The 54,251-nt window shown below is 72.0% G+C and carries 60 protein-coding genes (1 of these 60 cut by a window edge); 32 read left to right on the top strand and 28 right to left on the bottom strand.

Features of this window, described 5'->3' with window-relative positions; genetic code table 11:
* A protein-coding gene (locus ACIQOE_RS40040; RefSeq protein ID WP_365575327.1) for an FAD-binding oxidoreductase crosses the window boundary here: on the bottom strand, window positions 1-689 show its 5' portion. The gene continues 874 nt to the left of window position 1, outside the view; only the first 689 of its 1,563 coding nucleotides appear in the window; the start codon lies at window positions 687-689; the stop codon falls past the left edge of the window.
* 366 nt (window positions 690-1,055) lie between these two features.
* Between ACIQOE_RS40040 and pstS the strand changes: the two genes are divergently transcribed.
* From pstS to pstB, 4 genes are all read left to right on the top strand, one after another.
* Window positions 1,056-2,189 carry a phosphate ABC transporter substrate-binding protein PstS gene (gene pstS, locus ACIQOE_RS40035; protein ID WP_351328442.1) on the top strand — a complete coding sequence of 378 codons (1,134 nt, stop codon included), beginning with the start codon at window positions 1,056-1,058 and terminating at the stop codon, window positions 2,187-2,189.
* A 143-nt stretch (window positions 2,190-2,332) separates the two neighbouring features.
* Window positions 2,333-3,340, top strand: coding sequence for a phosphate ABC transporter permease subunit PstC (gene pstC / locus ACIQOE_RS40030; protein WP_365559477.1), 1,008 nt, complete (start codon window positions 2,333-2,335; stop codon window positions 3,338-3,340).
* Window positions 3,337-4,392, top strand: coding sequence for a phosphate ABC transporter permease PstA (gene pstA, locus ACIQOE_RS40025; RefSeq protein WP_351328438.1), 1,056 nt, complete (start codon window positions 3,337-3,339; stop codon window positions 4,390-4,392). The genes pstC and pstA overlap by 4 nt, the downstream gene beginning before the upstream one ends.
* 40 nt (window positions 4,393-4,432) lie before the next feature.
* The gene (gene pstB, locus ACIQOE_RS40020; RefSeq protein WP_351328436.1) at window positions 4,433-5,209 is read left to right on the top strand and encodes a phosphate ABC transporter ATP-binding protein PstB; all 777 of its coding nucleotides are present in this window, start codon (window positions 4,433-4,435) and stop codon (window positions 5,207-5,209) included.
* A 116-nt stretch (window positions 5,210-5,325) separates the two neighbouring features.
* Here the strand turns inward: pstB and ACIQOE_RS40015 are convergent, their stop codons facing one another.
* The 3 genes from ACIQOE_RS40015 to ACIQOE_RS40005 form a co-directional block, all read right to left on the bottom strand.
* Window positions 5,326-6,234, bottom strand: coding sequence for a hypothetical protein (locus ACIQOE_RS40015; protein ID WP_401417009.1), 909 nt, complete (start codon window positions 6,232-6,234; stop codon window positions 5,326-5,328).
* Between the two features lie 145 nt (window positions 6,235-6,379).
* Entirely contained in the window at window positions 6,380-7,378 is a 999-nt protein-coding gene (locus ACIQOE_RS40010) for an inorganic phosphate transporter (protein ID WP_351328433.1), read from the bottom strand.
* 7 nt (window positions 7,379-7,385) lie between these two features.
* A complete protein-coding gene (locus tag ACIQOE_RS40005) occupies window positions 7,386-8,006 on the bottom strand; it encodes a DUF47 family protein (protein ID WP_351328431.1) in 621 nt (206 codons plus the stop codon).
* 197 nt (window positions 8,007-8,203) lie between these two features.
* On the opposite strand from ACIQOE_RS40005, the gene ACIQOE_RS40000 reads away from it, so the two are divergent.
* Window positions 8,204-8,542: a metal-sensitive transcriptional regulator gene (locus ACIQOE_RS40000; protein WP_351328429.1), complete on the top strand. Its 339-nt coding sequence runs from the start codon at window positions 8,204-8,206 to the stop codon at window positions 8,540-8,542.
* A 107-nt stretch (window positions 8,543-8,649) separates the two neighbouring features.
* On the opposite strand, the gene ACIQOE_RS39995 is transcribed toward ACIQOE_RS40000, so the two are convergent.
* The 9 genes from ACIQOE_RS39995 to ACIQOE_RS39955 all read right to left on the bottom strand — a co-directional run bounded on the left by ACIQOE_RS39995 (window position 8,650) and on the right by ACIQOE_RS39955 (window position 17,038).
* A complete protein-coding gene (locus ACIQOE_RS39995) occupies window positions 8,650-8,817 on the bottom strand; it encodes a hypothetical protein (protein WP_351328427.1) in 168 nt (55 codons plus the stop codon).
* Between the two features lie 104 nt (window positions 8,818-8,921).
* Window positions 8,922-9,776: a hypothetical protein gene (locus ACIQOE_RS39990; RefSeq protein WP_365559475.1), complete on the bottom strand. Its 855-nt coding sequence runs from the start codon at window positions 9,774-9,776 to the stop codon at window positions 8,922-8,924.
* 316 nt (window positions 9,777-10,092) lie between these two features.
* On the bottom strand, window positions 10,093-10,509 hold the full coding sequence (locus ACIQOE_RS39985; protein WP_351328423.1) for an NUDIX hydrolase: 417 nt from the start codon (window positions 10,507-10,509) through the stop codon (window positions 10,093-10,095).
* Window positions 10,506-11,528: a CHAD domain-containing protein gene (locus tag ACIQOE_RS39980; protein ID WP_365559473.1), complete on the bottom strand. Its 1,023-nt coding sequence runs from the start codon at window positions 11,526-11,528 to the stop codon at window positions 10,506-10,508. The genes ACIQOE_RS39985 and ACIQOE_RS39980 overlap by 4 nt, the downstream gene beginning before the upstream one ends.
* Window positions 11,509-13,866 carry an RNA degradosome polyphosphate kinase gene (locus ACIQOE_RS39975; protein ID WP_399012478.1) on the bottom strand — a complete coding sequence of 786 codons (2,358 nt, stop codon included), beginning with the start codon at window positions 13,864-13,866 and terminating at the stop codon, window positions 11,509-11,511. The genes ACIQOE_RS39980 and ACIQOE_RS39975 overlap by 20 nt, the downstream gene beginning before the upstream one ends.
* Before the next feature lie 196 nt (window positions 13,867-14,062).
* Window positions 14,063-14,836 (bottom strand): hypothetical protein, encoded by a 774-nt coding sequence (locus ACIQOE_RS39970; RefSeq protein WP_401417005.1) that lies wholly within the window; start codon window positions 14,834-14,836, stop codon window positions 14,063-14,065.
* A complete protein-coding gene (locus ACIQOE_RS39965) occupies window positions 14,836-15,753 on the bottom strand; it encodes an ABC transporter permease (protein ID WP_401417003.1) in 918 nt (305 codons plus the stop codon). The genes ACIQOE_RS39970 and ACIQOE_RS39965 overlap by 1 nt, the downstream gene beginning before the upstream one ends.
* Window positions 15,750-16,628 (bottom strand): ABC transporter ATP-binding protein, encoded by an 879-nt coding sequence (locus ACIQOE_RS39960; protein WP_401417001.1) that lies wholly within the window; start codon window positions 16,626-16,628, stop codon window positions 15,750-15,752. The genes ACIQOE_RS39965 and ACIQOE_RS39960 overlap by 4 nt, the downstream gene beginning before the upstream one ends.
* The gene (locus ACIQOE_RS39955; protein ID WP_401416999.1) at window positions 16,625-17,038 is read right to left on the bottom strand and encodes a GntR family transcriptional regulator; all 414 of its coding nucleotides are present in this window, start codon (window positions 17,036-17,038) and stop codon (window positions 16,625-16,627) included. Before ACIQOE_RS39955 ends, ACIQOE_RS39960 begins: the two co-directional genes overlap by 4 nt.
* A 111-nt stretch (window positions 17,039-17,149) precedes the next feature.
* Between ACIQOE_RS39955 and ACIQOE_RS39950 the strand changes: the two genes are divergently transcribed.
* The 4 genes from ACIQOE_RS39950 to ACIQOE_RS39935 are packed head-to-tail and all read left to right on the top strand — an operon-like array spanning window position 17,150 to window position 20,907.
* Window positions 17,150-17,692 carry an RNA polymerase sigma factor gene (locus ACIQOE_RS39950; RefSeq protein ID WP_351328413.1) on the top strand — a complete coding sequence of 181 codons (543 nt, stop codon included), beginning with the start codon at window positions 17,150-17,152 and terminating at the stop codon, window positions 17,690-17,692.
* A complete protein-coding gene (locus tag ACIQOE_RS39945; RefSeq protein ID WP_351328411.1) occupies window positions 17,689-18,498 on the top strand; it encodes a zf-HC2 domain-containing protein in 810 nt (269 codons plus the stop codon). Before ACIQOE_RS39950 ends, ACIQOE_RS39945 begins: the two co-directional genes overlap by 4 nt.
* A 13-nt stretch (window positions 18,499-18,511) precedes the next feature.
* Entirely contained in the window at window positions 18,512-19,375 is an 864-nt protein-coding gene (locus ACIQOE_RS39940; RefSeq protein WP_401416996.1) for an ABC transporter ATP-binding protein, read from the top strand.
* A complete protein-coding gene (locus ACIQOE_RS39935) occupies window positions 19,372-20,907 on the top strand; it encodes an ABC transporter permease (RefSeq protein WP_401416994.1) in 1,536 nt (511 codons plus the stop codon). The genes ACIQOE_RS39940 and ACIQOE_RS39935 overlap by 4 nt, the downstream gene beginning before the upstream one ends.
* A 27-nt stretch (window positions 20,908-20,934) precedes the next feature.
* On the opposite strand, the gene mshD is transcribed toward ACIQOE_RS39935, so the two are convergent.
* Window positions 20,935-21,864 carry a mycothiol synthase gene (mshD, locus tag ACIQOE_RS39930; protein ID WP_362649982.1) on the bottom strand — a complete coding sequence of 310 codons (930 nt, stop codon included), beginning with the start codon at window positions 21,862-21,864 and terminating at the stop codon, window positions 20,935-20,937.
* A gap of 167 nt (window positions 21,865-22,031) precedes the next feature.
* Between mshD and ACIQOE_RS39925 the strand changes: the two genes are divergently transcribed.
* Both ACIQOE_RS39925 and ACIQOE_RS39920 read left to right on the top strand, forming a co-directional pair.
* On the top strand, window positions 22,032-23,828 hold the full coding sequence (locus ACIQOE_RS39925; protein ID WP_365575297.1) for a bifunctional metallophosphatase/5'-nucleotidase: 1,797 nt from the start codon (window positions 22,032-22,034) through the stop codon (window positions 23,826-23,828).
* Between the two features lie 465 nt (window positions 23,829-24,293).
* The gene (locus ACIQOE_RS39920; protein ID WP_401416991.1) at window positions 24,294-26,060 is read left to right on the top strand and encodes an ABC transporter ATP-binding protein; all 1,767 of its coding nucleotides are present in this window, start codon (window positions 24,294-24,296) and stop codon (window positions 26,058-26,060) included.
* Window positions 26,061-26,073: 13 nt separating this feature from the next.
* Here the strand turns inward: ACIQOE_RS39920 and ACIQOE_RS39915 are convergent, their stop codons facing one another.
* From ACIQOE_RS39915 to ACIQOE_RS39880, 8 genes are all read right to left on the bottom strand, one after another.
* Window positions 26,074-26,658 carry a hypothetical protein gene (locus ACIQOE_RS39915; RefSeq protein WP_401416989.1) on the bottom strand — a complete coding sequence of 195 codons (585 nt, stop codon included), beginning with the start codon at window positions 26,656-26,658 and terminating at the stop codon, window positions 26,074-26,076.
* 33 nt (window positions 26,659-26,691) lie between these two features.
* Window positions 26,692-27,423, bottom strand: a complete 732-nt coding sequence (locus ACIQOE_RS39910) for a PH domain-containing protein (RefSeq protein ID WP_399012486.1) — start codon at window positions 27,421-27,423, stop codon at window positions 26,692-26,694.
* A 94-nt stretch (window positions 27,424-27,517) separates the two neighbouring features.
* Entirely contained in the window at window positions 27,518-28,885 is a 1,368-nt protein-coding gene (locus ACIQOE_RS39905) for a sensor histidine kinase (protein WP_399012710.1), read from the bottom strand.
* Between the two features lie 50 nt (window positions 28,886-28,935).
* Complete coding sequence (locus tag ACIQOE_RS39900; protein WP_351328396.1) at window positions 28,936-29,670, bottom strand: response regulator transcription factor; 735 nt, start codon at window positions 29,668-29,670, stop codon at window positions 28,936-28,938.
* 105 nt (window positions 29,671-29,775) lie between these two features.
* The gene (locus ACIQOE_RS39895) at window positions 29,776-30,000 is read right to left on the bottom strand and encodes a hypothetical protein (RefSeq protein WP_365559458.1); all 225 of its coding nucleotides are present in this window, start codon (window positions 29,998-30,000) and stop codon (window positions 29,776-29,778) included.
* Between the two features lie 41 nt (window positions 30,001-30,041).
* Complete coding sequence (locus ACIQOE_RS39890; RefSeq protein WP_401416986.1) at window positions 30,042-31,127, bottom strand: S1C family serine protease; 1,086 nt, start codon at window positions 31,125-31,127, stop codon at window positions 30,042-30,044.
* Between the two features lie 390 nt (window positions 31,128-31,517).
* Window positions 31,518-32,540, bottom strand: coding sequence for a LacI family DNA-binding transcriptional regulator (locus ACIQOE_RS39885; RefSeq protein WP_351328390.1), 1,023 nt, complete (start codon window positions 32,538-32,540; stop codon window positions 31,518-31,520).
* A gap of 107 nt (window positions 32,541-32,647) precedes the next feature.
* Window positions 32,648-33,436 carry a response regulator transcription factor gene (locus ACIQOE_RS39880; protein WP_401416984.1) on the bottom strand — a complete coding sequence of 263 codons (789 nt, stop codon included), beginning with the start codon at window positions 33,434-33,436 and terminating at the stop codon, window positions 32,648-32,650.
* A 179-nt stretch (window positions 33,437-33,615) separates the two neighbouring features.
* Here ACIQOE_RS39880 and ACIQOE_RS39875 point away from each other — a divergent pair, with 179 nt between their 5' ends.
* The 8 genes from ACIQOE_RS39875 to ACIQOE_RS39840 all read left to right on the top strand — a co-directional run bounded on the left by ACIQOE_RS39875 (window position 33,616) and on the right by ACIQOE_RS39840 (window position 38,651).
* The gene (locus ACIQOE_RS39875; RefSeq protein ID WP_351328386.1) at window positions 33,616-34,452 is read left to right on the top strand and encodes an alpha/beta fold hydrolase; all 837 of its coding nucleotides are present in this window, start codon (window positions 33,616-33,618) and stop codon (window positions 34,450-34,452) included.
* Window positions 34,453-34,522: 70 nt separating this feature from the next.
* A complete protein-coding gene (locus ACIQOE_RS39870; protein WP_351328385.1) occupies window positions 34,523-34,777 on the top strand; it encodes a MoaD/ThiS family protein in 255 nt (84 codons plus the stop codon).
* 9 nt (window positions 34,778-34,786) lie between these two features.
* Entirely contained in the window at window positions 34,787-35,878 is a 1,092-nt protein-coding gene (locus ACIQOE_RS39865) for a hypothetical protein (protein ID WP_401416981.1), read from the top strand.
* Between the two features lie 113 nt (window positions 35,879-35,991).
* Window positions 35,992-36,729 carry a DUF2993 domain-containing protein gene (locus ACIQOE_RS39860; RefSeq protein ID WP_365559453.1) on the top strand — a complete coding sequence of 246 codons (738 nt, stop codon included), beginning with the start codon at window positions 35,992-35,994 and terminating at the stop codon, window positions 36,727-36,729.
* 204 nt (window positions 36,730-36,933) lie between these two features.
* The gene (locus ACIQOE_RS39855; RefSeq protein WP_350751515.1) at window positions 36,934-37,014 is read left to right on the top strand and encodes an Ms5788A family Cys-rich leader peptide; all 81 of its coding nucleotides are present in this window, start codon (window positions 36,934-36,936) and stop codon (window positions 37,012-37,014) included.
* Between the two features lie 120 nt (window positions 37,015-37,134).
* On the top strand, window positions 37,135-37,974 hold the full coding sequence (locus ACIQOE_RS39850) for a sulfurtransferase (RefSeq protein WP_401416978.1): 840 nt from the start codon (window positions 37,135-37,137) through the stop codon (window positions 37,972-37,974).
* 33 nt (window positions 37,975-38,007) lie between these two features.
* Window positions 38,008-38,295, top strand: a complete 288-nt coding sequence (locus ACIQOE_RS39845; RefSeq protein ID WP_003991226.1) for a DUF1416 domain-containing protein — start codon at window positions 38,008-38,010, stop codon at window positions 38,293-38,295.
* Window positions 38,296-38,387: 92 nt separating this feature from the next.
* Window positions 38,388-38,651 carry a DUF3099 domain-containing protein gene (locus ACIQOE_RS39840; RefSeq protein WP_351328377.1) on the top strand — a complete coding sequence of 88 codons (264 nt, stop codon included), beginning with the start codon at window positions 38,388-38,390 and terminating at the stop codon, window positions 38,649-38,651.
* A gap of 18 nt (window positions 38,652-38,669) precedes the next feature.
* Here the strand turns inward: ACIQOE_RS39840 and ACIQOE_RS39835 are convergent, their stop codons facing one another.
* Complete coding sequence (locus tag ACIQOE_RS39835; protein ID WP_401416976.1) at window positions 38,670-39,515, bottom strand: NAD(P)H-binding protein; 846 nt, start codon at window positions 39,513-39,515, stop codon at window positions 38,670-38,672.
* Between the two features lie 107 nt (window positions 39,516-39,622).
* Between ACIQOE_RS39835 and ACIQOE_RS39830 the strand changes: the two genes are divergently transcribed.
* Window positions 39,623-40,024, top strand: coding sequence for a winged helix-turn-helix transcriptional regulator (locus ACIQOE_RS39830; protein WP_401416974.1), 402 nt, complete (start codon window positions 39,623-39,625; stop codon window positions 40,022-40,024).
* Between the two features lie 29 nt (window positions 40,025-40,053).
* Here the strand turns inward: ACIQOE_RS39830 and ACIQOE_RS39825 are convergent, their stop codons facing one another.
* Together ACIQOE_RS39825 and ACIQOE_RS39820 are read right to left on the bottom strand one after the other, a co-directional pair.
* Window positions 40,054-40,416: a DsrE family protein gene (locus ACIQOE_RS39825; RefSeq protein ID WP_046732507.1), complete on the bottom strand. Its 363-nt coding sequence runs from the start codon at window positions 40,414-40,416 to the stop codon at window positions 40,054-40,056.
* Window positions 40,417-40,438: 22 nt separating this feature from the next.
* On the bottom strand, window positions 40,439-40,813 hold the full coding sequence (locus tag ACIQOE_RS39820; protein WP_362648338.1) for a hypothetical protein: 375 nt from the start codon (window positions 40,811-40,813) through the stop codon (window positions 40,439-40,441).
* Window positions 40,814-40,989: 176 nt separating this feature from the next.
* Between ACIQOE_RS39820 and ACIQOE_RS39815 the strand changes: the two genes are divergently transcribed.
* Both ACIQOE_RS39815 and ACIQOE_RS39810 read left to right on the top strand, forming a co-directional pair.
* Window positions 40,990-41,832 carry a helix-turn-helix domain-containing protein gene (locus ACIQOE_RS39815; protein WP_401416971.1) on the top strand — a complete coding sequence of 281 codons (843 nt, stop codon included), beginning with the start codon at window positions 40,990-40,992 and terminating at the stop codon, window positions 41,830-41,832.
* Window positions 41,814-42,023, top strand: a complete 210-nt coding sequence (locus tag ACIQOE_RS39810) for a DUF397 domain-containing protein (protein ID WP_401416969.1) — start codon at window positions 41,814-41,816, stop codon at window positions 42,021-42,023. The genes ACIQOE_RS39815 and ACIQOE_RS39810 overlap by 19 nt, the downstream gene beginning before the upstream one ends.
* Here ACIQOE_RS39810 and ACIQOE_RS39805 read toward each other — a convergent pair.
* Together ACIQOE_RS39805 and ACIQOE_RS39800 are read right to left on the bottom strand one after the other, a co-directional pair.
* The gene (locus ACIQOE_RS39805; protein ID WP_401416967.1) at window positions 41,998-43,143 is read right to left on the bottom strand and encodes a serine hydrolase domain-containing protein; all 1,146 of its coding nucleotides are present in this window, start codon (window positions 43,141-43,143) and stop codon (window positions 41,998-42,000) included. The genes ACIQOE_RS39810 and ACIQOE_RS39805 overlap by 26 nt on opposite strands.
* Before the next feature lie 9 nt (window positions 43,144-43,152).
* Entirely contained in the window at window positions 43,153-44,073 is a 921-nt protein-coding gene (locus tag ACIQOE_RS39800; RefSeq protein WP_401417020.1) for a LysR substrate-binding domain-containing protein, read from the bottom strand.
* 187 nt (window positions 44,074-44,260) lie between these two features.
* Between ACIQOE_RS39800 and ACIQOE_RS39795 the strand changes: the two genes are divergently transcribed.
* The 8 genes from ACIQOE_RS39795 (at window position 44,261) to ACIQOE_RS39760 (ending at window position 51,542) form a co-directional block, all read left to right on the top strand.
* The gene (locus tag ACIQOE_RS39795) at window positions 44,261-44,620 is read left to right on the top strand and encodes a DoxX family protein (RefSeq protein WP_401416965.1); all 360 of its coding nucleotides are present in this window, start codon (window positions 44,261-44,263) and stop codon (window positions 44,618-44,620) included.
* A 204-nt stretch (window positions 44,621-44,824) separates the two neighbouring features.
* Window positions 44,825-45,517, top strand: a complete 693-nt coding sequence (locus tag ACIQOE_RS39790) for a hypothetical protein (protein ID WP_401416963.1) — start codon at window positions 44,825-44,827, stop codon at window positions 45,515-45,517.
* Window positions 45,514-46,389, top strand: coding sequence for a hypothetical protein (locus tag ACIQOE_RS39785; RefSeq protein ID WP_401416961.1), 876 nt, complete (start codon window positions 45,514-45,516; stop codon window positions 46,387-46,389). Before ACIQOE_RS39790 ends, ACIQOE_RS39785 begins: the two co-directional genes overlap by 4 nt.
* Complete coding sequence (locus ACIQOE_RS39780) at window positions 46,386-47,318, top strand: hypothetical protein (protein ID WP_365575260.1); 933 nt, start codon at window positions 46,386-46,388, stop codon at window positions 47,316-47,318. The genes ACIQOE_RS39785 and ACIQOE_RS39780 overlap by 4 nt, the downstream gene beginning before the upstream one ends.
* 207 nt (window positions 47,319-47,525) lie before the next feature.
* Window positions 47,526-48,101, top strand: a complete 576-nt coding sequence (locus ACIQOE_RS39775) for an FABP family protein (protein WP_363015504.1) — start codon at window positions 47,526-47,528, stop codon at window positions 48,099-48,101.
* Window positions 48,102-48,141: 40 nt separating this feature from the next.
* On the top strand, window positions 48,142-48,603 hold the full coding sequence (locus tag ACIQOE_RS39770) for a transcriptional repressor (protein ID WP_365559439.1): 462 nt from the start codon (window positions 48,142-48,144) through the stop codon (window positions 48,601-48,603).
* Between the two features lie 10 nt (window positions 48,604-48,613).
* Window positions 48,614-49,579 carry a YgfZ/GcvT domain-containing protein gene (locus ACIQOE_RS39765; RefSeq protein ID WP_401416959.1) on the top strand — a complete coding sequence of 322 codons (966 nt, stop codon included), beginning with the start codon at window positions 48,614-48,616 and terminating at the stop codon, window positions 49,577-49,579.
* A 172-nt stretch (window positions 49,580-49,751) separates the two neighbouring features.
* Window positions 49,752-51,542 (top strand): helix-turn-helix domain-containing protein, encoded by a 1,791-nt coding sequence (locus ACIQOE_RS39760; protein ID WP_401416957.1) that lies wholly within the window; start codon window positions 49,752-49,754, stop codon window positions 51,540-51,542.
* Here ACIQOE_RS39760 and dtd read toward each other — a convergent pair.
* A complete protein-coding gene (gene dtd / locus ACIQOE_RS39755) occupies window positions 51,520-51,945 on the bottom strand; it encodes a D-aminoacyl-tRNA deacylase (RefSeq protein ID WP_351936451.1) in 426 nt (141 codons plus the stop codon). The genes ACIQOE_RS39760 and dtd overlap by 23 nt on opposite strands.
* Before the next feature lie 158 nt (window positions 51,946-52,103).
* Between dtd and ACIQOE_RS39750 the strand changes: the two genes are divergently transcribed.
* Window positions 52,104-52,697 (top strand): aerial mycelium formation protein, encoded by a 594-nt coding sequence (locus ACIQOE_RS39750; RefSeq protein WP_351328335.1) that lies wholly within the window; start codon window positions 52,104-52,106, stop codon window positions 52,695-52,697.
* Window positions 52,698-52,848: 151 nt separating this feature from the next.
* Window positions 52,849-54,093, top strand: a complete 1,245-nt coding sequence (locus tag ACIQOE_RS39745) for a GNAT family N-acetyltransferase (protein ID WP_399012493.1) — start codon at window positions 52,849-52,851, stop codon at window positions 54,091-54,093.
* Window positions 54,094-54,251: the final 158 nt, after the last annotated feature.

The following is a 54,251-nucleotide window of genomic DNA, read 5'->3' as shown; positions in this document are numbered from 1 at the left end:
TTGTTCGTCGTCGCGTCGGCGACGACCTGGGTGCCGTCCGCCGTGATCAGCGTCGCCCGGGTGAGGCTGTCGCAGGTCAGGCCGTAGGCGCGGGAGGCGACGCCGTGGCCGCCGCCGAGGACCAGGCCGGAGACGCCCACGGTGGGGCAGGAGCCCGCCGGGACGGTCACGCCCTTGGCGGCGAGGCCGCGGTAGACGTCGATCAGCTTGGCGCCCGCGCCGACGACCGCCGTGCCGCCGGAGACCCGGATGCGGTTCAGCTTGGAGACGTCGAGGATCAGGCGGCCGTCGCCTGAGGAGTAGCCCGCGTAGGAGTGGCCGCCGTTGCGGACCGAGACCTTCAGGTGGTGGGCCTGGGCGTACGACAGCGTGGTGCGGATGTCGTCGGCGTGGGCCACGTACGCCACGGCGGACGGCTTCAGTCCGTCGAAGCGGGTGTTGTAGAGCTGGTGGGCGGTCGTCCAGTTCGCGTCGCCGGGGCGGACCAGGGTGCCGTCCAGGGCGTGGGCCAGGGCGGTCCAGTCGGCCGCGGCCGCTGCGCTGGTGGTCTTCAGCGCCGTACGAGAGGATGTGGACGCGGGCGGTGCCCCGGTCGCGCGGGACGTGGGGGTGCTGCCGGAGCTGCACCCCGCCAGTGCGCTCGCCGCGAGGGCGGCGGCCCCGCCCGATATGAAGGAACGCCGTTCCATGCCCGTGCCTTTCGTCGGCTCTCGTGGGACGAGACGGCGTGCGTCGCACACGGGTTCCCGTGTCGGGGCGACGAGCGCTGTGACGTCGTACCGACTGCGATGGCGAACGGCGAATAAATGTTCGCGTAACCCGTTGGTTGGAACCGGCGCGTGCCCTCACCGTAAGCGTTCCGTGACCTAACCGGGTTGACGGCAGGGGTTCACCCTCCGTTTACCTATGGCCATCGGCGCCTTCACCTGTTCTGCCTAATTTCGGCCTTACCCGGTGCGGTGAGCGGCCATGAATGCACAGACAGGAGGCCCTCCCCCCACCACGATTACCTCGCACGCCGCCGACGGTGGCGCATCTGGAAGGAACTCCCGAAAGTGAAGCTTCAGCGCAAGAACCGGCTGCGCGCCCTGTCTCTCGGTGCTGTCGCCGTCACCGGTGCCCTGACCCTCTCGGCGTGCGGCTCGGACGACAACGGTGGCGGCAGCGGTTCTTCGAGCACCGCCTCGGCCTCCGCGAACGCCAGCTCGATCAAGTGCGACGACGCCAAGGGCCAGCTGCTCGCCGACGGCTCCTCCGCGCAGAAGAACGCGATCGACGCCTGGGTCAAGGCCTTCTCCCAGGCCTGTGGCGTGCAGATCAACTACAAGGGCTCCGGCTCCGGTGCCGGTGTGACCGCCTTCACGCAGGGTCAGGTCGCCTTCGCCGGCTCCGACTCCGCGCTGAAGCCGGAAGAGGTCACCGCCTCCAAGAAGGTCTGCGCCGGCGGCCAGGGCATCGACCTCCCGATGGTCGGCGGCCCGATCGCCCTCGGTTACAACGTCCCGGGTGTCGACAACCTGGTCCTGGACGCGCCGACCCTCGCCAAGATCTTCGACAGCAAGATCACCAAGTGGAACGACGCGGCGATCAAGAAGCTGAACCCCGACGCGAAGCTCCCCGACCTCAAGATCCAGGCGTTCCACCGCTCGGACGAGTCGGGTACGACGGACAACTTCACCAAGTACCTGATCGCCACCACCCCGGACAACTGGAAGTACTCCGGCGGCAAGGCCTGGCAGGCCAAGGGCGGCCAGTCCGCTCCGCAGTCCGCGGGTGTCGCCCAGCAGGTCAAGCAGACCTCCGGCGCCATCGGTTACTTCGAGCTCTCCTACGTCTCGGACGGCATCAAGGCCGTCTCGATCGACACGGGTGCCAGCAAGCCGGTCGCCCCGTCCACCGACTCCGCCACCGCCGACATCGCGGCCGCCAAGGTCGTCGGCACCGGCAAGGACCTGGCGCTCCAGCTGGACTACAAGACCAAGGCCGAGGGTGCCTACCCGATCACCCTGGTCACGTACGAGATCGTCTGCGACAAGGGCAACAAGGCCGACACCCTCCCGGCGACCAAGGCGTTCCTGCGCTACATCGCCTCCGAGGACGGCCAGAAGGTCCTCTCCACGATCGACTACGCCCCGGTTCCCGACGCCATCATCACCAAGGTCCGCTCCACCATCGAGGGCCTGAGCTAAAGATCCGCGAGTGCGGCCGAGTTCCGTGAGGAGCCCGGCCGCACCGTCCGGTGCACCGCCGCCCGGAGCCGTACGCCCGCACACCGGGGTGTGCGGCTCCTCCGAGCCGCCCGCCGGGGCGGCTCCGCAGACCGGAGAACCCGATGGACATATCGACACAGACGACAGACGCATCTCCTCCCACCCCACGACACGGCGCGGCCGAGCAGAAGCGCAACGCCCGGGGCGCCACCCGCGCGGGTGACCGGGTCTTCCTCGGTCTCTCCCGTGGTTCCGGCATCCTGCTGCTGGTGATCATGGCCGCGATCGCGGTCTTCCTCACCTACCGGGCCGCCCTCGCGATCAGCCGCGACCACGGCAACTTCCTCACCACCTTCGAGTGGAACACCAACCTCATCCCGCCGACCTTCGGCATCGCGGTGCTGGCCTTCGGCACGGTGGTCTCCTCGATCATCGCCATGGCCATCGCGGTCCCGATCGCCGTCGCGATCGCGCTGTTCATCACGCACTACTCGCCGCGCAGGCTCGGCGGCACCATCGGCTATGTGATCGACCTGCTCGCCGCGGTGCCGTCCATCGTGTACGGCCTGTGGGGCGCCCTGGTCCTGGTACCGCACATGACCGGGCTGTTCGGCTGGCTCGACAAGTACTTCGGCTGGACCGGGATCTTCTCCTGGGACGGCGGCGCGCCGCGTTCGATGCTGACCGTCGGCATCCTGCTCGCGATCATGATCCTGCCGATCATCACCAACGTGAGCCGCGAGGTCTTCCGCCAGGTCCCGCAGATGCACGAGGAGGCGGCACTCGCTCTCGGCGCCACGCGCTGGGAGGTCATCCGCATGTCGGTGCTGCCCTTCGGCCGCTCCGGCGTGATCTCCGCCTCGATGCTCGGCCTCGGCCGCGCGCTCGGCGAGACGATGGCCGTCGCCACCGTGCTCTCCCCGGACTTCGACATCCACGCCAGCCTGCTCAACCCGGGCGGCGGCACCTTCGCCCAGAACATCGCCAGCAAGTTCAGCGAGGCGACCGCGGACGGCCGTGACGCGCTGATCGCCTCCGGTCTGGTCCTGTTCGTCATCACCCTGCTGGTCAACGGCGCGGCCCGCTTCATCATCCAGCGCCGTGCGGAGTACTCGGGGGCCAACGCATGAGCACCGCAGCAGTCAAGCACCCGAGCAGCCTGCAGGGCGCCACCCTTCCCAAGTGGTCCCCCTACGCGATCATCGGCGGGTCCATCGTCCTCGGCGTGGTCATCGGCCTCGTCGGCGGCCTGGACAGCAAGATCCAGTGGGGTCTGATCGCCGCCCTCCTGTACATCGTCGGCACCTTCGCCATCGCCGCCAGGGTCGAGGGCCGTCGCCAGGCCAAGGACCGGATCGCGACCTCGCTGGTCTGGGTCGCGTTCATCATCGCCGTCATCCCGCTGGTCTCCCTGATCTGGGTGACCATCTCGCGCGGCGTGAAGGTCCTGGACTTCTACTTCCTCAGCCACTCCATGGGTGTGGTCGCCGACTCCGAGGCCGGTGGCGGCGCCTACGCCGCGATCATCGGCTCCCTGGAGCAGGTCGGTCTCGCCACCGTGATCGGTGCCCCGATCGGCATCCTCACCGCCGTCTACCTCGTCGAGTACGGCCGCGGCCGGCTCGCCAAGGCGGTCACCTTCTTCGTGGACGTCATGACGGGTATCCCGTCGATCGTCGCGGGTCTGTTCATCCTCAGCCTCATGCTGATCTTCGACATGCAGCCCTTCGGCTTCGCCGGATCGCTGGCCCTGGCCATCCTGATGATGCCGGTCGTGGTCCGCTCCACCGAGGAGATGCTCAAGCTCGTGCCCAACGAGCTGCGCGAGGCCTCGCTGGCCCTGGGCGTGCCGAAGTGGCGCACGATCCTGAAGGTGGTCCTGCCGACCTCCATCGGCGGCATCACCACCGGTGTCATGCTGGCCATCGCCCGTATCGCGGGTGAGACCGCCCCGGTCCTGCTGCTGGTGTTCGGCAACCCGTTCATCAACAACAACCCCTTCGAGGGTGCGCAGTCGTCGCTGCCGCTGTTCATCTACCAGCAGTACGCGAACAGCGCGGGTGCCAACGCCGCGTACGACCGTGCATGGGCGGCGTCGCTGACGCTGATCGCCTTTGTGATGATCCTGAACCTGGTGGCCCGCGGCATCGCCCGCTGGAAGGCCCCGAAGACCGGTCGCTGACGCGGCCCACGGCGACCGACTCCCTGGAAGTGAAGAAGTAATGTCCAAGCGAATCGACGTAAGCGGACTCACCGCCTACTACGGCTCCCACAAGGCCATCGACGACATCTCGATGAACATCGAGCCGCGCACCGTCACGGCGTTCATCGGCCCCTCCGGCTGCGGCAAGTCGACGTTCCTGCGCACGCTCAACCGCATGCACGAGGTCACCCCCGGCGGCCGCGTCGAGGGCAAGGTCCTCCTCGACGACGAGAACCTCTACGGTCCCGGCATCGACCCGGTGTCGGTCCGCCGCGAGATCGGCATGGTCTTCCAGCGTCCGAACCCGTTCCCCACCATGTCGATCTTCGACAACGTGGCCGCGGGCCTGAGGCTGAACGGCAACTACAAGAAGAGCCAGCTCAACGAGATCGTTGAGAAGTCCCTCAAGGGCGCGAACCTCTGGAACGAGGTCAAGGACCGCCTGAACAAGCCGGGCTCCGGCCTCTCCGGCGGTCAGCAGCAGCGTCTGTGCATCGCCCGCGCGATCGCGGTCGAGCCGAAGGTGCTACTCATGGACGAGCCCTGCTCGGCCCTCGACCCGATCTCGACCCTCGCCATCGAGGACCTGATCGGTGAGCTGAAGGAGCGCTTCACGATCGTCATCGTGACGCACAACATGCAGCAGGCCGCGCGTGTCTCCGACCGCACCGCCTTCTTCAACCTGGCCGCCGTCGGCCAGCCCGGCCGCCTGATCGAGATCGACGACACGGAGCGCATCTTCTCCAACCCGTCGGTCCAGGCGACCGAGGACTACATCTCCGGCCGCTTCGGCTGAGCCGGACCTGACCCCTCGCGGTGCTGCATGGCGGTGCCACCGCGAGGATGCAAAAGGGCCCGCCCCTGGCTCCCGGGGGCGGGCCCGTCCGCGTCTTTGGGCGGCTCCCGGGATCGTCAGTCGGCCGTCCACAGCCTGTGGACGGGGAACGCGTCCGGTTCCGTGCCCGACTCCCGCAGCCGGGCCCGAGCCCGTTCGACCATCCGGGGGCCGGTCAGTCCCATGTCCTGCGCGAGCCGCCTCCAGGTCACCGCGTCCGGCCGTCCTGCGGTCTCGTCCGGGAGGGGCCGTCCGGGCTCCGGTGCCGTGCCGCACGCGTGCGGGACCAGGGCGAGCGGCTCGTCCGCGGCCGCGAACCGGACCACCGAGGCCGTGCTCCGGTCCACCCGGGTGATCAGGCCGCCGGGAAACGTGGCCACGCCGCCCTCGAAGCCCAGCGTGCCCGCGCAGACCAGCGCCAGGGCGTCCGAGCAGTCGTGCACGGCGCACGTGGCGTACTCCCGGGCGGTCTCCGCCGCGACCGTCGTCCCCTCGGCCGAGGTCAGCGCGGACACGAACGCCCAGTGGCCGGCCGTGGCCCCGGGACCCACCAGGCAGACGGTGACGTGCTCCAGCGGGCCGAAGAGCGCCTGTACGGCGTCGCCCGCCGGTCCGGGCGGCAGCAGCCGCTCCGAGCCGCAGGCGCACGGGAACGGCCCGCCGACGGACACCACCTCGACGGCGGGGCCGTCCAGCTCCCGCCGCAGCGCGGCGAGCGTGTCCAGGACGGCGGCGGTCGGCAGCTCCCGGTCCACCAGCACCAGCCGGACGCCCGCCGCGTGAGCCGCCCGGACCCAGTCCAGGTCCTGCGAGAGCCCGGCCAGCACCTCGGGGGTCACCCGGACGACGCCCTCCGGGCCGCCGGCCGGTGCGAGTACGGCCCGGCCCTCGTCACCGACGAGCACGACGGTCGGCACCCGCTCCGGCGGGCCGGGCGGCCGTGCCATCGCCACGGCCGCGAAGTCCCCGAGGCCGTTGCCAGCCATGACATGCATCGTCCCTGCCCGCTGACCCACCGGACGTCTCACCGGTCCCGTTCTCCGCGGCCGTGCCGGACGCACGGCCTCCCACCCGCATGATCACATCGGGAGGCGGACGGCGGCGGGCACGGCGGCGTGCCGGGCGCGGTGGCTACAGGAACGCGAGGTCCACCAGGCCGAAGGCCGCGGCCGCCACCAGGGCGGCGGCGGGCATCGTGATGAACCAGCCCAGGACGATGTTCTTGGCCACGCCCCAGCGGACCGCGTTGACGCGCTTCGTGGCGCCGACGCCCATGATGGCCGAGGTGATGACGTGGGTCGTGGAGATCGGCGCCTTGAAGAGGAACGCCGTGGTGAACATGATCGACGCGCCCGTCGCCTCGGCCGCGAAGCCCTGCGGGGGGTCGAGTTCGATGATCTTGCGGCCGAGGGTGCGCATGATGCGCCAGCCGCCGGCGTAGGTGCCGAGGGAGAGCATCATGGCGCAGACGATCTTGACCCAGACCGGGATCGGGTCGCCGTACGTCTCGTGGCCGGAAATCACCAGTGCCATGACGACGACGCCCATCGTCTTCTGGGCGTCCTGCAGGCCGTGGCCGAGGGCCATGCCGGCCGCCGAGACGGTCTGGGCGATCCGGAAGCCCCGCTTCGCCTTGTGCGGGTTGGAGCGGCGGAACAGCCACATGATGGCGGTCATGACCAGGTAGCCGAGGAACAGGCCGACGACGGGCGACACGAACATCGGGATGATGACCTTGTCGACGACGCCGTTCCACAGGACGTCCGTGCCGCCGGCCAGAGCCGCGCCCACCAGGCCGCCGAACAGCGCGTGCGAGGAGGACGAGGGCAGGCCGAAGTACCAGGTGACGAGGTTCCAGACGATCGCGCCCACCAGCGCCGCGAACAGGATGCCCATGCCGCTGGAGCCCTTGGGGGTCTCGATCAGACCCTCGCTGACCGTCTTGGCGACCCCGGAGCCCAGGAAGGCGCCCGCGAGGTTCATCACGGCGGCCATCGCCAGCGCCGCACGCGGTGTCAGCGCCCGGGTGGAGACCGAGGTCGCGATCGCGTTCGCCGAGTCGTGGAAGCCGTTCGTGTACGTGAAGAAGAGCGCGACCAGAATGGTCACGACGAGCGCGAAGGTGTCCATCGACGCCTCAGGACTCCTTGACCGCGATGGTCTCCACCGTGTTCGCCACGTGCTCGAACGCGTCCGCCGCCTCTTCCAGGACGTCCACGATCTGCTTCAGCTTCAGCACCTCGATCGCGTCGTACTTGCCGTTGAAGAGGTGCGCGAGCAGCTTGCGGTGGATCTGGTCGGCCTGGTTCTCCAGACGGTTGACCTCGATCCAGTACTCGGTGAGGTTCTCCATCGTGCGCAGGTTGGGCATCGCCTCGGCGGTGAGGTCGGCGGCCCGCGCCAGCACCTCGATCTGCTGCTCGACGCCCTTGGGCAGCTCCTCGACGTTGTAGAGGACGACCAGGTCGACGGCCTCCTCCATGAAGTCCATGATGTCGTCGAGGGAGGACGCGAGGGCGTAGATGTCCTCGCGGTCGAAGGGCGTGATGAACGAGGAGTTCAGCTGGTGGAAGATCGCGTGCGTGGCGTCGTCACCCGCGTGTTCCGCTGCCCGCATCCGCTCCGCGATCTCGGCCCGGGCAGACGCGTCCGCCCCGAGCAGTTCCATCAGGAGCTTCGAGCCCGTGACGATGTTGTCCGCGGATGCGGCGAACATGTCGTAGAAGCTCGTCTCCCTGGGGGTCAGACGAAAGCGCACGTGGGGTCCTCGGTATGCATGGGTTTCGGTCAGGCTGATGCTAGGCGCATCATCCGGCCACGGCTAATGGGCCGTCCTCCAGTGTCACCCATCGGGCGCGGTGATCAGCACGGGGGCGTCCCGAGGGCCCTATACCCAGCAAAGTTCGTTACCATATACCCACTAGGGGTATATGTATCGGCACAGCGGAGGACGCGATGACGACCACCGAGGCCGGCGCCACGAAGCCCTCCGGGCACGGGGCTCCGGCGGCCACGCACGGCTACCACAAGCAGAAGGACGAGCACCTCAAGCGGCTGCGCCGGATCGAGGGCCAGATCCGTGGCCTGCAGCGCATGGTCGACGAGGACACCTACTGCATCGACATACTCACCCAGGTCTCCGCCTCCACCAAGGCCCTGCAGTCGTTCGCGCTGCAATTGCTGGAGGAACACCTGCGGCACTGCGTCGCCGACGCGGCCGTCAAGGGTGGTGCGGAGATCGACGCGAAGGTGGAGGAGGCCACCCAGGCCATCGCCCGCCTGCTGCGGACCTGAGACCCCGGACCCGGAGCCGCCCGCCGGGGGCCGCGGCCGCTGACCTGAAATCGCCGACCCGGGCCCTGACCCGGCCCGCCGCCCCGGCCTCGCGGGCCCGGCCGGACTCAGGCGTCCTCGCGCTCCTCGGCGACGCGCAGCACCTCGTCGATGCTCTCCAGGCTGAGCCGGTCCTCGGCGGCGGACGCGGCGATGATCAGCTCTCCGCACAGCTCGATCTCGGCGAGGGCCACGTGGTCCTGAACTGCCGTACCGCCGACCGGAGCCACGTGCATCACCTCTTCTCTGCCGTCACCGACTTCCTAGAGTAGGGAGCGGTCTACACACCGCGCATGGCACGGACGGGCTAGTTCACAGGTTGTACAGAGCCGATCCCGGACTAGTGCGCTGGCTGGTTTTCGGCGATCCTGCCGGCGTAGATGTCCCGGGAACGCGGCAACTTTACGTCCACCGGTGTGCCGAAGTCGTACAGCAGGGTCGTCGAGGCGACCGCCACCGTGCCCTTGCTGCTGTCGTTGACGAAGCTGAACCGCTGCCGCAGCTTACGGAGGCGGCCCTGGTCGTCGAGGTACGCGTCGAACGGCACCTCGGCCGTGGCGAACCCTTTCGCCGCGGCGGCCAGCGCCGGCCGGTTGCCGGCGGAGGCGGCGCGGGCGGCGGCCGCCAGGTCGGCGGTGCCCCGGTAGTGCCGGACCTCGGTCCCGGCGACCTCGGTCCTGCCCAGATAGGCCGCGGTGCGGGTGCCGAGGAGCAGTTCGGCCGCGGCGAACGGGTCGGTGGCGCCGCCGGTGACCAGGTTGCCGTCGGACAGGCTCGCGGTCTCCACCCTGACCCATTTGTCGGCGGGCACCCCGGCGCCCCTGTTCTTCATGAACAGGGCGCCCGGCGCGAGGAGTTCGGTGATCGGGCGGTGCTCGGGGGTGCCGGCGGGGTCCTGCGGGAGGACGACGGTGAGTTCGCCGAGCTGATGGCGGTAGTCGTAGCGGCCCTCGCCGCGGATGGTGACCCGGGTGCCGCCGGCCGCCATCTCCATCGACGTCGTCGCCCTGGAGGTGGCGGCGGCCCGCAGGGTGTCCGCCGCGCGCTCGAGGACGGCGACCGCGGTGTCGCCCGGTCCGCCGCCGGCGCCCTCCGCCGAGGCCCCGCCGCAGCCGGTCGCGCACGTGCCGAGTCCGACCATGAGTCCCACGGTGACGGCCGTCCTTCCGGCCCGCCTGTGCTGCCGCCGATCCATCGCCTGCCTACCCCCAGCCGGTACGTCCGTCACGGGCCCCCTGTCGTTCCGCTTAACGAGGGGTGGCAGGGCCCGTCACGCATACCGGCCCTTTACCGGGGGTGGGTAACGTTGTCGGAGTGGCGCAGAAGGACGGTTCCGATCGGGGCTTGCAGGGGCAGAGGCACGACACGAGCCTGGTGGAGCACGGGCCGTTCTGTTACGCGCGGTGCGTGTGCGGGTGGCGCGGCCCGGCGCGCCGGGCCCGGAGTCTCGCGCGGACGGACGGCGCGGGACATGTGGCCGAGGGCGGCTGAGGAGGATCCCGTCCGCTGCCCTAGGGGGCGTTGTGGAGCGAGGCCAGGAGTTCGTCCACCAGTTCGGCGTCCCTGGGCTGGGTGAGCCGCCGCCTGGCCTCCTGAGGGCGCAGCCACAGGATCCGGTCCACCTCGTGGTTGGGCGTGAAGTGGCCCTCTCCCGCCTCTCCCGCCCAGTAACGGACCTGCTTGGGGCGGCCGTTGGCGTAGTAGAGGGCCGTGGACAGCTCACCGCCGAGGCGGGCCGCGTACCCGGTCTCCTCCGCCACCTCGCGCAGCGCGCCCGTCACCGCGTCCTCGCCGCGCTTGAGCTTGCCCTTCGGGTGGGACCAGTCGTCGTACTTGGGGCGGTGGACGAGGCAGACCTCCAGGTCCCCGTCCACCGGTGACCGGCGCCACAGGACGCAGCCGGCCGCCAGCACCGGGGTGTCGTTCACACCGCCTCCACCCGCTGCTTCTGCCACGCCTGCTGGAACGCGAACCGGGCCGCCTCCACCTCGTGCCGCTGGTCGGCGTGGAGCACGCCGAGGGCGTAGGCGGTCGCAGGCGCGATGCGCGGGGTGCGGGCGGCGGCCGCCGCGGCCGCGGCCGCCTCGGAGGCGTCGCGGTGCCGGTTCAGGGCCTGGCCCGCGGAGAGCAGCCGGACGTCCACGGGGGCGCCGCCGCCGCACAGCACCTCGCGGGCGTAGCGGTGCAGCCGCAGCAGCAGGCGGACCTGGTGCCAGGGACCGTCCTGGGGGTGCGGGGCCGGGTCCGGGGACAGGCCGTGGACCAGGGCCTCGGCGTTGTACGGGTGCCCGGCGGTGACCAGCGGGAGGCCGGCGACGGCGTCGGTGAGGCGTTCCTCCGCCGCCGAGGCGAGCGGGCGCAGGTCGGCCGTCGGGGCCGCAGCGGTCAGCGGGACCTCGCTGGCCAGGACCGCGACCTTGTCGGCGACCGCGTGGAAGCGGGAGGAGCCGAGCGCCTGGAGCGCCGTGGAGTGGGCCCGGGTGCGGGCCAGGGTGAGCTGGCGGTCGAGCAGGGCGCCCGCCTTGGCCGCGCCGACGGTGAGGCTGCCGCGCTCGACCGTGCCCTCCGAAGTGGCCTGTCCCGGAAGGGTCGTGGAACCGGAGAGCCGGTGGAGCGCCAGCAACAGGCGCTCCAGTCTTGCCTCATAGGCGTGTTCGAGGCCCAAGGTGCCCGACAGCCAGGCCAGTTCGGGACGGATCTCCTCCGACCAGTCGGTTTCGAGGAGCGGGCGGAAGGTGTGCAGGCTGCCGCTGATGCGCCGGGCGGAGCGGCGCAGCGCGCGGGCCGCGTCGACGGACTCCTCCGCCGTGCCGGCCGGCCCGGTCTCCCGGTGCAGGCGCAGCGCGCGGAGGAACTCCGTGGCCTGGGCGCGCAGGTAGCCCGCGAGGGCGTCCCCGGTCACGACCCGGGCCGTCGGGTCCGTCGGTTCAAGGTGTTGCTGTGCCACGCCGGCGCCTCCGGGCGTCTATGAGCATCTCCTGGATGTTGCGCAGGGGCTGTCCGTCCGCGTCGGTCGCGTGCCGGGTCCACTCGCCGTCCGCGGCCAGGTGCCAGGAAGAGGTGGAGTCGGACATACCGGTTTCGAGGAGCCGGATGAGCGAGGCTCGGTGGGCCGGGTCGGTGACCCGGACCAGCGCCTCTATCCGGCGGTCGAGGTTGCGGTGCATCATGTCGGCGCTGCCTATCCACACCTCGGGTTCGCCGCCGTTGCCGAAGGCGAAGAGCCGGGAGTGCTCCAGGAAGCGGCCGAGGATCGAGCGGACCCGGACGTTCTCCGAGAGTCCCGTGACGCCCGGCCGGATCGCGCAGATGCCGCGGACCCAGATGTCGACCGGCACGCCCGCCATGGACGCGCGGTACAGGGCGTCGATGATCGCCTCGTCGACCATCGAGTTGACCTTGATGCGGATGAACGCGGGACGGCCGGCCCGGTGGTGCTGTACTTCCTTGTTGATCCGCGCGATCAGCCCGTCGCGCAGCGACTTGGGGGCCACCAGCAGGCGGCGGTAGGTCTCCCGGCGCGAGTAGCCGGAGAGCCGGTTGAACAGGTCGGACAGGTCGGCGCCGACCTGGGTGTCGGCGGTCAGCAGGCCGAGGTCCTCGTAGAGCCGTGCCGTCTTCGGGTGGTAGTTGCCGGTGCCGACGTGGCTGTAGCGGCGGAGCGTCTCGCCCTCCTGGCGGACCACCAGGGACAGCTTGCAGTGCGTCTTCAGGCCCACCAGGCCGTAGACGACGTGGCAGCCGGCCTCTTCCAGGCGCTTGGCCCACTTGATGTTGGCGTGCTCGTCGAAGCGGGCCTTGATCTCGACCAGGACGAGGACCTGCTTGCCGGCCTCGGCGGCGTCCACGAGCGCGTTGACGATCGGGGAGTCGCCGGAGGTCCGGTACAGGGTCTGCTTGATGGCGAGGACGTCCGGGTCCTCGGCGGCCTGCTCGATGAAGGCCTGCACGGAGGTGGAGAAGCTGTCGTACGGGTGGTGCAGCAGGACGTCCCGCTCGCGCAGCGCCGCGAAGATGTCGGGCGCGGACGCCGACTCGACCTCGGCGAGGTCGCGGTGGGTGCCCGCGACGAACTTGCGGTACTTCAGCTCCGGCCGGTCCAGGCCGTGGATGCGGAACAGGCCGGTCAGGTCGAGCGGGCCGGGCAGCGGGTAGACCTCGGCCTCGGACACCTTCAGCTCGCGGACCAGCAGGTCCAGGACCTCGCGGTCGATGGACTCCTCGACCTCCAGGCGCACCGGCGGCCCGAAGCGGCGCCGCATGAGTTCCTTCTCCAGGGCCTGGAGCAGGTTCTCGGCGTCGTCCTCCTCGACCTCCAGGTCCTCGTTCCTGGTGAGGCGGAAGGCGTGGTGCTCCACGACCTCCATGCCCGGGAACAGCTCTTCCAGGTGGGCGCCGATGACGTCCTCGATGGGGACGTACCGGCCCGTGCTGCTCTCCAGGAAGCGGGACAGCGACGGCGGCACCTTGACCCGGGCGAAGTGCTTGTGGCCGCTGACCGGGTTGCGGACGACCACGGCCAGGTTCAGCGAGAGGCCCGAGATGTACGGGAAGGGGTGCGCCGGGTCGACCGCCAGCGGGGTCAGGACCGGGAAGATCTGGTGCCGGAAGAGCGTGAAGAGCCGCGCCTGCTCCTTCTCGGTCAGCTCCGCCCAGCGGACCAGGTGGATGCCCTCCTCGGCGAGCGCGGGCGCGATGTCCTCGTGGTAGCAGGCGGCGTGCCGGGCCATCAGCTCGCGGGAGCGGGCCCAGATCATCTCCAGCACCTCGCGGGGCTGCAGCCCGGAGGCGGACCGGGTGGCCACGCCGGTGGCGATGCGGCGCTTCAGGCCCGCGACCCGGACCATGAAGAACTCGTCCAGGTTGCTCGCGAAGATCGCCAGGAAGTTGGCCCGCTCCAGCAGGGGCGTGTTCGGGTCCTCGGCGAGTTCCAGGACCCGCTCGTTGAACGCGAGCCAGCTGCGCTCCCGGTCCAGGAAGCGGCCCTGGGGCAGCTGGGGCCCGTCGTGCGGGGCCTCCTCGTACGCGTCGAGGTCCGCGTCGATGTCGGGTTCGAGGTCGGAGACCGCCGCGGCCACGGTGTGCGGGCGGTGCGCGGCTATGGAGCCTACGGAGGGCTGGGCGTGCTGGACCTCGGCTGCCTGGGCGTTCTGCTGACTCATGACCCCATTCTTCCGCGCCCGGGGCGTGACAGGCGCGTCGGAACGGGCGGGTGGGAGCTGGACGACCCCGTTTCCCGCGAACCCCTGCGGGTTCGGCGACGGCTCTGGCACGGCGGGTTTCATTGGCTGAGCGTCGCAAGTCAGCCTGAACCAATGGTTACGAAGACATGGCGTACGGGATAGCTGCGGGAGGCTCACGGACGTCGAAGATCGGGCCGCGGCGTTCTCCGGGATCACGAAAGCGACGTTCGGGTACGACCTTCCCACGGACCCCGTGCGCCCTGCCGTCGGCCGGGGGACGCACGGGTCAGACGGTCTCTCAGCGGGTCCGGTGGCGCAAGAGGGAGAACGCGCCGCCGAAGGCCGCCGCGGTCAGGGCGAGCACCAGGGCGGTGGCCGCGAGGTGAACCGGCCAGAAACCGTGCAGGGTGCCGCGCAGCGGCTGCCAGGCCGTGCGCAGGTACAGCCTGATCAGCAGGGTCACGGCGGCGGCCACGGCCAGCGCGGGCAGGGTGCGGCGCAGGGCGATGCCGGCGAGCGTGCCGACGGCGAGGCCGAGCAGCAGCAGGGCGGGCAGCAGCGGGCCGCGCGGGATGAAGACACGGTCCCAGGTCCACTCCGTGACCAGGGCGTCGCGGTCCGCGGTCCACACCAGGCCGAAGACCAGCGCCAGCAGCCCGCCCCCGGCGAGCAGCGGCAGGGCGGCCGTGGTCAGCTTCACGGCCAGCCAGCGGGCCGGGGAGACGGACTGGGTCCAGGCCAGCCGGGCGGTGCCGGACTCCAGCTCGCGGCCGATCAGCGCGGCGCCCGCCCAGGCGGCGACCGCGACGGCGGACCAGCCGAGGGTCTCGCCGAGGACGTTGAAGAGGTTGTTGGCGTCCGTGAACGCCGAGTAGGCGCAGCCGGGCAGGCTGTCGGCGGCCGAGTGCTGGGCGATGCGGCAGGCCCGCTCGGCGGGGACCTCGGAGAAGTGCAGCCACAGCAGCCAGCCCGTCGCGAGCAGGACGAAGGCGGTCCACACGAGCAGGGCCGGGCGGTGCAGCCGGTGCAGGGAGCGGCGGGCGGAGACGGGGGCGGCGGGCAGGGCGGTCATCAGGCGGTCGTCCTTCCGGTCAGCCGGCGCAGTGCGAGGAAGCAGCCCAGGGTCAGCAGGGCCGCCACGGCGAGCAGCAGGGCGCTGGTGGTCAGCTGGAGCGGCCAGTAGTCCGAGGCGGGGTGGTAGTCGCCGTAGGGGACGTCGCCGGTGAGCGTGCCCGACCGCCAGGTCCAGGTGCTGTGGGGGAGGTCGAAGAGGGCCTGTCCGGAACGGGTCCGCCAGGGCCACAGGCGGGGCATGAGCAGCTGGACGGCGGCCCAGATCGCTCCGGTGAGGAGCAGGCCGAGGCCGAGGCCGGGCAGGGCGCGGCGGGAGAGCAGGCCGGTCAGCGCGCCCGCGGCCAGGCCGCACAGGGCCAGGACGACGAGGGTGGGGCCGTTGGTGTGGAAGGTCCAGACGTCGTACCACTCCTTGGCGGTGTCGATACGGCCGTCGCCCGCCGCCCAGGCCAGGTGGTGCAGCCAGACCAGCAGTCCGGTCCCGGCGGCGACGGCCGCGGCCGGGATCGCGAGGCGGACGGCCAGCCAGCGCACGGGGGTGCTGGACTGGGTCCAGGCCAGCCGGGCGGTGCCGGACTCCATCTCCCTGCCCAGCGCGCCGCCCGCCCAGCCGGCCGCGAGGAGGGGCACCGCGGCCGCGGTCAGAGTGGCGTAGTTGTACCAGTCCTTGTAGCGCAGGATCGCCTTCTGGTCGTACGAGCACCGCTTCGGCCACTCCGGGCAGCCGCGGTACTGGTGCCAGGCGTCGGCCGCCGCGTCGGTCAGCGGGCCGTGCAGCACGAGCAGCAGGGCGGCCAGGGCCAGGACCAGGCCCGACCAGACGTACAGCGCGGGGCGGTGCAGGCGCAGCAGCCAGCGGGTGAGGTGGGGCCGGGCGGCGGGCGCGGGCGCGGTCGCCGTGGTCAGGGTGGTCATACGGCGGCCTCCACCGCGGTCAGGGCCGGGGCCTCGGGGTTGCGCAGGTGGGCGAGGACCAGTTCCTCCAGGGAGGGGGTGCCGGTGCTCCAGTCGGCGGGCAGCGGACCCGCCGGGCGGACCAGGGCGCTGAGCTGCCGGCCGGTGGTCCGGGAGTCCACGACGGTGTGCGGGGCGAGGCCGGCGTCGGCGGGCGCGCTGACGCGGGTGTGCGCGGCCAGCAGGTCGTCGATCTCGCCGGCCAGCCGGACCCGGCCGCCGCCGATCAGCAGCAGGTGGTCGCAGGAGTCCTCCAGTTCGGCGACCACGTGCGAGGACATCACGATCGTGGTGCCGTGCTGGGCGGCCTCCACCATGAGCAGGCCCATCAGTTCGTGCCGGGCCAGCGGGTCCAGGTCGGCCATGGGCTCGTCCAGGAGCAGCAGTTCGGGCCGCTTGCCGAGCGCGAGGGCGAGGGCGATGCGGGTGCGCTGGCCGCCGGAGAGGGCGCGGATCCGGGACGCCGGGTCCAGGTCGCCGCCGGCCACGACGTGCTCGGCGGCGGCCGCGTCCCAGCGTTCCGGGTTGAGGCCGGCGCCCATCCGGAGCGTCTCGGCGATGGTGAGCTGCGGGTACAGGGGCTTGTCCTGGGCGACGTAACCGACCCGGGCGCGGGCCTCGGCCGGGCCGGTGCCGAGCACGGTCAGTTCGCCCTCGGTGGGGCCCAGCAGTCCGGCGGCGAGGGCGAGGAGCGTGGACTTGCCCGCCCCGTTGGGGCCGACGACGGCACAGACGCGGCCGGCCGGCAGCCGGAAGCCGCAGTCGCGCAGCGCCCAGCTCCCGCGTCGGCCGAACCGTTTGCCGAGCGCGGACGCCGCTATCGCGGTGTCGGTCATGAACTCTCTCCTTGCAGGTGCTTCTCGACGTGCTTCTCGACGTGCTTCTCGAGTACGGCGGTGAAGAGCGCGGCCATGTCGTCGCGGTCCAGGCCGGCCGCGCGGGCCCTGGCCGCCCAGTCCGCCAGCTCCGCGTGCAGCGGGGACTCGGGGTCCGGGGCGGTGCCCAGCGAGCGCTTCACGAACGTGCCCAGTCCGCGCCGGGCCTCGACCAGGCCCTCCCGTTCCAGCTCCCGGTAGGCCTTGAGGACGGTATTGGGGTTGATGGCGGTGGCCTCGACCACCTCGCGGGCGGTGGGCAGCTTGTCTCCCGGCCGCAGGTGGCCGAGGCGCAGCGCCTGCTTGGTCTGCTGGACGATCTGGACGTAGGTGGCGACGCCGGAGCGCCGGTCGATGCGGTACTCGACCACCCGTACAACCACCCTTTCACTAATTGAGTAGTGAAAGGGTGGTGGAAGGCCGGGTCAAAAGTCAACCCGGAACCGGTGAACCGATCGGCCGGGCTCGTGCGATGAGGAGACGTGAGCGGAACGAGAAGCGACGGGGAGCTGCTGCGGGCCATCGCCGCGGACGCGGACCGGCGCGCCTTCGAGGAGCTGTACCGGCGGTACGCGCCGTGGCTGTCCGCGCGGCTGCGCGGCCGGTGCGCCGATCCGGCGGTCGTCGACGACGTCGTGCAGGAGACCTTCCTCGCGGTGTGGCGGGGAACGGCCCGCTACCACGAGGAGGGCGACGCGGCCGGTTGGCTGTGGCGGATCGGGTCGCGGCGGCTGGTCGACGCGCTGCGCGGTGACGGCGCCCGGGGCCGGCTGCGGCAGGCGCTGGCACGCCTGCGGCACCGGGACGAGGCCTCGGCGGAGGAACGCGTGCTCGCGGGGGTGGAGCACGGGGACCTCGCCGGGGCCCTGGTCCGGCTCTCGCCGGAGCTGCGGGCGGTGCTCCAGGCGACGGTGATCGACGGGCTGACCACCCGGGAGGCGGCGGTCCTGCTCGGCATCCCGCCGGGGACGGTCAAGACACGGGCGATGCGGGCGCGCAAGCAGTTGCGGGAGGAGCTGGCATGACCTGGCATGTCGCTGAGGAAGAACTACGGGCCTACGCGCGCGGCGAGCTGGCGCCGCCGCTGCTGTGGTCGGCCGACACCCACGTCGGTTCCTGCGCCGAGTGCCGTGCGGTGCTCGCGGCGGTCAGCGACCCGGCCGCGCTGGACGCCGGCTGGGACCGCCTGGACGCCGAACTGGACGCGCCGCGGCCCGGCCGCGGCGAACGGCTGCTGACCCGGCTGGGCGTCGCCGAGCACACCGCGCGGCTGCTCACCGCGACCCCGGTGCTGCGCCGCTCCTGGCTGGCGTCGGTCGCGTTCGTGCTGGCGCTGACGGTCACCGTGGTGCGCCTGGTGGACGCCCCGGCCCTGTTCCTGGCGCTGGCCCCGCTGCTGCCGCTGGCCGCGGTGGCGCTGTCGTACGGACCGGCGCTCGATCCGGCGTACGAGATCGCCGCGGTCGCCCCGACGCACGGCTTCCGGCTGCTGATGATCCGTACGGTGGCCGCGCTGACCGCCTCGCTCGGCTTCAACTGCCTGGCCGCGCTGGCCCTGCCGGGATTCGGGCTGGTCGCCTTCGGCTGGCTGCTGCCGGCCCTGGCGCTCACCGCGGCCGGGCTCGCGCTCTCCGCGCGGCTCGGTCCGCTGCTCGGCCCCGGACTGGTCGGCGGGGCCTGGGTCCTGCTGATGGCGGTGGCCGCGCGGCACCCCGCCGGCACGCCGTTCGCGTTCACCGCGGCGGGCCAGTCGGCGGCCGCCGCGCTGGCCGCGCTGGCGACCTTCCTGCTGCACCGGGCGCGGGACCGCTTCGACGCCCAGCCCTACTGATCTGGAGTCATCCGTGCACACCACTGTCTCCGCCACCGGCCTCACCGTGCGCTACGGCGGCACCCGGGCCCTGGACGGCGTCCCGCTGCGTCTGACGGACGGCGTGACGGGCCTGCTGGGCCCGAACGGCGCCGGGAAGACGACCCTGTTGAGGGTGCTGGCCACGGCGGTACCGCCGGACGGCGGCGGCTTCACCGTCGGCGGCGAGGACCCGTCGACCCCGGCCGGCCGACTGGCCGTCCGCCGCTCGCTCGGCTACCTCCCGCAGAACCCCGGGTTCCACCCGGACCTCACGGCCTTCGAGTTCGTCGACTACGTGGCCGTCCTGAAGGAACTGACCGGCCGCACCGCACGCCACCACGAGGTGCGGCGCGTCCTGGACCTGGTCGGCCTCGCCGACGTCCGCGGCCTGCGCGTCAAACGGCTCTCCGGCGGCATGCGCCAGCGGGTCGCCCTGGCCGCGGCCCTGGTCGGCGACCCCGCCTTCCTGGTCCTGGACGAGCCGACCGTCCACCTCGACCCCGAGCAGCGCATGCGGTTCCGGGAGCTGATCGCTCAGGCGGGGGAGGACCGCACGGTCCTGCTCTCCACGCACCAGACCGAGGACGTGGCGATGCTCTGCCACCACGTGATCGTCCTGGCCGGCGGCCGGGTCCGGTTCGACGGCACGCCCGCCGAACTGACCGCGCGGGCCGCGGGCCGGGTGTGGAGCAGCGGCGAACGCGCGCCGGGTGCCCGCGCGGGCTGGCGCACCGGCAGCGGCTCCTACCGCAACGTGGGCGCCCCGCCGGCCGGCGCCGACCTGCTCGAACCGACCCTGGAGGACGGCTACCTGCTGGTCCTCGACGACGAGACCCCGGAGGCCGCGGCCGCATGACGACGACCCTGGTGAAACCGGCCGCCCCGGAAGACGGCGGCACCGCCCGCCGTACCGGTTCCGTGCTGGCCCTCGCGGCCTTCGAGGCCCGCCAACTCGCCCTCCAGATCCCGGTGGTGCTGCTGGGCCTGGCCTATCTGGCGTACGTCGGCTACCAGATGCTCGCCCGGGGCGAGGGCATGGACGCCTACCCGGTCCTGCACGACGCCGACCGCGCCACCCAGGGCGGTCCGGTGCTGCTCTGCGTCGCCCTGCTGGCCTGCGTGCACCGGGCCGCCCTGCTGGACCGGCGGCACGGGACGGCGGAGCAGTTCTCGGTGCTGGCCATGCCGTTGCCGCGGCGCACGCTGGCACACGCCCTGTCGGTGGTGCCGTTCGCCGTCGGCGTGGGCCTGGTGGTGGGCGTGCAGTTCGGCCGGGCGGCGCTGCTGCCGGGCGCGGCCGGTCACGGCTCGCTCGCCGAACTCGCCGTCGCCCCGCTGACGGTGCTGCTCTCCGGTGCGGTCGGTGTCCTGCTGGCCCGCGTCCTGCCGCACGCGGCGGCTCCGGTGCTGTTCGTGATCGCCTTCGCGGTCGTCCTCACCGTGGTCAACGGCGTCACGGGCGGCGGGCACGCCGTCCAGTGGCTGTGGCCGACGGTGCAGGAGAGCGGCGGCACCCCGGTCCCGGGCGAGCTGCTGGGCCGCCCGGCGGGCTGGCACGCGCTGTACCTGGCGGGGCTGACGGTGCTGGCGGGCGGTGCCGCGGTGCTGGTGGCGGGCGGGCGGACCCGCGTGCTCCAGGTGGTGGCGGCCGTGGCCCTGGCCGCGACGGTGGCCGGCGTGATCGGCCAGAGTCCGGGCACCTCCGCCGCGGTCCAGGCCGCGCGGAAGGCGGAGGCGGACCACCCGGCGGCGTACCAGACGTGCGTGACGCGCGACGGATCCCGGTACTGCGCCTACCCGGACTGGACGGGCTGGACGGCCGACTGGGCGGCGGTGGTGCGCCGGGTGCGGGCGGAGGCCGGCGGCGAGGCGGCCACCACCCGCCTGACGGTCCGCCAGCGCATCCAGGCGATCACCGACCTGTCCACGGACGCCACCCTGCCGACCAGTTCGGTCCGGAACACGGTCACGGTCGGCACCCAGTGGGGCGGCAACCGGGTGCCCGAGTTCGCGGTCGGCGTCGCCCGGGTCCTGGTGGCGGGCGACGAGATGGCCACCATCGAGATGTGCGACGCCCGCGCGGTCACGACGATGTGGCTGGCCCTGGCCACCGACCCCGCTCCGGAGGCCACCTTCCGCCGCCTCCGCATCGACGACAGCCTCACCGGCCCGGCCGCGGTCCTCACCCCGGACGGCGGCAGCATGGGCGTCTCGTCGCAGGCCACCGAGGTCGTACGGGCCCTGCTCCGCGAGCCGCACGACACGGTCGCGGCCCGGGTGAGGGCCCACTGGGCGGAGCTGACCTCGGCACGGACGCCGGTGTCCCGGGCGGCCCTGCTGCTGGGCGTGCCGGTGCCCCGCGGCAAGGACGACTGCGGCGACGGCTGACCGGGCCGGTTCACGCGCCGACGCGGCTCACGTCTCCGTGCGGTACATCAGGTCCGTCTCGTGGGTCGTGAAGCCGAGCCGCTCGTACACCGCCACCGCGGCCGTGTTGTCGGCGTCGACGTAGAGCATCGCGGTCGGCAGGCCGCGCCCGGCGAGGTGGCGCAGGCCGATGGTGGTGAGGGACTTGCCGAGGCCGCCGCCCTGGGCGGCGGGGGAGACGCCGAGGACGTAGACCTCGCCCAGGCGTTCCTGGTCGTGGACCTTGGTCCAGTGGAAGCCGAGCAGTTCGCCGTCCCGCTCGGCGAGGAAGAACCCGGCCGGGTCGAACCAGGGCTGGGACGTGCGGTCGTCCAGGTCGCGCTGGGTCAGCGAGCCCTGTTCGGGATGGTGGGCGAAGGCGGCCGCGTTCAGGGCGAGCCAGGCCGTGTCGTCCTGGCCGGGCACGAAGGCGCGGACCGTCACGCCGTCGGGGAGCTTCGGGTCGGGCAGGTCCAGGCCGGTCAACGGGCGCCGCATCTGCCGCAGTTCGCGGAACAGGGTGAGACCGAGCACCTGGGCGAGGTGCCGGGCCGCCGAGTGGCCGCCGTGGGCCCACACGCGCAGCCGCTTGCCGGAGACGGCGAGCAGGGCGGAGCCGAGCGCGCGACCGTGTCCGTGGCCGCGGTACGCGGGGTGGACGACGAGTTCCGCGGCCGGTGCCTCCACCGGATCGGTGTCCTCCAGCTGGGCGTAGCCGACGAGTTCGTCGCCGACGGTGAGCAGCAGGTGGGAGACGCCCTCGCGGGCGCCGCCGCGGATCTGGATGCGGCCCTGCTCGGACACCGGCTGCTGGCCGTCGGACCGGGCCGCCTCCGCCAGCAGTCCGAGCACGGCCTCGGCCTGGTCCGGGGCGAGCGCGGAGTAGGTGTCGATGGAGCGGGAGTGCAGGGGCGGCCGTGCGGTGTCGTCGCTGGTCATGCGTACGAGGGTACGGGGCCGGACGGCCAAAGTGGGGGCAAGGACGAAGGTAAAGGGAAGGGCAACCGGCAACCAAGATGTAACCATGAACCCCCTGTTGCGCTACGCGCGTTGACCCTAGGCTGCGCCGCACCGGCCACTTCTCAGCAGACCCACAGGGGGGCTCCATGCCAGCGAAGTCCAGACCGTCCAGAGGGCGTGCCTACGCGCTGCTCGCGTCGGCCGCGGGGCTCGCCACCGTCGCCGCGCTGGCGAGCGCGCTGCCCGCCGACGCGCACACCGGCAGGGGGCACGGGCACCACGGCCCCGGCCGTTACCAGGACGTCCAGCTGCTCTCCTTCAACGACCTGCACGGCAACCTGGAGCCGCCGTCGGGCTCGTCGGGCCGGGTGACCGAACAGCAGGCCGACGGGACGACGAAGACCGTCGACGCGGGCGGTGTCGAGTACCTCGCCACCCATCTGCGCCAGGCGCGCCGGGGCAACCCGTACTCCGTCACGGCCGCCGGCGGTGACATGGTCGGCGCCTCCCCGCTGATCTCCGGGCTCTTCCACGACGAGCCCACCATCGAGGCGCTCAACAAGCTCGACCTGGACGTCACGACGGTCGGCAACCACGAGTTCGACGAGGGCGCCAGGGAGCTGGCGCGGCTGCAGAACGGCGGCTGCCACCCCACCGACGGCTGCTACACGGACAAGAAGTTCAAGGGCGCCGACTTCCCCTACCTGGCCGCCAACGTCCTCGACGAGAAGACGGACCGGCCGATCCTGAAGCCGTACTGGGTCTGGAAGAAGAAGGACGTCAAGATCGGCTTCATCGGCGTCACCCTGGAGGGCACGCCCGGCATCGTCTCCGCGGACGGCGTCAAGGGGCTGGCGTTCAAGGACGAGGTCGAGACGATCAACAAGTACGCCAAGGTGCTCCAGCGCCAGGGCGTCCAGTCGATCGTGGCGCTGGTGCACGAGGGCGGGTTCCCGGCGTCGGCGAACTACAACTACGACTGCGACTCCCCGGGCGCCGGCAGCGGCATCTCCGGCCCGATCGTCGACATCGCGAAGAACGTGACGCCGGCCGTGGACGCGCTGGTCACCGGCCACACCCACACCGCGTACGTCTGCACCATCGACGACCCGGCCGGCCGTCCCCGCATGGTCACCTCCGCGGCCTCCTTCGGCCGCCTCTACACGGACACCACGCTGACCTACGACCGCCGTACCGGCGACATCGCGCGTACGGCGGTGAAGTCGGCCAACCACGTGGTCAGCCGGGACGTCGCCAAGGCGTCCGACATGACCGCGTTGATCGGGAAGTGGAACACGCTGGCCGCCCCGATCGGCAACCGCGCCATCGGCTACATCTCCGCCGACGTGAACAGCACCGGCACCGAGTCCCCGATGGGCGACCTGATCGCCGACGCGCAGCTGGCGTACGGCAGGAAGCTGGACCCGGAGACCGACCTGGCGCTGATGAACCCGGGCGGGGTGCGGGCCGGGCTGACCTACGCGGCCCAGGGCAGTGAGGGCGACGGCGTGGTGACCTACGCCGAGGGCTTCACGGTCCAGCCCTTCGCCAACACCGTGAACCTCCAGGACTTCACCGGCGCGCAGGTCGTCCAGGTGCTCAAGGAGCAGGTGAGCGGGGCCAACGAGGCCGCGCCGAAGATCCTGCTGCCGTCCTCGGGGCTCACCTACACGCTGGACCTGACGAAGACGGGCGCGGACCGGGTGGTCACCGGCTCCGTGAAGCTGAACGGCACCGCCATCGACCCGGCGGCCACCTACCGCGTCGCCACCAACTCCTTCCTCGCGGGCGGCGGCGACGGCTTCACGACCCTCGGGCAGGGCACCGGCGACGTCGTCGGCACCGACGACCTGACGGCCCTGGCGGACTACCTGACGGCCAACTCCTCGGCCACGGCGCCGCTCGCGCCGCCGGCCGCGGACCGGATCACGGTCGTGCGGTAGCCGCTGACTCCGTACGGACGGGCCCGGTGCGCGCACCCCGCGCACCGGGCCCTTTCCGTTGGATAAAGCCTGTGTGAAGCGCGATCTGGTTCCGCATTGCTTCTGAAAATTCATCTCAGCCGCAATTCATTGAGGTCTCAGAGGAAATGGCTTTTTTCGGTGTTCGGGACACGTAGTGTTTTCTCTGTCGAAAGCGAACGGCGCGGACGACAGAACAAGGAGAACACCATGAGCTTCCACAAGATTGTCCCGGTCAAGAAGAACCACAAGCCCGCTCCGGCCCCGAGGAAGCCCGCGCCGAAGAAGCCCGCTCCGAAGCGCCGCCCGGTCGGCGACAATCGCTGACAAAGAATTTACAGGCGTAATTCAAAGCGAAATTGCGCGGTGCGGGGCGAGGCGGGGCCGGCCATCGGCGGCCCCGCCTCGGCCATGCCCGCACCGGCACGGGGAACGGAGTCGTCGACCATGAGAGAAGCCCGGGTGGCCTTCGGCCGCTTCTGGCCGCTGACCCGCGGCGACCGCGGCGCGCTCGGCGTGATCATCGCCTGCGTGGTGGTGTCCGCGCTCGCCGAGACCGCCGCGGTCCTGCTCTTCGCCGACCTCACCGACAACGCCCTGGCGGCCGGTTCGCCGTCCGCCTTCTGGGGCCCGGCCGGCGCCTGGCTGGGCGTCGCCGTGCTCGGCGCCGCCGTCGGCTACCTCGGCAACTCACTGGCCGCCTGGACCGCCGAGCGGTTCGTGCTGCGGCTGCGCGAGAAGGTCTTCCGGCACGTCCAGGACCTGCCCCCGCACTTCTTCCAGCGGCACCGCAGAGGCGACCTGGTGGAACGCCTCACCGGTGACGTCGAGGCCATCGAGCAGATGGTCGTCTCCGGTGTCGTCGGCACCGTCGCCGCCGCCTTCTCCGCCTTCTTCTACGCGGCCGCCGCCTGCCTGCTGCGCTGGGACCTGGCGCTCGTCACCTTCGTCCTGGCACCCCTGTTCCTGCTCGCCGCCCGCCGCTTCGCCGGCCGGATCAGGACGGCCTCCCGGGACGAACGGGCCGCCGACGGGGCGATCACCTCCGTGGTCGAGGAGTCCCTCGCCAACATCGTCCTCACCCAGGCGTACAACCGCCGCCGCGACGAGGAGCGGCGGCTGGGCACCGAGGCCCGCGCCTGGATGCGGGCGAGCGTGCGCGGTGCCCGGCTCGGCGAGATGTACGCGCAGCTCGTCGAGGTCGTGGAGACCCTCTGCGTGCTGACCGTGATCGGCCTGGGCGTCTGGGAGATCTCCGCGGGCCGGATGACCCTCGGTCAGCTGCTCGCCTTCGCGGCCTTCCTCGGCTACCTCTACCCGCCGGTCCGCGACCTCGGACAGCTCGGCCTCACCCTCACCGCGGCCACCGCGGGCGCGGAACGCATCGGCGAGATCCTGGACGCCGAACCCGCCGTCACCGACCCCGCCCGCCCCGTCGCCCGCCGGCCGGTGCGCGGCCGGATCGCCTTCCACCAGGTCTCCTTCCGCTACCCGCAGGCGCCCCACGCCTGCCTGAGCGACCTGGACCTCACCGCCTCGCCCGGCGAACTCGTCCTGGTCACCGGCAGGAGCGGCGCCGGCAAGTCCACCCTCGCCGCCCTCCTCACCCGCTTCTACGACCCCTCGGACGGCGTGATCAGCCTGGACGGCGTCCCGCTCACGGACCTGCCCCTGGAGTTCCTGCGGGAGAACGTGGCCCTGCTCCCGCAGGAGACGCTGATCCTGACCGGCACGGTCCGCGAGAACATCGGGTGCGGCCGTCCCGGCGCGACGGACACCGAGATCGAACGGGCCGCGCGGGACGCCGCCGCCCACGACTTCGTCGCCGCGCTCCCCGACGGCTACGACACCCGCATCGCCCCCGGCACGGCCGCGCTCTCCGGCGGCCAGCTCCAGCGGATCGCCATCGCCCGCGCGATGCTGCGCGCCGCGCCGGTCCTGGTCCTCGACGAGCCGACGGCGGGCCTGGACGCGATCGCCGCCCGCCAGGTGATGACCCCGCTGCGCAGGCTGATGGCCGGCCGCACGACCATCATGATCACCCACGACCTGACCCTCGCCCCCGACGCCGACCGCATCCTGGTCATCGACCGCGGCCGCCTGGTGGAGGCGGGCACCCACACCGACCTCCTGGCCCGCAACGGCGCCTACACGGCCCTGGCCCGCCCCGCCCCGGAGCAGGCACCCGAGACGACGCTGACCCTCCGCCGCTGACGGCACCCGCCGCTCAGCCGAGAGCGACCGCGACCAGAGGGGCCAGGAGCACCGCCACCACCGCCAGGACGGTCACCGTCCCCCACACCTTGCGCCGCGCGATCCCGCGCACGATCCGCTCCTCGACATCCGGACGCGGCTCCCAGCCGAGGCCGCGGTACGGGTCGGCGGCCAGCCGCAGACCGGCGGCCTCGGCGTGTGCATCGGCCAGCTGCCAGCTGTTGACCTGAGGCAGCGGGAACCGGCGGCCGCGGAAGTCGTACAGGTAGACGATCAGATCGGGGTACGACGCCCCGGCGTTCCGGCCCGGTACCGGCTCGGCCCGGATGGCGTAGACCTCGTGCCAGGCCCAGGTCCGTGCGCGCAGCGCCCACTGCGCCGTGATGCCGCGGACCGTGACCCGGGTGTGCGCCCGGTACTGGTTGAGCGGCAGCATGACCAGGGCGAGCAGGACCAGCAGCCCGATCTCGAGCGAGCCCCACCGGCGTGCCTCGGCACCGGCCGTCCAGAGATGTCCGAACGCCACGAGCAGGGGAAGGCCCACCGCCAGGAAGTAACGCCCCGGCAGCCGGTTCCGCCTCCGGTACACACGCTCCATGTCCCGTGCCTCCTCGCTCGTTTCGCCGTGGACTCAGTCGGTCCGCCGGGCCAGGGAACGGGGCGGTCTGGTGGTCCAGTACCACTGGAGTACGGCGCTGAGCGCGGCGCCCGAGGCCACCGGGACGCACACCATGAGCAGGAACGGATGGTCCGCCCAGTCCGCGAAGACGAGCGCCAGGGTGACCACGAACATCACCAGCATCATGGCGACGGCGCCGTTGGCGCCCCACAGCAGCGCCTTGCGCCGCACCGCCCCGCGCAGGATCCGCCGCTCGACGTCCGGCCGCCGCTCCCAGCTGAGGCTGCGCTGCGGGGCGGCGGCCAGGCACACCTCCGAGACCTCGGCGTAGGGATCGGCCAGCTGCCAGTCGTCGAGGTGCGGGAGCAGGAACCGGCGGCCCTCGACGTCGTACAGGTACGTGAACCAGCGGGGACCGGTCCCGCCGGAGCCGCGCGGCAGCGGCTCGACCCGGATGTCGTACACCTCGGACCAGGCCCAGGTACGGGTCCGCAGCGGCCGGCGCGCGGTGATCCCGGCGCCGGTGACCCTCGTGTACGCCAGGTACTGCTCCATCACGACCCTGACCAGCGTCACGACGACCAGCAGGACCATCACCGGCGGCGCCCACCAGTACCCGCCCCCGTTCTCGCGCAGACCGGTCTGCACGAGGACGTTGAGCAACACGGCCCCCAGCAGGAGCAGATGCGCCCCGGGCGGTCTGCGCCGCTTGCGGTACTCCCGCACGAACCCGCTCTCGTCCACGCCCGAACCCCTCCCCCGACGCACCGAACGGGTGCGCTGCTGGGGAGAGGATAAGCCGCCTGGGCAAGGGGTTTTCCGGCAGCCCGGAAGGCGGTTACACGGTCTCCGGCGGCGGGACGGGCGCGCCCGGCAGGCGTACGGTCGCCACCGTGCCGCCGCCGCTCGCGCGGGCCAGGGTCACCTGGCCGCCGGCCTGCTGGACCGTGCGGGCCACGATGGACAGGCCGAGGCCGGAGCCCGGCAGGGCCCGCGCGTCGGGGCTGCGCCAGAAGCGGTCGAAGACGTGCGGGAGTTCGTCCTCGGGGATGCCGGGGCCGTGGTCGCGGACGGTCAGGACACCGTGGTCGAGGGTGACGTCGATCGTGCCGCCCTCGGGGCTGAACTTCACCGCGTTGTCGAGGATGTTGACGAAGGCCCGCTCCAGCGCGGAGGGCTCGGCGCGCACGAACCACGGCTGCACGTCCGCGGTGATCTTCAGCTCCGGGCCGCGCAGGCGGGCGCGGCGCAGGGCCGCGTCCAGCGTGTCCTGGAGGGCGACCACCTGGACGCGTTCGCCCCGCTGGCCCTCCGAGCGGGACAGCTCCTGGAGGTCGCCGATCAGCGACGCCAGCTCCGTCATCTGCGCCTTCACCGACGCGAGCAGCGCCTTGCGGTCCGCCGGCGGGATCGGGCGGCCGGTCTCCTCGCTGCGGGTGAGCAGCTCTATGTTCGTGCGCAGCGAGGTGAGGGGCGTGCGGAGTTCGTGGCCGGCGTCGGCGATGAGCTGCTGCTGGAGCTCGCGGGAACTCGCGAGGGACGTCGTCATCGAGTTGAACGACCGGGACAGGCGGGCGATCTCGTCGTCCGACTTCTCCTCCACGGGGATGCGGACGCTCAGGTCCTCGGTCCTGGCCACGTGTTCGACGGCCTCGGTGAGTTCGTCGACGGGCCGCAGCCCGGCCCGCGCGACGGCCAGCCCGGCGGCCCCGGCACCGAGGACTCCGATTCCGGAGACGAGGAGGAGGATGAGGGCGAGGTCCTTGAGGGTGTCCTGGGTGCCCTTGAGGGGAACGGCGGTCAGCAGACCGACGTAGGAACCCGTGTCGGTGTCGAACACCTGGGTCATCACACGCAGCGGGGTGCCGTCCTCGTCGGTTCCGTTGCGGAAGTAGAGGACCCCTACGTTCCCGGACCGGATTTCGTCCTTGTCGGCCTGAGAGACCTTGATGACACCGGTGGAGCCGCGGGTGAGGCAGATCGTGTCGTCCACCTTGACCACCTGCCCGTAGTCGACGCGCAGGCCGTTGGCGCCCTGAACCTTGTCGCTGCAGTCGAAGAGGGCGTTCTGGGCGGCCGCCTGCGCCGGCCCCCGGACCTTCTGCAGGTCGTTCTCGAGCTGCTCGTACAGCTTCCCCTGGACGATGAACCAGCACGTCACCGACACCGCCGCCACCGCGAACGCGACCGCCGCCGCGACCAGCATCGACAGGCGGGCGCGGAGCGGGAGGGTGCGGAAGCGGCGGGCGAGCCCGGTCACTCGGCGCCGCCCTGGCGCAGGACGTACCCGACGCCGCGCACGGTGTGGACGAGCCGGGACTCGTTGCCGGCCTCGGTCTTGCGGCGGAGGTACATGACGTAGACGTCGAGGGAGTTGGAGGAGGGCTCGAAGTCGAAGCCCCAGACGGCCTTGAGGATCTGCTCGCGGGTGAGGACCTGGCGGGGGTGGGCCATGAACATCTCCAGGAGCGTGAACTCCGTGCGGGTCAGTTCCACCTGCCGGCCGGCCCGGGTGACCTCGCGTGTCGCGAGGTCCATGCGCAGGTCGGCGAAGGTGAGTGCCTCGTCCTCCTGGCCGCCTTCGGCCACGCTGCCCGCATAGGAGCTGCGGCGCAGGAGGGCACGGATACGGGCGAAGAGTTCGTCGAGTTCGAAGGGCTTGACCAGGTAGTCGTCCGCGCCGGCGTCGAGTCCGGTGACGCGGTCGCCGACGGTGTCGCGGGCCGTCAGCATCAGGATCGGAGTCGTGTCGCCCGCCCCGCGGATGCGGCGGGCCGCGGTCATGCCGTCCATCCGCGGCATCTGGATGTCGAGGACGATCAGGTCCGGCTTGTAGGCCGTGGCCTTCTCCAGCGCGTCCGCCCCGTCGACGGCGACCTCGGTCTCGTACCCCTCGAAGGCGAGGCTGCGCTGGAGGGCTTCGCGTACGGCCGGCTCGTCGTCGACGATCAGGATGCGCTGGGGGTCACGGTCGCCTTCGGCGGGGCTCATCGCTCGCGATTCCTCGGGGTGTGGTGGTCCTGGGCGGGGTGGGTGCTCCTCAGCCTCGCATGTTTCCGGGCTGTCGGGTATGCACGCCGGTGGGGTGGTACGCCCCTAACCGCGTACCAGGGTCATGCGGCTCAGCGGCACCTTGCGCTGGTGGGTGCGGGCCGCGGTGACGCGCAGGCCCATCAGCTCCGGGGCCGGCACGATCTCAGGGGCGCGCGGGGCCGGGGCCGGGGTCGCGCTCGGTGCGTTGAGTTCGTACGCCACCTCGAGGGCGAGGTCGAAGCCGGCCGGGTTGTCACCGCTCGAGTGGTGCATAACCTGCTTGATCATGACGTACTCCCTTGCGCTCGGTGTGCTGGTGGTGCCGTGCTTCAGCTGGTGGAGCCCGCCCGCAGCTTGGCCAGGTCGGACTTGACCGTGTTGATCGGGATGGCGAAGCCGAGGCCGACGCTGCCCGCGTCCGAGGAGGACGAGGAGGAGTCGGAACTGGCCGAGTACATGGCCGAGTTGATGCCGATGATGTTGCCGCCGGCGTCGATCAGCGCGCCGCCGGAGTTGCCGGGGTTCAGCGAGGCGTCGGTCTGGATCGCCTTGTAGGTCGTCGTGGACGAGCCCGTGTCGCCGTTGAACTGCCGGCCGCCGAAGGAGAACGGCCACTGGCCGTCGCCGCCGCCCTGGCTCTGCTGGTCCTGGCCCTCGTCGGTGGCGACGGTCACGTCGCGGTCGAGCGCGGAGACGATGCCGCTGGTGACGGTGCCGCTGAGGCCCTCGGGGGAGCCGATCGCGACGACCGTGTCACCGACCTGGACACCGTTGGAGTTGCCGAGGGTGGCGGTATGGAGGCCGGAGGCGCCCTGGAGCTTGACGAGGGCGAGGTCCTTGGCGCTGTCGGTGCCGACGACCTCGGCGGTGTAGGTCTTGCCGGTACTGGTCGTCGCCTTGATCGACTGGGCGCCGGAGATCACGTGGTTGTTGGTCACGATCTCGCCGTCGCCGCTGATGACGACGCCGGAGCCGGTGGAGGTGCCGTTGCTGAGGGTGGCGGTGATCTCCACGACGCTCGGGCTGACGGCCGCGGCGATGGTGGCGACGTCGCCCTTCTTGCTGGAGGGGACCACGCTGGTGGTGGTGGAGGAGGAGACGGTGTCGTTCTTGCCGGTCAGCTCCTGGAAGGCGTAGGCCGTGCCGCCGCCGACGGCCGCCGCGACGATCGCCACCGCGGCGAGCAGTGCTATCGGGCCCCGGGTCCGCTTCTGCTTGGCGTGGACCGAGTGCGTCTCCGTCTCCGTCCCCGGGGCGGTGGCCTGGGGCGTCGGCTGGTAGGCCGGCGGCGGGGGCCACTCCGGGTTCACGGGAGCGGAGGCGTGCTGCTGCTGGGGGTACGCGCCCTGGTAGGCGTCACCCTGGGGACCCTGGGGGTTCTCGTACTCGCCGCTGCGGCGGAGGCTCTCGGTCATGACATTTAGCTTGTCCCGTGACCATGAGAGCCACCTGAGGGCCCGCTGAGAACGCCGCGAGAACCGCGTTTGCCCGATATAAAGAACTTTCTCGCAGGTCGGGCCGGTCTCTCAGAAACCCTTCATGAGGGTCCGCAAGCGCCCGCGGCCCGGCGGGGGCCGTTCGCGCAGTTCCCCGCGCCCCTTCAGGGGCGCGGGGAACTGCGCAAGAAGCGTCCACCGGGCCGCAGCCGAACAGCTACCCGCAGCCCCCTGCTTTCAGGGGCGCGAGGAACTGCGCGACAAGCCCCCACCGGGCCGCAGCCGAACAGCTACCCGCAGCCGCAGCCCCCTGCTTTTAGGGGCGCGGGGAACTGCGCGACAAGCCCCCACCGGGCCGCAGCCGAACAGCTACCCGCAGCCGCAGGAGCCCCGTACCACCAACCGTGAGGGAAACGTCTTCAGCCGCTCCCGTCGCGACCCCGCCACCCGCAACCCGTCGTCGAGGACCAGATCCACCGCCGCCCGCGCCATCGCCGGGCGGTCCGACGCGATCGTCGTCAGGGGCGGATCCGCGAGCGCCGCCTCCTTGATGTCGTCGAAGCCGGCCACCGCCAGCTCTCCCGGCACCTCGATGCGCAGTTCGCGGGCCGCCCGCAGCACGCCGATCGCCTGGTCGTCGGTGGAGCAGAAGATGGCCGGCGGCCGGTCGGGGCCGGCCAGCAGCTCCAGGGCCACCCGGTACGCGTCGTACCGGTTGTACGGCGCCTCGAACAGCCGGCCCTCCGTGGGCAGGCCCGCTTCCTCCATGGCCCGCTTCCAGCCCTCCACGTGGTCGGAGACCGGGTCGCCGACGGCCGGGGTGTCGGCGGTGCCGCCCATGCAGGCCACGTACTCGTAGCCGTGCTCCAGCAGGTGCCGGACGGCGAGCTGGGCGCCGCCCAGGTCGTCCGTCACCACCGCCACGTCGTCGATCGCCTCCGGCCGCTCGTGCAGCAGCACCACCCGGGCGTCCCAGGCGTCTATCTCGGCGGCGGCCAGGTCGTTCAGCGCGTGCGAGACGAGGATGAGGCCCGAGACCCGCATGCCGAGGAACGCGCGCAGGTAGTGCACCTCGCGTTCGCCGACGTAGTCGGTGTTGCCGACCAGGACCATCTTCCCGCGCTCGGACGCGGCCTGTTCCACGGCGTGCGCCATCTCGCCGAAGAAGGGCTGGCGGGCGTCCGGGATGATGAGGCCTATGAGGTCCGTGCGCCGGGACGCCATCGCCTGGGCGACCCGGTCCGGCCGGTACCCCAGTTCCTTGATCGCGGCGAGAACGCGCTCGCGCGTGGCCGGTGCGACCGGCCGGGGTCCGTTGTTGATGACATAACTGACCACGGCGGTCGAAGTTCCCGCCAGCCGCGCCACATCATCCCGAGTCACCTTGGCCACGCGCGGAGTCTACGCGGATGGACCCGCTCTGGGCAGGGAAAACCGGAGCCCGGCTTGCGGAAGCAATGCCCCGTCCGGGCGGCGGTCATGCCGTCGCCCGACCGCCACTACGCCTCCGCCGGTACCTCTGCCGTGTCCACGGCCGCCGAAGCGTCCGCATCCTCCGGCTTTGGACCGTCCGCGCGCGCCCTGGCCCCGTCACCGACGCGCTCGCCCCGCTCGCCCTTCTCCGGGGTAACGAATCGATAACCGACGTTCCGGACGGTCCCGATCAAGGACTCGTGCTCGGGGCCGAGTTTCGCGCGCAGCCGTCGTACGTGCACGTCGACGGTCCGGGTGCCGCCGAAGTAGTCGTACCCCCAGACCTCCTGGAGGAGCTGTGCACGTGTGAACACCCGGCCGGGGTGCTGGGCGAGGTACTTGAGGAGCTCGAACTCCTTGAAGGTGAGGTCGAGGACCCGTCCCTTCAGCTTGGCGCTGTACGTCGCCTCGTCCACCGAGAGGTCGCCGTTGCGGATCTCCATCGGCGAGTCGTCGTTGACGATCTGCTGGCGGCCCATGGCGAGCCGCAGCCGGGCCTCGACCTCGGCCGGGCCCGCGGTGTCGAGGAGCACGTCGTCGATGCCCCAGTCGGCGGTGACGGCGGCGAGGCCGCCCTCGGTGACGACCAGGATCAGCGGACAGCCGGGTCCGGTCGACCGGAGCAGCTGGCAGAGGCTGCGGACCTGCGGGAGGTCGCGGCGGCCGTCGATGAGGATCACGTCGGCGCCCGGGGTGTCGACGAGGGCGGGGCCCTCGGCGGGGGCGACCCGCACGTTGTGCAGGAGCAGCCCGAGTGCGGGCAGTACTTCCGTCGACGGCTGGAGGGCGTTGGTCAGGAGCAGCAGAGAACTCATACGACTGGTTCCTCCTCGGTCCCTGCGAGGACTGTGTGCAATGACACTGCGCTGCGCTCCCGAGCCCCCGTACGTCCGCGGTCACCTGGTGTTTCCCGCTTCGTATACAGAGCTTCCGAAAGCACAAAAGGACCCGGTGGCGGCGCTGCCCGAGTCCTCTGCACAGCAGAATAGCCCACATGAACAACGGTCCGGCAGGTCATGTGGCACGTTCCGTCATTCGTCCGAACTGTGAGACGAGCAGAAGCGCCCCTATCCGGACGTTTCTGCGCACGGACGACGGGATTTCCATCGATTCCGTATACGATCCCGCCTCCGTTGTATACGACGGCTCCCGGCCACCCTCCCGTGACCTGGTGTTCGTCCTGGCCCACGGCTTCACCGGCGACGTGGACCGGCCGCATGTTCGACGGGTGGTGGCCGCGCTGAACCGGTTCGCCCCGGTGGTCAGCTTCTCCTTCCGGGGCCACGGCCGCTCGGGCGGCCGCACCACGGTCGGTGACCGCGAGGTCCTCGACCTGGCGGCGGCGGTGCGCTGGGCGCGCGGCCTCGGGCACGACCGGGTGGTGACCGTCGGCTTCTCGATGGGCGGCTCGGTGGTGCTGCGGCACGCGGCGCTGGACCCCGGTACGGACGCCGTGGTCTCCGTGTCGTCGCCCGCCCGCTGGTACTACCGCGGCACCGCCCCCATGCGCCGCGTGCACTGGCTGGTCACCCGGCCGGCGGGCCGGCTGGTCGGCCGCTACGGCTTCCGCACCCGTATCCACCACCGCGACTGGGACCCGGTGCCGCTCTCCCCGGTGCAGGCGGTGCCGCGGATCGCCCCCACGCCGCTGCTGATCGTGCACGGTGACAGCGACGGCTACTTCCCGGTCGACCACCCCCGGATGCTCGCCGACGCCGCGGGTGACGCCGCCGAACTCTGGCTGGAGCCCGGCATGGGGCACGCCGAACACGCCGCGGACGACCGGCTGCTCGCCAGGATCGGCGACTGGGCGGTGTCCCGGGCGGGCTAGCCTGAGCCTGTACAGCCACACAGCCGATCGAATGTTCCCATCGGTCACCGCCGAGTCTTCAAGGAAGCTGATGCCCAAGGTCACGGTGCGCTACTGGGCCGCCGCGAAGGCCGCGGCCGGCGTCGCCGAGGAGCCGTACGACGCGGACACCCTCGCCGAGGCGCTGGACGCGGTGCGTGCGCGACACCCCGGAGAACTCGCGCGCGTCCTGCGGCGATGCTCCTTCCTCGTCGACGGTGACCCCGCGGGGACGCGCGAGCATGAGACGGTACGGCTGGCCGAGGGCGGCACGGTCGAGGTGCTCCCGCCGTTCGCAGGAGGGTGAGCGAGACCGATGACCAACCAGCCGTACGAGGGCTACGACCCGTACCAGCAGCCTCCCGCCCAGCCGCAGTGGGGCTACGAGGAGCAGCAGTACGCCACGCAGCAGTGGCAGGGCCAGACCTGGGAGACGCAGACGCACGCGCCGGTGCAGGCGGCCCAGCAGCCGGCGGCGGAGACGGCGTACCTGCCCCAGTCGGCGTACCCGCCGGCCCAGCAGCCTCCGGCCCAGCAGCAGCCCGGCCACGTCCAGCAGCAGGCGCAGCAGCCGGTGCAGGCACCTCCCCCGGTTCCCGGGGCGGGTCCCGGCGAGTCCGGCAGCGGCTACGGTCCCGCCACCCTGGCCGGCAACGCGCGCGTCACCGACGCGCAGCGGGCCCGCCTGGAGGGCCGCTCGCCGATCATCGAGCCGGGGATGCAGCCCGCCCTGCTGACGGCCCTGCTGGGCCTGCTGCTGGCGGTGGCCGCGCCGGTCTCCCCGTACGTCCTGGCCCTCCCGCTGGTCGTCCTCCAGGCGGTGACGGCGGCGGGCTGGTTCCGGCTGAACGGCATGTGGCCGGCCCGGCAGGGCATCGCGCTGGCCTTCCTGGGCGCGCTGGCGGCGGACGCCGCGGTCCTGGTGGCCGGCCGTGACCAGGCGCCGGCGGCGATCCTGGGCCCGCTGGGCATCTGGGTCCTGCTCTCCCTGGTCCTCCAGCTCCGCTCGCACGCGGACCCCGACACCCGGATGTACGGCCTGATGGCCACGGTCGCCGCCTCCGCGCTGGCGATCATCGCGACCGGTTTCCTCGGCGCGGACCCGCACGCGGCGTCGGTGGGCGCGGCGGCGGTCGCGGTCGCGGTGGTGGCCCGTGCGCTGCCGCTGCCGACGGTCGCCTCGGTGGCCGTGTCGGTGCTGGCCGCGACCGGAGCGGGCATCGCGGTGGGCGGCATGACCGCGGTGGGCACCAAGGGCGCGCTGATCGGCGCCGGGGCCGCGGTGTGCGCGCTGGCCGGTCACCGTGCGGCGAGCTATGACTACCCGTCGCGGTTCGTCCACTTCACGGCGGGCGTGGCCCTGCCGCTGGCGGCGGCCGCGCCGGCGGTGTGGATCCTGGGGCGCTAGGTCGTGTCCGCCCCGCCTGTCACAGGTGTTCGACAATTTCCCGGTCGGCGGCCGTGGCGGGGTTAGCGTGAACCCCGCCGTTATCGAACGCCGACCCGGGGGACCCCATCACCATGCGAGCCCTGCGTATCTTCCTGATCGTCGTCGTCATTCTCGGCGTGCTCTTCGTGGTCGTGGACCGGGTGGCCGTGCACTTCGCCGAAGGTGAGGCCGCCGGCAAGCTGAAGACGACGGAGGGTCTGGCGAGCGACCCCGACGTCTCCATCAAGGGGTTCCCCTTCCTCACCCAGGTCGCCGGCGGCACGCTGGACGACGTGCAGGTCGGGATCAAGGACTACGACGCCAGCACCGGCACGGCGGGCAAGTCGATCCGGATCCAGGACCTGAAGGCCGACATGAAGGGCGTCACCTTCACCGGCGACTACAGCTCCGCCACCGCGCGGACCGCCACCGGCAGCGCGCTCATCTCCTACGCCGAGCTGCTGAAGAACGTGGACACCCAGCCCACCGACCTCGGTCTCGGGTTCACCGGCAGGGTCGTGAACCTCGCCGACGGCGGCAACGGCAAGATCAAGGTCACCCTCGACATCACCGTCCCCGGCGTGAACGCCCACCAGAAGGTGGACCTCGTCAGCACGGTCGCCGTCAAGGGCGACTCCGTGCAGGTGCACGCCGACAACCTGCCCAAGCTGGCCGGGGTCAGCCTGATCGAGGACCGGTTCCGGCAGGCGTCCGACTTCAAGCAGGCGATCGACAGGCTGCCCGGCGGCATCCGGCTGGACCGGGTGGAGGCGGCGGCCGACGGTGTGGAGATCGGCGTGAAGGGTTCGAACGTCCGGCTCGCCGGGTAGAAGGCGGCTCGGCGACGGCCGGCGGAACCTGTCCATTTGCCGAGACGGAGGCGTCCGTACCGTAGAAACGGCACCCACCGCGATGCGGCCGCCGCGGCCCGGTCACGCCTCCGGGCCGCTTTCCGTCCCACAATCCGGACGATCGTGTCTCATCATGCGACATGCCGGTGACATGCCCGGTCATCCGTCCCTACGATCGAGCCCATGAAGCGTCAGGCGGATCTCACGAAGCGGCGGGCAGTCGACCTGTGCCGCGTCGCCGCCATGCTCTGTCGCCCCTTCTGACGGTGGAGGCCGCTGCCTCCGCATCCCCCTGCCCTCCCTTGCCGAGGGACCCGTGCGCGCTTCCGCGCGCGCACCCCGCACTCGCACGCACCGCCGCACCTGCCCCGGAGGAGAAAGAGCATGAGCCGCAGCGACGTCCTGGTCGACGCCGACTGGGTCCAGGACAACCTGGACAACGCCGACATCGCGATCGTGGAGGTGGACGAGGACACCTCCGCCTACGAGAAGAACCACATCCGTGGCGCGATCCGCATCGACTGGACCAAGGACCTGCAGGACCCGGTCCGCCGCGACTTCATCGACCAGGAGGGCTTCGAGAAGCTCCTGTCGGCGAAGGGCATCGGCAACGACACCCTGGTGATCCTGTACGGCGGCAACAACAACTGGTTCGCGTCCTACGCCTACTGGTACTTCAAGCTCTACGGCCACGACAACGTCAAGCTCCTCGACGGCGGCCGCAAGAAGTGGGAGCTGGACGCCCGCGAGCTGGTCGACGAGGTCCCGGACCGCACCGAGACCACCTACACCGCCAAGCCGCAGAACACCGCGATCCGCGCCTTCCGCGACGACGTCGTGGCGGCCATCGGCACCCAGAACCTCGTCGACGTGCGGTCCCCCGACGAGTTCTCCGGCAAGCTGCTCGCCCCGGCCCACCTGCCGCAGGAGCAGTCCCAGCGTCCGGGCCACGTCCCGTCCGCCCGGAACATCCCGTGGTCGAAGAACGCCAACGACGACGGCACCTTCAAGTCGGACGACGAACTCAAGGAGCTGTACGCCGACGAGCAGGTGGACCTCGCCAAGGACACCATCGCCTACTGCCGCATCGGCGAGCGCTCGGCGCTGACCTGGTTCGTCCTGCACGAGCTGCTCGGTGTCGAGAACGTCAAGAACTACGACGGCTCCTGGACCGAGTACGGCAGCCTCGTCGGCGTCCCGATCGAGCTCGGCGCCGCCAAGTAAGCCCCGACCTTTCAAGACCTCTGGAGTTTCGGTATGTGTGGAGCGAAGGCCGGCGGCCCGGACGCCTCGACGATCAAGCCCGGTGAGACCACGATCCAGGGGCAGGTGACGAAGGACGGCGAGCCCGTCGTCGGCTACGTCCGCCTGCTCGACTCGACTGGCGAGTTCACCGCGGAGGTCCCGACCTCCGCCACCGGACAGTTCCGCTTCTACGCGGCGGAGGGCACCTGGACCGTCCGCGCCCTCGTTCCCGGCGCCACCGCCGACCGCACGGTCGTCGCCCAGCAGGGCGGCCTGGCCGAGGTCGCGATCGCGGTCTGACCTGCCGGACGGACACGAGGGCCGCACCTTCGGGCCGAAGACCCGGGGTGCGGCCCTTCGCCGTGTCCGCCCGCCCGTCCTACCCTGGATGCATGCTGGCCCGGCGGCGTCGCGTCTACTTCGTCATGATGGGGATCTGCATCGGTCTCTTCGTCCTGGCCTGGGGCGTCGTGCGCATCTGGTCCGTCCCGGCCGCCGTGGGGATGTGCGTGGTGGCCATGGTCATCCCGCCCGTCGCCGCGATGGTCGCGAACCGCCGCGGCCCGGACGACCGCTGGTGGGACGACCCGTCCGGCGATCCCAAGTCCGACGAGTGGTGGGACGAGCTGGACGGCAAGAAACGCCCCCGGTCCTGAGTCCCGCCCCGCCGCGGCCTACCGGAACGCCCCGGCGTTGCGCCGCGCCCACGCGGCGAAGGTCCCGGGCGCACGGCCGAGCACGTCCTCGACGTCCGGGCTGAGCCGCAGCTCGCCCGCGGTCGGCTCGCCGAGCACCGCGAGCGTCGTCTCCACCACCGCCTCCGGCATGAAGGCGGTCATCCGGGCGCGCGCCGCGTCCCGGGTCAGCTCCACGAACCGCACCGGCTCGCCGAGGGCCGCACCGATGGCCGCCGCCTGCTGCCGGGGCGTGACGGCCGCGGGCCCGTTCAACTCGTACGTCCGGCCGTTGTGTTCGTCCTTGCGCAGCGCCACCGCGGCGACCTCCGCGAGGTCCGCCGGGTCGACCACCGGAATCCCGACGTCACCGAACGGCGCGGCCACGGTCCGCTCGGCGCGCACCGACCCGGCCCACGCGAAGGCGTTGGACGCGAAGCCGCCCGCCCGCAGCACCGTCCAGGCCAGGCCCGACCCGCGCACCGCGTCCTCGACCGCCCGCATCGCTCCGCCGTGCGAGGGCGACTCCGGCCTGGTCGCCACGGCCTGCGAGGAGAGCAGCACCACCCGCGCCACTCCGGCGTCCCGGGCCACCGCCAGCACGGCCCGCGCGTCGAGCCCGTGCCCGCCGGTGCCGCCGTCGTGCAGGAACAGCGCACCGGCGCCGTCGAGCGCGGTCCGCAGGCTCTCCGGCTCGGCCAGATCGGCCCGCACCCGCACGACCCCGTCCGGCAGGTCCGCCGGAGCGATCCCCCGGGACACCGCCGTTACCCGTTCCCCGGCCGCGGCCAGGGCCGCCACCAGCGGCCGGCCCACGTTCCCGGTCGCACCCGTCACCACGATCATGTCCAACTCCCGTATTTTCCGGTGGTCTTCCGCGACGACGGTGACGCTAGCAGCGTCGGTATAGTAGGTACCCAGAGGAAAGTGACTATCTCCGAGGGGTGTGGCTCATGACGGCCGAGACCCGGCGCTCCGCGCCCGACGCCCTGTCCGACCCCGAGCTGGCCTGCCCGGTCTCCCCGGTCGTGGACATCGTGTTCAGCCGGTGGACCACGCCGATCCTCTGGTCCCTGCACACCTTCGGCCGCCAGCGGTTCGTCCGGCTGGAGCGGCGGATCAAGGGCATCACGCCGAAGGTGCTCACCCAGCGGCTGCGCCAGCTGGAACGGGACGGGCTGGTCGTCCGCACCTATCACCCCGAGGTGCCGCCGCGCGTCGAGTACGAGATCAGCGACCTCGGCGCCACCCTCGCCCCGCTCTTCGCGCACCTCGCCGACTGGTCCGCCGGCCACCTCGACCACGTCGAGGCGGCCCGGCGGCGGTACGACGACGCGGGATCCCCGCGCCCCTGAGGCGCCCGCGGTCCTGAACCGGACGCGGCCTAGTAGACGAGCGCCTGCGTCCCCTCGGCCATCGCCTCCTGCACGAAGACCTGCGCACCCGCGATCCGCACGCCCTCGATGACGTCCTTCTCCGTGATGTCCCGGCGTGCCGCGCACTGCGTGCAGAGCGTGAGCGTGCCGCCCGCCAGGATCGAGTCGACCAGGTCCGGCAGCGGAGCGGCGTGCGGCAGCTCGAACTCGGCGGCCCGCCCCGGCAGCGCGAACCACGCGGACTCCCCGGTCAGCCACATCGACACCTCGACGCCACTGGCGACGGCCACCGCCGCCACCGTGAACGCCTGCGAGCACCGCTCCGGGGCGTCCGCCCCGGCCGTCACCTTGATCACGAGCTTCTTCGCCATGCGTGCAGGGTAATCGGCCGCGTCACGGCTGGTGCTCCGCGCGCTGGTGCTGCCGCAGCAGCACGTTCGCGTCGGTGGCCGCGCTGTGGTCGAACGTGACCAGCGCGGCCTCCCTGCGGTCACCGAGCTGCGCGCACGCGGCGCAGCCGGGAACGGGCCGGGGCGGCCGGCTCAGGTCGTCGGTCCCCGACGGCACGCCCCACGTACTGCGGTCGTTCGCCGCGCGCACCCCGGCGCTGAGCCGTTCTCTGTCGGTGGCGGGGCGCAGTGCCGCCGGGTCGGCCTGCCACTCCCTGCCGCCGCCGACGGGCCGCAGCATCGCGTACGGCCCCGACCGGTCCCGGTACTCGCCGACCTGGTCGGTGGCGGTGTCGTAGAACAGCGTTCCGGGCTCCATGGCATTTGCTCCTTTCGTCCAACATCTATACGAAATGCGCCAGTTGGACTACTCTGGGTATCGAGGCTGCTACGAGCATGGCCCGGAGGTGGGGTAGGCACGCCGATGGCGAGCGGTTCTTCCCCGTCTGGCGGCGCTAATTCCACAAATTCCATGGCGTACCAGGGAGGGGTGCGGTGCCGCAGAGGCGGGTGGTGACGGGACGCAGTCAGGAGCCCAGGCAACGGTTCGCGGAGGAGTTACGGCACCTGCGTGCGGAGAAGGCGGTGAGCCTGCGGGAGCTGGCGGAGGAACTGGGCTGGGACGCCTCCAACTTCGGCAAGATGGAGAGCGGACGGAGCCTCGGGAGCCCCGAGATCGTCGAGGCGCTCGACCAGTACTACGGGACGCCGGGGCTGCTGCTGGCCCTGTGGGAACTGGCGGTCGGCGACCCGTCCCAGTTCAAGGAGCAGTACCGGCGGTACATGATGCTGGAGGCCGAGGCGGTGGCTTTGTGGCAGTACTCCGTGAGCATGCCACCCGGGCTGCTGCAGACGCCCGGATGTGTCCGTGAAGCGCTGATGGCAGGCGGTCTCAAGGACGAGGAACTGGAGCAACAGGTCGGCGCACGCATGGGGCGGCAGAGCGTGCTGGACGGCGATGATCCGCCGCCGTTCCGCGTCATTCTCGGCGAAGCGGTGCTGCGTAACTCGCTGCGCGACCGGCAGGGTTGGCGACACCAGCTGGAGCATCTGGTGGAGGTGGCCGGACGGCCCAACATCAGCCTTCACGTGCTGCCGTTCGGCACCGGACTGCACGGCCTGGTGAACACCGACGCGATGTTTCTCCGACTGGCGGACGGCCGCACGGTGGTCTACGCGGAAAACGACGTACGGGGCGAACTGGTCGAAGAAACAAGCAGGGTTGAACGCCTGCATCGCACCTATGATGCGGTACGTGACCTGGCGCTGAGCCCGGCCGAGTCGCGGACGTTCATATTGCGGATGTTGGAGGAACTGCCGTGCGAGCCATCGACCTGAGCAGCGTGACATGGCGCAAGAGCAGCCACAGCAACACCGACGGCGGCAACTGCCTCGAAGTCGCCCCCGGCCTCCCCTCCCTCGTCCCCGTCCGTGACAGCAAGGACCCCGATCGCGGGGCACTTGTCTTCGGGGCGTCCGCCTGGTCGGCCTTCGTCGGCGGAGTCACCCGCACAGCGCGTGGTCGATGAGGGCGCTCGCCGCGTTCTCCTGGGCCAGGATGTGGTCCGGGGTGTCGCCGCGGGCCTCGGACATGGAGACCACCGCGCTGCGCCCACCGTCGCCGGTGACGCCGTTGAGGGTGATGTAGCCGCCGTCCCCGCCCTCGTGGCTCCAGTAGCTCCCGCCGCAGCTCAGCGGGCGTTCGACCAGGCCGAGTCCGTATCGGCCGCCGGGCCACAGCTGTTGGACCTCCGCGTTCACGGGAACCGTCCGCTTCATCTCGGCCAGCTGGCGTGCCGGGAGCAGACGGCCCGCGAGCAGCGCGCGGAGGAGACGGTTCTCGTCGCGGGTGGTCGTGACCCAGGAGAGGTTCTCGGGGTCCACCGGGATCTGGTCGGTGACGTCGACCCGGGAGCCGGGGCCGAAGTACTGGTAGGCCTGGGCGTGCGGCCGGGGAAGCGCCGGCGAGGTGCCCAGCCACCGGGTCCGGTCGAGGCCGAGCGGGCGCAGGACGCGGTCCTCGATCTGCTGGTGGGCGGGATGGCCGGTGACCTCCTGGACGATCAGGGCCAGCAGGACGTACCCGGTGTTGGAGTACGCCCAGCCCTCGCCGGGCGGGAAGTCCGGTGCGTGGGCCATCGCACGAGCGACGAGCTGCCGGAGGCCGTGGACGTCGTGGCGCTGCTGGTAGTACTCCTCCGGCGTGGTGTATCCGGGCAGGTCGTCGTGGATGCCGCTGGTGTGCTGGAGGAGTTGGCGGACGGTGATCCGGCGGCCGTCGTTGCCGTTCCCCCGTACGACGTGCGGCAGCCAGTGGTCGACCGTGTCGTCCAGGGACAGCCTGCCCTCGGCCTCCAGCTGGAGGACCACGGTGGCGACCAGTGTCTTGGCCGTGCTGGCCATGCGGAAGTAGCCGTCGGCGGGGACGGGACGTCCGGTGTCCAGGTCGGCGGTGCCGCTGGTGGCGACCGACTGCCGGCCGTCGGGCGCGATCACGCGGGCCTGCACACCGCTGACGCCGAGGGCGTGGATCGCGTCGGCGTCCCGCCGCAGGGAGTACCTGGGAGATGCGGCGGCGGCCACCCCGGAGGAGAGCAGGGTGGCGGTACCGAGGGCCAGTGCGAGGAGCCTTCGCGGAGTCGACATCATGGCCGAACGCTATTTTCGCCCCGGCCAGGGCGCGATCCGGTCCGCCCCAGGATCAGGGCGGGGGATATCCCCCAGGTCCTGGTCGCGGTAGGCGTCGACCGCCACCTGGACGAACGGCCGTAGCAGGGGATTGGTGTCTCCCGCGGCCCATGCCACCACCACCCGGCTGGGCCGCATGTCCACGACCGGTACCGTCACCAGCCCCGCGCCCGGCTCGTGGCCGGTCGTCGTCATGCCCACCGTGCCGTTCCACAGGACCGCCTGCCGGCACTCCTGGACCGCCCGCACCACCGGTCCCTCCCGTGCCGTCCCGCCGTTCCAGTACGCCTGCCAGCGGCCGTCCGTGCCCGCCGGGAACCGGAACCACTGCCGGTCCGCGAGGTCGGCCAGCGTCAGGCTCGTCCGGCGGGCCAGCGGATCGTCGGCGCGGAGCAGCGCACCCACCGGATCGGCGCGCAACTCCCGCACCACCAGGCCGGTTTCGTCGAAGGGCGCACGGGTCAGCGCGACGTCCACGAGCCCGGCGCGCAGTCCGCAGGTGGGGTCGGTGAGGTCGGTCTCGCGGATGCGGACGGCGACGCCCGGGTGACGGTCGCGGTAGGCGCGGGCCAGCCGCCGCACACCGGGATCCGTGCTGTCGCCGAGGAGGCCGACGGTGAGCGTGGCGGCACCGGCCGCCGTGGCGACCCGTACGCGAAGCGTCTCCGCCCGGTCGAGGAGGGCACGGGCCTCGTCGAGCAGCACGGCGCCGACGGCGGTGAGGGTGACACCGGCCGGGGACCGCTCGAAGAGCGCCGCTCCGATCTCCGTCTCCAGCCCCTTGACCGCGCGGCTCAGCGGCGGCTGGCTCATGTGGAGCCGTGCGGCGGCCCGGCCGAAGTGGAGTTCCTCGGCGACGGCCACGAAATAGCGCAGCGTCCGCAGCTCGATCCGCTCCATACGGCCACGATACCGATCGGGTATCGGGGCGGCGGAACAGGTCTTGGACAGCCGTACCGTCCCGGCCGTCGAATCGAGGCATGACGACCCACGACCACCCCACCGAACCCGCCGTATCGATCGTCGGCCCCGACGACGGCGGGGTTCTCGTCCCCTGCGTCACGTGGAGGCGCGTCTCATGAGCGTCGCGTACTGGATCGTCGCCGGTCTGCTCGCGCTGTTCTACCTCTACGCGGGCGGGCTGAAGGCCGTGCGGAGCCGGGAGCGGCTGCGGCCGATGATGGCGTGGGTGGACGGCATGCCGATGCGGGCCGTGCGGGCGCTCGGTGCCGTGGAATTGCTCGGCGCCCTCGGGCTGCTGCTCCCGCGCCTGACCGGCGTCGCCCCCCGGACGGCGGTGGCCGCGGCGGTCGGGCTCGCGGTCCTCCAGGTCGGGGCGATCAGGGTGCACCTGCGGATGGGGGACCGTCAGGTGGCCCTCAACGGGACGCTGCTGTGCGCGGCGGTGGCCGCCGCCTGGCTCGCCGCGGTGTCCTGATCGTAATTAATCGTTGTACAACTCAGTGTGTCTGCCATGAGTCTCCTGTGGCGCGCGGATCAAGGAATCCGCGCGCCCGTTTCCACTGGGGGGATCCACTTGGACGCGCCAGACACACCACCCGCAGACGCACCACCTGAAAGACCGGACGCACCACCCGTAGACACACCGCCCGGAAGACCCGGGCCACGCCGTCTCACCGGCGTGCTCGTCGCCACCGCCGCCGTGCTGGGCGTCGTGGCCGGCGCCTGCGTCGGCTACCTGATCCAGGCCGACCGCGAGCCCACCGCCCTGCCATCGCTGTCCCAGCCGTCCGTCGCCCAGGCGAAGGGACCGGGCCCCGAGCCGCTGTCGGCCGCCCAGGACCGCAAGGTCAAGGTCGACGGCGACCTGCGCAAGCTGCTGCTGGGCAAGCCGACCGGGGCGCGCAAGGCGGTGATACCGGTGGGCAGCGACGGATGGATGGACGCGAGCGAGTACGCGGAGACGTACAAGAGCCCGGCCGGTGCCTTCCGCCGGCTGATCGGGGCGCAGGAGTTCCGCCGGGCCGCCGTGACCACCTGGCGGGAGGGCGAGGACCTCAATGTCGAGATCGAGCTGATCCAGTACCGCCAGGAGCAGACGGCCACGGAGGCCGCCGACGCGGCGGACGGCGCGTACTACTACGCCGAACCGGACGGCGACCACGACACCGACAGCTGGCCGGTCCCCGGCACGGGCGACGGCATGGCGTACGTCCACACCAAGCCCGACACCTCCTACGGCGTCGGCCTGTACTCCGCCGAGGCGCACGCGTGGCGCGGTGACGTCGCCATGGAGATCTGGATGTACGACACGAAGCCGATCCCGAAGACGAAGGTGCTGGATCTGGCGAAGCGGCAGATGGAGCGGCTGTGACCGAGAACCCCGAGACGCCCGCCGTCCCCGAGCCCGAGCCCGCCCTCTCTCCCTCGCCCGTCGCCGAGTCCACCGCGGAACCCGCCGCGGAACCCGCCGCGGAGACCACCGCCGCCGACCCGGTGCCGGACGTGCCGAAGCGGCCGCGTGACCGCCGCCGGATCGCCGTCGTCGGCGGGGTCGGCGTGCTCGTCGTCGCGGTGCTGGCCGGGATCACCTGCACCGCCGTGGCCGTGCAGGGCGCGGACCGTGACGCCGGTGCTCCCGTCTGGCGCCTGCCCAAGGCCGCCAAGGCGACGAAGCCGGCCGCCGACAGCGGACTCCAGGGCATGCTGCTGCCCTACGACACCCTCCACCGACGAGGCCCGGACATGGCCCAGTTCGGGTCGGACGTCGCACTCTCCGGTGAGCAGACGGCCCTGATGCGCAAGGAGTCGGTCAAGGACCTGCCGCGCTCGCAGCGGCAGCGGCTGGAGCGGCAGATCGACCGGGACCCGGTCAAGGGCATGGCGATGCGCAGCTACCTGAACTACGGGACGGGCGGCACCGAGTACACGGTGGAGATCGATCTGGCCCAGCTGGGCAACCAGCGGACGGTCCGTTCCGTGGCGGCCGTCCAGAGGGAGTTCTTCGACACGCTGAAGGTGCTGCGCAAGGGCCCGGAGATCAAGGGCTACAAGGACTCGGCCTCCTGCTTCCTGCCGGTCGCCGACTCCGCCGAGAAGCTCGACATGATGTTCTGCACCGGCTACGTGGGCGATGTCCTGATCACCGCCACGGCGTTCGCGGGCAAGCCGCTGGACAAGGACGACGTGGCGAGCATGCTCCGCGCGCAGTTCGACCGCATCAAGGAGCCGGGAGCATCGGTATGACCACGCACACGAACCCCTCGGAGACCCCCACGGCTCCCGTGGAACCGACGGCTCCCGTGGAACCGACGGCTCCCGTCGAACCGGCCGTCCCCGTCGGCGGCGAAGGCGAGGGGACCGTCGCAGGGACGGGGCTCGACGCGGTGCCGCCGCAGGCGCCGAAGAAGGACCGCCGGGTGCTGCGGGCCGCGCTCCGCTGGGTCTCCGTCGTCGCCGTCTTCGCGGTCGCCGGTGCCGGGACCGCGTACGGCATCACGAGGCTCGACCGGACGGACGTACCCGGCCTGGCCACCCGGTCCGACGGCCGCTGGGCGTACCCCACGCTCGTGCGGCCGCCGCTGCCGTCCGGAAGCCCGGGTCCCAACGACGAGGACCGCAACCCGGCCGGAACGCACTTCGCCGACCTGCGCGCACTCGTGCTGCCCGCGCCGAAGGGCGCCACCGCCGACGCGGCGCTCAAGGGGACCGACGGATGGCTCGCCACCGGCACGTTCCTCAAGGAGTTCGCCGTCTCGACGGAACGCAAGGACGTCCGGCAGCGGCTCACCGACAACGGGCTGCGCCACATCGCGGCCCGCGGCTGGACCACCGCCGACGGCACGCACACCCGCGTCTACCTGCTCCAGTTCGACACGGCGGCGGTCGCCGAGCACATGCTCGACGACGAGCTGACGTCGTACGAGGCGCCGCTGTACCGGATCAAGGGCGGCGAGATCTACGAGCCCGACCCGGGCTTCCCCTCGGCCGCCCGGGTGGACGACGTGCACACGGCCGTGATCGGTGAGGCCAAGCCGTACGGCGCCGAGCAGGTCCGCGAGGCCTACCTGACCTCAGGCGACGCCCTCGCCCTGATCGTCCAGTCCAGGAAGGGCCTCGCGCCCGCCGTCCCCTTCCAGCAGACGGTGGTGCTGCAGAGCGAACTGCTGGACTGACCTCGCCAGGAGTCCCGGGCCCCGGCCGCGTAAGCTGGGGCCCGGCTCTTGTACGTACGCCCACCCTCGCTCAAGGAGCACCCGTGGAGATCTTCTTCGAAACCCTGCTGGTCCTGGTCTGCGTCGGCGTCATCGCCTTCGCGGGACTGACCGTGAAGAAGCTGTACCAGGGCCAGCGCTGATCCCCACCGCCTAGGAACCGCCGCCATGATCGAGATTCCGTCCGACCTGCACAAGGACCTGGTCCCGCTCGCCTTCCTGCTGGGCAAGTGGGCCGGCGCCGGCGTCCACGACTTCCCCGGCTCGGAGAAGTGCAACTTCGGCCAGGAGGCCACCTTCAGCCACGACGGGCGTGACTTCCTGGAGTACCACTCCCAGACCTGGGTGCTGGACAACGACGGGAACAAGGTCCGCCCGCTGGAGACCGAGCACGGTTTCTGGCGCATCGACGCCAACCGCAGGGTCGAGGTCACCATGACCCGCGACGACGGTGTCATCGAGATCTGGTACGGCGAGATGGCCGACAAGAAGCCCCAGATCGACCTGGTCACCGACGCCGTGGCCCGCACCGCCGCCTCCGCCCCGTACACCGGCGGCAAGCGCCTGTACGGCTACGTCAAGAGCGACCTGATGTGGGTGGGGGAGAAGCAGACCCCCGAGGTCGAGCTGCGCCCGTACATGTCCGCGCACCTGAAGAAGGTCGTCACCCCGGAGGAAGTCGAGCGCTGGGCGAAGGCCCTGCCGAGCGACATGCCGGACGACGGCATCGCCTTCTTCAAGTAGCCGCCAAGTGGTCGCCGCCGAGTGGTTCTAGACTTTCGGTGTGGTGAGCACCGACTGGAAGAGCGACCTAAGGCAGCGCGGCTACCGGCTGACGCCGCAGCGGCAACTCGTGCTCGAAGCCGTCGACACCCTCGAGCACGCGACTCCCGACGCCATCCTCGGTGAGGTGAGGAAGACCGCGTCGGGAGTCAACATCTCGACGGTGTACCGGACCCTGGAGCTCCTGGAGGAGCTGGGGCTGGTCAGCCATGCCCATCTAGGGCACGGGGCGCCGACGTACCACCTCGCCGACCGGCACCACCACATCCACCTGGTCTGCCGCGACTGCGAGAACGTGATCGAGGCGGACGTGACGGTGGCCGCTGAGTTCACCGCCAAGCTGCGCCGTGAGTTCGGCTTCGAGACCGACATGAAGCACTTCGCGATCTTCGGCCGCTGCCAGGACTGCGCGCGCGGAAGAGCCGAGCCCGCAACCGTCCAGACTTCAATTACCGAGTCGTAGGCTTACTCATATGAAGAGCCTCCTGCTGTCCCTGCCCGGCGCCGTTCCCGCCGAGGGCGTGGACGAAGGCGTCGCCGCCCACTACGGCGACCTGTTCCGTGAGCAGCGCGCCCTCGCCGACGGCGCCGGTTTCGTCGACCTCTCCCACCGGGGCGTGGTGGCCGTCACCGGTGACGACCGGCTGAGCTGGCTGCACCTCCTGCTCACCCAGCACGTCAGCGAGCTGCCCGTCGGCGAGGCCACCGAGGCGCTGGTCCTCTCCGCCAACGGCCACATCGAGCACGCGCTGTACCTGGTCGACGACGGCACGACGGTCTGGGCCCACGTGGAGCCCGGCACCGCCCCGGCGCTGATCGCCTACCTGGAGTCGATGAAGTTCTTCTACCGGGTGGAAGTCGCCGACCGCACCGACGAGTTCGCCGTCGTGCACCTCCCGGCCGGCTCGATCGCCGAGCCCCCGGACGGCTCCGTCGTGCGCGAGACGCCGTACGGCCGCGATCTCTTCCTGCCCCGCGCCGAGCTGGAGCCGTTCGCCGCGAAGGCGGGCCCGGCGGCCGGCCTGCTGGCGTACGAGGCGCTCCGGGTGGAGAACCACCGCCCGCGCCTCGGCTTCGAGACCGACCACCGCACCATCCCGCACGAGCTCGGCTGGATCGGCACCGCGGTGCACCTGCAGAAGGGCTGCTACCGGGGCCAGGAGACCGTCGCCCGGGTGCAGAACCTCGGCAAGCCGCCGCGCCGCCTGGTCTTCCTGCACCTGGACGGCAGCGACGTGCACCTGCCGCCGCCCGGCACCGAGATCCGGCTGGCCGACGACGGCGAGGACGGCCGCAGGATCGGTGTCGTGACGACCTCGGTCCGCCACCACGAACTGGGCCCGGTGGCCCTGGCACTGGTCAAGCGCAACGTCCCGGTGGACGCCCGGCTGATCGCCGGAGACACCGCCGCCGCACAGGAAGTGATCGTCGAACCGTAGCGACGACCGCCGGACCGCACGGAACCCCGGATTCCGTGCGGCCCCGGGGGATTCCCGCAAGCTCCCTGCGAGATATGCCGTTGACACTCCATAATTGGCAACGGGCAGCGACTTCCTGAACACGGTGTGCACGTGTTCGACCATCGGGCGGCGTGCCCCCGGGGGAGGCGCCTTGACACCGCAGGAGGAGTTCGCCGAGGCCCTGCGCGTGCGCCGGGAGGCCGCCGGACTCTCCCTCGCCGAGCTGGCCCGCCGCGTCCACTACAGCAAGAGCTACCTCAGCCGCGTGGAGAACGGCCTGCGCCCGCCCGGCCGGCTGCTGGCCGAACGCTGCGACGCCGCCCTGCGGGCCGACGGCGCCCTGCTCGCCCTGCTGCCTCCCGGACCCGAGCGGGCCGCGGGGCCCGACGGCGCGGCGGACGGACCCGGCCGCCGTGCCGCCGGGTCCCGCGCCGTAGCCGACCGGCCGCACCCCGGCGGCTACGGCGCCGCCTACGACCAGCACATCCGGCGCGGCGACACCCGCCACCTCCTCGGCGAGATGTACGAGGCGGGCCGGCACTACCAGGCCGCCTACGAGGCCGCGGGCGGCGACGCACTGGCCCGCGCCCACGCCGTCGTCCGCAGCGCCCGCCGCTGGTCGGACCCCGGCCAGGTCGACCGCGACCTGCTCTTCCGCATCGACGCCTGCCTGGCCGGCCTGGCAGGCCGCACGGACCCGCCCGCCGTCGAACTGCGCCTCCAGCTCACCGCCCACCGGGCCAAGAAACTCGCCATGGCCATCGGCTACGACACCGCGATGACCGGCGCCGAACCCCGCACCGGCGCCCGGCTGGCCCGCCTGACCCTCGCGGAGCTGCGCGAGACCGTCCGCCGCGACCCCGGCCTGATCGGCGACGAGGCCCACTGCGAGATCCTGACCGAGACCCGCTGGGCCCTGTACGACTTCGCGCCGGCCCGGGAACTGCTCGCCCTCTCCAGCGAACTCCGCGACCTCGCCGTCCGCTCCCGCTCCGCCTACTTCCAGGGCGAGGCCCTGGTCGCCCTCGCCATCGACCAGCTGCGCACCGGCCGGGTGCCCGCCGCCGAGGCGACCGTCAGCGTCCACCGCGAGTACGCCGCCCGCCACCGCAGCCGCCTCGCCCACTGGCAGCAGCGCACCCTGGACGCCCTGCTGAGCCTGTGGCGTGGTGAGTTCGCCGCCGCCGCGCGGTGGATCCTCGGGGAGGCCGGCGAGGTGGCCGCCGCGATGGAGGCCGGACTGTCGATGCCCGCCGACGCCCTCGGCCAGACCGTGCTCGGCCAGGAGTTCTGGCTCCGCCACGAACAGGGCAGGCTGGCCGAGCTGTTCGCCTCCCCGCGGATGGCCGGCGTCCAGCAGCGCGGCTACTTCCCGGTGTGGCGGGCGGGCCTGGCCCTCGCCCTGTGCGAGACCGGCCGGTACGAGCAGGCCGTCGACCAGGTACGGGCGTTCGCCGCCGACACCGACGGCTTCACCCGCCTGCCGCCGAGCGGCTGGTCCGTGCCCACCGCCGCGATCCTCGCCCTGGTCTGCGCCGAACTGGCCGAGCGCACCGAGGCCCCGGCCGACCTGGCGGCGTACGTCCCGCCGCTGCGCGCCCTCCTCGACGCGCACGCCGACGACGTGGTCCTGGCCGGCTGGCCCACCGTCCTGCTGGGCCCCGCCGCCCGCTTCAGCGCCCTGCTCGCCCTGGTCGCCGGCGAACCGGAGACGGCCCTCGGACACCTGGGCCGGGCCGTGCGCCTGGCCCGGCGCTATCCGGCCCAGATGGCCCGGCTCCGCCTCGACGAGGCCCGCGCCCGCATCCGCACCGGCTCCCCGGCCGCCCGCGCCACCGCCCACGACCTGGCCAGGACCGCGCTCGGCACGGCGCAGGAACTCGGCATGGCGGGCCTGGCCCGGGACTGCCGGGACCTGCTCACATCTCCAGCAGCACGGTGAACGGCCCGTCGTTCGTCAGCGACACCCGCATCTGCGCCCCGAACCGCCCGGTGGCCACCGTCGCCCCCAGCGCCCGCAACCGCGCCACGACCTCCTCGACCAGCGGTTCGGCCACCTCGCCGGGGGCCGCCGCGTTCCAGGTCGGCCGCCGTCCCTTGCGCGCGTCGCCGTACAGCGTGAACTGGCTGATCACCAGCAGCGGCGCGTCGACGTCACTGCACGACCGCTCCTCGGCCAGCATCCGGATCGACCAGAGTTTCCGGGCCAGCTGGGCCGCCTTCTCCTTGGTGTCGTCGTGGGTCACGCCCACGAGCACGCACAGCCCCTCGCCCTCGATCGCGCCGACCGTCTCGCCGTCCACGACCACACTGGCGCCGTCCACCCGCTGAACCACAGCTCGCATGCCGACCATCATGCCGGGTGCTCCGACGGCCCCCGCGCGGGGCCGGTCACGGATCCTTAACCTCACATCTAGGGCCGTTCGGGGGCACTCGGTCACATTGCGGCCACTTGGGGTGGCACCATGCTTCCACACACCGGTCGAGGGGACGGTAGAGGCGTATGAGCACACCGAGCACCGGGCGACTGAAGACGCAGGGCACGCAGAGCACGCAGAGCCTGCCCCGGCCGCCCGCACAACGCGGCGACGGCATCACCCTGCCCGCGGAGCCGCCGGAGTACGACCTGGCCTGCCTGAGCCTGCCCGAGCTGCGCGTCCTGCGCCGGGACGCGCAGCGCGACGAGGCCGACCTCAGCTACGTACGACGGCTGCTCCAGGGCCGTATCGACATCCTCCGGGCGGAACTGGCCCGCCGCTCCCCGGCGGGCGCGGCCGCGGTCGTGGACCGCCTCCCGGAGATCCTGACCGACGCCCCGGCCCGCCACCGCTCCTCGGCCCGCCACGTCACCCTGGGCACCCCGCACAACGAGGAGTACGGCCGCCTGGCCGCCGACATGCTGGCGGAGGTGGAACTCTCCGACCTCCAGGCCCGCACGGACGCGGAACTGACGGCGGCGATGGGCCGCCTGGTCCGCTACGAGCAGGAGGTGTCCAGGCGCAGGCAGCGCCTGCAGCGGACGGCGGACGATTCGAGCGGCGAGATCGCCCGCCGGTACCGGGAGGGCGAGGCCCAGGTCGACGACCTGCTGACGTAGGGCGCGGCTCTCGGGGGCTCTCGGGGGCTCTCGGGACGTGGACTTCGGCGGGTTCTTCGGGGCGGAGCCTGTCCCGGGCCGCACGGGTCCGTCCCGGTCCGCGGCCGAAATTCGATCGGCACCGGCCCGAGCGAGCACCTAACGTGCTGACATGACTGACGCCGTCGAAGTCCGACCCATCACCGCAGCCGAGCTGGCCGACTGGCACCGTGCCCTGAACACCGGTTTCCTCCAGCAGCCCTCCCTCACGGACGACCAGATCGAAGCCCGCCGACGGCAGTTCGTGCCGGGCCGGCTCCTCGGCGCCTTCGACGGTTCCCGCTGCGTCGCGACGTTCCGCTCCTTCGACCAGGAGCTCACCACCGTGGGCGGCACGGCCGTCCCCGCCGACGCCATCTCCAACGTCACCGTCTCGCCCACCCACCGCCGCCGCGGCCTGCTCACCCGCATGATGAGCCAGGACCTCGCCGCGGCGAAGGCGCGCGGCGACGTGGTCGCGACCCTGATCGCCGCCGAGTACCGGATCTACGGCCGCTACGGCTTCGGCCCGGCGACCACCCTGACGGAGTGGACGGTCGAGGTCGGCCGCACCGGCCTGGACCCGCGCTGGTCGGCCCCCGAGGACGGCGGCCGGATCGACCTGATCGACGCCGAGGACGTCCGCAAGTCCGGCCCCGAGCTGCACGAGCGGATCCGCCGCGGCACGCCCGGCGCGGTCAGCCGCAACGAGCTGTGGTGGCAGCTGCGGACCGGCGCGGTCCGCTTCGAGTCGGACTGGACGGAACCGTTCCACGCGGCCTACCGGTCGCCGGACGGCGAGGTCCAGGGAATGGTGGCGTACACGGCGGACGGCACCTGGCACGGCAAGCAGCCGGAGGAGACGGCCACGGTGAAGTGGCTGCTCGGCGCCACCCCGGCGGCCGAGCGCGCCCTGTGGCACTACCTGTGCTCGATCGACTGGGTCGCCCGGGTGAAGAGCGGCTGGCGGTCGCCGGACGACCTGCTGCCGCACTACCTCCCCGACCCGCGCGCCGCTCGGATCACCACGCAGGCGGACTGGCTGTGGGTGCGGATCCTGGACGTCGTACGGGCCCTGGAGGCGCGGACGTACGACGCGGAGGGTTCGCTGGTGCTGGAGGTGACGGACCCGCAGGGGCTGGCCGGCGGCCGGTTCCGGCTGGACGCCGCGGGCGGCCGGGCGTCCTGCGCGCCGACCACCGACGCGCCGGAACTCGTCATCGGCATAGCCGAGTTGGCGACCGTCTGGCTCGGCGACCAGTCCGTGGCGCGGCTGCACACCCTCGGCCGGGTCCGGGAAACGCGAGTGGGCGCCGCCCAGGAGGCCGACGCCCTGCTGCGCACGTCCGGGCGGCCTTGGTGCCCGGACCTCTTCTGAGACGGTCCCCTTCCCTCGGCGGCGGCGGTGCCTGAACCACCTTGCTGACATCTGCTCATCCGTAGCGAGCTGTTGGAGCTATGCAGTTGTGGCTGTGCGGGTCTGCCGTCATTCGGTTGTCGGTGTTCAGTTGTGACTGTGCTCAGGTGTGGTGCGCT

Source organism: Streptomyces sp. NPDC091282 (assembly GCF_044757385.1).
Lineage (GTDB): Bacteria > Actinomycetota > Actinomycetes > Streptomycetales > Streptomycetaceae > Streptomyces > Streptomyces gramineus.
This window is presented reverse-complemented; position numbering and strand designations above follow the sequence as displayed.

Bases quoted from the DNA above. Each gene is read 5' to 3' on its own strand.
- pstC (WP_365559477.1), top strand. From the start codon at position 2,333: ATGGACATATCGACACAGACGACAGACGCATCTCCTCCCACCCCACGA.
- pstA (WP_351328438.1), top strand. From the start codon at position 3,337: ATGAGCACCGCAGCAGTCAAGCACCCGAGCAGCCTGCAGGGCGCCACC.
- pstB (WP_351328436.1), top strand. From the start codon at position 4,433: ATGTCCAAGCGAATCGACGTAAGCGGACTCACCGCCTACTACGGCTCC.
- ACIQOE_RS40015 (WP_401417009.1), bottom strand. From the start codon at position 6,234: ATGGCTGGCAACGGCCTCGGGGACTTCGCGGCCGTGGCGATGGCACGG.
- ACIQOE_RS40010 (WP_351328433.1), bottom strand. From the start codon at position 7,378: ATGGACACCTTCGCGCTCGTCGTGACCATTCTGGTCGCGCTCTTCTTC.
- ACIQOE_RS40000 (WP_351328429.1), top strand. From the start codon at position 8,204: ATGACGACCACCGAGGCCGGCGCCACGAAGCCCTCCGGGCACGGGGCT.
- ACIQOE_RS39995 (WP_351328427.1), bottom strand. From the start codon at position 8,817: ATGCACGTGGCTCCGGTCGGCGGTACGGCAGTTCAGGACCACGTGGCC.
- ACIQOE_RS39990 (WP_365559475.1), bottom strand. From the start codon at position 9,776: ATGGATCGGCGGCAGCACAGGCGGGCCGGAAGGACGGCCGTCACCGTG.
- ACIQOE_RS39975 (WP_399012478.1), bottom strand. From the start codon at position 13,866: ATGAAACCCGCCGTGCCAGAGCCGTCGCCGAACCCGCAGGGGTTCGCG.
- ACIQOE_RS39970 (WP_401417005.1), bottom strand. From the start codon at position 14,836: ATGACCGCCCTGCCCGCCGCCCCCGTCTCCGCCCGCCGCTCCCTGCAC.
- ACIQOE_RS39965 (WP_401417003.1), bottom strand. From the start codon at position 15,753: ATGACCACCCTGACCACGGCGACCGCGCCCGCGCCCGCCGCCCGGCCC.
- ACIQOE_RS39960 (WP_401417001.1), bottom strand. From the start codon at position 16,628: ATGACCGACACCGCGATAGCGGCGTCCGCGCTCGGCAAACGGTTCGGC.
- ACIQOE_RS39945 (WP_351328411.1), top strand. From the start codon at position 17,689: ATGACCTGGCATGTCGCTGAGGAAGAACTACGGGCCTACGCGCGCGGC.
- ACIQOE_RS39935 (WP_401416994.1), top strand. From the start codon at position 19,372: ATGACGACGACCCTGGTGAAACCGGCCGCCCCGGAAGACGGCGGCACC.
- mshD (WP_362649982.1), bottom strand. From the start codon at position 21,864: ATGACCAGCGACGACACCGCACGGCCGCCCCTGCACTCCCGCTCCATC.
- ACIQOE_RS39925 (WP_365575297.1), top strand. From the start codon at position 22,032: ATGCCAGCGAAGTCCAGACCGTCCAGAGGGCGTGCCTACGCGCTGCTC.
- ACIQOE_RS39920 (WP_401416991.1), top strand. From the start codon at position 24,294: ATGAGAGAAGCCCGGGTGGCCTTCGGCCGCTTCTGGCCGCTGACCCGC.
- ACIQOE_RS39915 (WP_401416989.1), bottom strand. From the start codon at position 26,658: ATGGAGCGTGTGTACCGGAGGCGGAACCGGCTGCCGGGGCGTTACTTC.
- ACIQOE_RS39905 (WP_399012710.1), bottom strand. From the start codon at position 28,885: ATGCTGGTCGCGGCGGCGGTCGCGTTCGCGGTGGCGGCGGTGTCGGTG.
- ACIQOE_RS39900 (WP_351328396.1), bottom strand. From the start codon at position 29,670: ATGAGCCCCGCCGAAGGCGACCGTGACCCCCAGCGCATCCTGATCGTC.
- ACIQOE_RS39895 (WP_365559458.1), bottom strand. From the start codon at position 30,000: ATGATCAAGCAGGTTATGCACCACTCGAGCGGTGACAACCCGGCCGGC.
- ACIQOE_RS39890 (WP_401416986.1), bottom strand. From the start codon at position 31,127: ATGACCGAGAGCCTCCGCCGCAGCGGCGAGTACGAGAACCCCCAGGGT.
- ACIQOE_RS39880 (WP_401416984.1), bottom strand. From the start codon at position 33,436: ATGAGTTCTCTGCTGCTCCTGACCAACGCCCTCCAGCCGTCGACGGAA.
- ACIQOE_RS39875 (WP_351328386.1), top strand. From the start codon at position 33,616: ATGAACAACGGTCCGGCAGGTCATGTGGCACGTTCCGTCATTCGTCCG.
- ACIQOE_RS39870 (WP_351328385.1), top strand. From the start codon at position 34,523: ATGCCCAAGGTCACGGTGCGCTACTGGGCCGCCGCGAAGGCCGCGGCC.
- ACIQOE_RS39865 (WP_401416981.1), top strand. From the start codon at position 34,787: ATGACCAACCAGCCGTACGAGGGCTACGACCCGTACCAGCAGCCTCCC.
- ACIQOE_RS39860 (WP_365559453.1), top strand. From the start codon at position 35,992: ATGCGAGCCCTGCGTATCTTCCTGATCGTCGTCGTCATTCTCGGCGTG.
- ACIQOE_RS39855 (WP_350751515.1), top strand. From the start codon at position 36,934: ATGAAGCGTCAGGCGGATCTCACGAAGCGGCGGGCAGTCGACCTGTGC.
- ACIQOE_RS39850 (WP_401416978.1), top strand. From the start codon at position 37,135: ATGAGCCGCAGCGACGTCCTGGTCGACGCCGACTGGGTCCAGGACAAC.
- ACIQOE_RS39845 (WP_003991226.1), top strand. From the start codon at position 38,008: ATGTGTGGAGCGAAGGCCGGCGGCCCGGACGCCTCGACGATCAAGCCC.
- ACIQOE_RS39840 (WP_351328377.1), top strand. From the start codon at position 38,388: ATGCTGGCCCGGCGGCGTCGCGTCTACTTCGTCATGATGGGGATCTGC.
- ACIQOE_RS39835 (WP_401416976.1), bottom strand. From the start codon at position 39,515: ATGATCGTGGTGACGGGTGCGACCGGGAACGTGGGCCGGCCGCTGGTG.
- ACIQOE_RS39830 (WP_401416974.1), top strand. From the start codon at position 39,623: ATGACGGCCGAGACCCGGCGCTCCGCGCCCGACGCCCTGTCCGACCCC.
- ACIQOE_RS39825 (WP_046732507.1), bottom strand. From the start codon at position 40,416: ATGGCGAAGAAGCTCGTGATCAAGGTGACGGCCGGGGCGGACGCCCCG.
- ACIQOE_RS39820 (WP_362648338.1), bottom strand. From the start codon at position 40,813: ATGGAGCCCGGAACGCTGTTCTACGACACCGCCACCGACCAGGTCGGC.
- ACIQOE_RS39805 (WP_401416967.1), bottom strand. From the start codon at position 43,143: ATGATGTCGACTCCGCGAAGGCTCCTCGCACTGGCCCTCGGTACCGCC.
- ACIQOE_RS39795 (WP_401416965.1), top strand. From the start codon at position 44,261: ATGAGCGTCGCGTACTGGATCGTCGCCGGTCTGCTCGCGCTGTTCTAC.
- ACIQOE_RS39780 (WP_365575260.1), top strand. From the start codon at position 46,386: ATGACCACGCACACGAACCCCTCGGAGACCCCCACGGCTCCCGTGGAA.
- ACIQOE_RS39775 (WP_363015504.1), top strand. From the start codon at position 47,526: ATGATCGAGATTCCGTCCGACCTGCACAAGGACCTGGTCCCGCTCGCC.
- ACIQOE_RS39765 (WP_401416959.1), top strand. From the start codon at position 48,614: ATGAAGAGCCTCCTGCTGTCCCTGCCCGGCGCCGTTCCCGCCGAGGGC.
- dtd (WP_351936451.1), bottom strand. From the start codon at position 51,945: ATGCGAGCTGTGGTTCAGCGGGTGGACGGCGCCAGTGTGGTCGTGGAC.
- ACIQOE_RS39750 (WP_351328335.1), top strand. From the start codon at position 52,104: ATGAGCACACCGAGCACCGGGCGACTGAAGACGCAGGGCACGCAGAGC.
- ACIQOE_RS39745 (WP_399012493.1), top strand. From the start codon at position 52,849: ATGACTGACGCCGTCGAAGTCCGACCCATCACCGCAGCCGAGCTGGCC.